We start from the raw sequence: 57,671 nt of genomic DNA, 5'->3' as shown, positions 1-57,671 counted from the left end.
TCGTTCTTTCTGGATTTCATGCTCCGAAATAGCTGCAGGCTGTTTTAATGGTTGTAACGCCTTATCTTCAATTGTCGTACGTTTAATCTCCATTTAAGCGCCTCCACTACTATGAAATAATTAGCCCCATTCTTTATTACTCTTTAAAACTAAAAACAGTACGAATAAACCTGACATGATAGTAAACACATCAGAAGCTTGCACTCCCTGTTCACCTTTTTCTTCTTTCTTGTCTTTCGGTTCTTCTTTTTGTTCTTTCTTTTTAGAGGCAACTTGTTTGTTATTTTTCTCTTTTTGGTCCTTCGCCTTATGTACTTCCTTGTTGTCTTCGAACGGCTCTTTTATAACGTAAGTAAATTCCTCTTTCTCTTCCAACGGTTCTTTTATAAACTTATTTACTTTCTCATCTCGCTTCGGAATTTGAACAACTGGCAAATTTTCTTCTGGAACCGGGTTTTTGACTTTGGAATCTTCTTGCTTCTCATTTTCTTTCTTATCTTCTAATTCATTTTCTAGTTTATTATCTAATTTATCTAATTTATCTTCTTTCTCTTCTATCTTTTTATCATCTTCATTTTTTGGCGCCAAAACAGAAATGGTATATTCACTTTCCTCAACAAGTTTATTACCTGCTGCATCTATTATCTCTACAAGTAATTCGTATGGCCCAGCCGGCAATGCTTCTGTTATTTCAAATACTTTTTGCCAATCCATATCATGCTTGTTGTAGTCTAATAAAAACGAAAGCTCTTTATTTTCTTTCCCTTTTAATGTAACGCGCACTTCTTTTACAACCGATTCTATATCTGACGCTTTTACTCGTATATGTATAGAATCTCCCTGTTTTCGTTCAACTAAGTTCTCTTTTACTTCATCAATAGTAACTTTCTGTAACTTTGGCAATTCTTTATCTATAGTTGGCGTTTCATTTTTAATACGAATGAGCGGGACTTTCACTTCATTTTTTATGAGCTCTTCTTTCTCATTCTCTTTGTAACTTTGAACGAGCTGAAGATTCCAATCACCTTGCAAATCAAAATCCCCTGCTTTATAGTTAGCAACCCAGCTCTTCGTTTCTTCATCATACTCAAAAGATAACATTCTTTCTTGCGCATATTGCTCCCCATTTTTTTGTAACTGCAATATACCTTTCATACTTTGAATGTTTTTCCCATTTGGTTCTACAGCAATTCGCACCTCTTCGCCAACTTTAAGCTCCGGCTTATTTACTGTAATAATTCCCTGTTCTGTTTCTATCTTTCTTTCACTCAATTGTTTATTTACTACTTCTTGTTGTTCTGCTTCTTTTTGTTTCTCTTCATCTTGTTTCGTTTCCACTTGTTCTGACGATTCTTGAGATTCCTTATTTTCTTCTTGTACATTCACTTCATTTATTTTTTGATCTGACTCAATTTGTTCCTCAGCCTGACTTTGCAAGGGGACGAACAAGCATACATGTATGCATAGCCAACTCATTAGAAAAAACTTTACGTTTTTCATCTACTAGTTCAAACTCCTATTTCAATGCCTTATAGTGATTTCGTCACTTTTACTCCGAAAAATCCATCTACATTTACAAGTTCACCATACGCCACTAATACATCATTTACATAAATACGAATTGGTTCATCAATATCCTCATCTAGCACAACTGCTTCATTTTCTTGTAAACTTAATATATCTTGAATCGTTTTCACTGTACTTCCAAATACAAATTTCACATTCATTTCTACATTTTGTAGAATGGACGTGTCCATATATACTGGTTCCATTTGTTTTACTTCTTTAAATTCAATAGGTTGCACAACTGGTTCTACAATTTTTTCTTCTTCAATTTCTTCTGTGGCAATCTCTTCTTCTTCCACCATTGGATACAGAAGTCGCCTTACCATTTCTTTCGCTTCAGAAATTGGCAAAATTTGATACATTTTCGATTGAAGCAGATCGCCAATTTCAAGATTGAACGTAATTTGAACGAGTTCGTCCACTTCCATTGACTCTCCCAAATACTCCATTTCTTCTTTTAACGTTACAAATTTAACATTTGGCGGCGTCATGTCCATTTTTTCTTGGAACATTTCTGACATCGCCGTAGCAGCATGACCCATCATTTGGTTCATAATTTCTTTAATACCGCTCAGTTCTAATTCAGTAAGCTCTTTTTCCGGATCAACTTCCCCTGTTCCCATCATCATTAAATCTACCATTGTTAAGGCGACATCTTTCGTAAATACGAATACATTCTCATTCTTTAGCCCTTCAACAAAGTCGACATTTAAAATAACAAATGGCACTGGTACTCCATCATAATGACGAACATTGATTGCTTCCACATTTGGTGTACTAATTGTAACTGGCTGATTTAAAAGCGTTGACAATACTGTTGAAGCGGAACCAATTGAAATATTTGCAATTTCACCAAGTACATCTTTCTCTTCTTGTGTTAAATGCTCTTTTTCAACTTGTTCTTCTACAATCTCAGTTTCCACTACTTCTGCTGGTTCGACTGTTTCTTCTACTTCACCAGATAATTGCATTAATTTATTTACCATTTGTTTCGCATGATCAACTGAAACAATTTGTACAAGTTTAGAGTTTACAAGATTATCTATCTTTAAATCAAACGACACTTTAACAATCGTATGATTCCCATCGATTTCAGAAATTTTCTCCATTTCTTCTGATAACTTTACAACTTTAATCGTCGGCGGAGACATATCTACTGTATCTTGGAAGAATTCCGACATAGATGTAGCTGCGAATCCCATCATTTGATTCATCGCTTCTTGTACAGCACTTAGCTCTAATTCGCCAAGTTCTTTTCCGTCCTCCACTTCACCTGTTCCCATCATCATTAAATCAGCAATGGATAATGCAACATCTTGCTTAAGGACAAGAAGGTTTTCCATATCTAATCCTTTTGTAAAATGAATGTTTAATACAACATGTGGAACTTCGACATCTCTTGAATCATATAAATCTACCAACTCTATGCGAGGAGCAGTAATGCTTACTTGCCTATTTAAAATTGTTGATAATACAGTCGAAGCTGAACCAAATGATATATTTGCAATTTCGCCAAGAATATCGCATTCTTGAGGCGTTAAATGCTCATTTTCTTTTTCTAGCACAATCGTGCTTGTATCCCCTTTTGTGTGTTGCTCAGGCATTTTCCCTGCCTCCTCATTTCTGTTTTTCTATCAAATAATATAAACTCTTATTTTATTTTAGCAAACTCATTAGTATAAAACGTTACTATGTATCCCATTATTAGATTCGTAGCAATTAGCCAAAAAGCTCCCCAATTGTATACAAGTGGGGAGCTTTCCTTCATTCCTATTATAAACCTTCTGGGTTTAAAATGAGGACCACTCGTCCATCACCGAGAATCGTCGCACCAGAGAAATAGTTAGAACTCTCTGCAAAGAAGTCACCTAATGACTTTAAGACTATTTCTCTTTGACCGATAATTGTGTTTACAATAAGTCCATAGCTGCGATGTGTATTACGAACAATTAACACAGGAACCATTTGACCATCATATGACGCAAACGCCTCATCTACTGTTTTTTCACCAAATACAGTACTTAAATGTTTCACTTCAATAATTTGATTACGATAATTTAACACATCTTTCCCTTGTAAGGATTGGATGTCTTCTCTCTTAATTCGAATTGCTTCAACGATATTTCCAAGAGGTAAAGCATAACGCTTATCATTCGTTTGAACAAGCATAGATTGAATAATAGACAACGTTAATGGAAGTTCAATTCTAAATGTACTTCCCTTTCCTTCCTCAGAATCAATAATTAAATGTCCACCTAAACTATGAATCGTATGTTTTACAACATCTAATCCGACACCGCGTCCAGAAAGATCTGATACAACTTCAGCTGTACTAAATCCTGGTTGGAAAATAAGATCAAACACTTCACGATCTGTTAATCTATTCGCATCCGCTTCAGTTACAACGCCATTTTTAATCGCTTTTTCTAATACTTTCCCTTTATTAATACCGTTTCCATCATCCGTAATTTGAATAACGACATGATTTCCACTATGAAAGGCTTCTAATTTAATCGTACCTGTCTCATTTTTACCTGCATCACGTCGTTTTTCAACAGTTTCAACACCGTGATCGATTGCATTTCGAATTAAATGAACGAGCGGATCACCGATTTCATCAATAACAATTTTATCTACTTCAGTATCTTCACCTGTAATTTGTAAATCGATTTTTTTCCCTAAATCTTTCGCTAACATACGTACCATACGCGGGAAACGATTGAACACAGTTTCAATCGGCACCATACGCATATTTAATAGTACATTTTGAATATCTTTTGAAATATCGCCTAATCGATTTAAATGTTCAATTAGCTCCTTGTTTTGAATTGTTTGAGCCAATTCATCAATGCGCCCACGTTCAATTACACTTTCTTCAAACATATTCATTAATCTTTCGATTTTCTCTAATTGAACACGAATTGAACGATTCTCCACTTTAGCATTTTTCGTTTTTGTAGTACTTTTAGCTGGCATAGTACTTGAAGGTTGATTCGTTGCCTCTATCGGTGATTTTACTTGCGTAACCACAGCAGGTTGTAGCTTTTCTTCTACTTGCACAACTTCTTGTGTCACGACTTTTTTAGAAGCTACTTCCTTCGATATAGGTTCTCCTTGCTTTACTTCCACTTTCTCAATTTCAGAAACATGAAGTACTACTTGTTTCAACTCTTCTATACTACAATCCGTATCCATAAATACTGTAAATTCAAATCCGAAAGCATCTGCTTCAATTTCTTCAATACTCGGAGCTGTTTTTTGTATATTCCCTACATTTTGCAATGCTTCAATACACATAATGGCACGTACTGCTTTTAAAATCGCTTGCTGTTCAACTGTTATATGCACTTCATGCGAAACTGCATCATCGGTGTCTATATGATTTTGCTCTATATGTTCCGTAGGAGTTTCTACATTGCCGTTCAATAATGCTTCTAATTTCTGTTTAGTTGAGGCTACATCAATATTGCCCATTCCACCTTGTTGCACATCTGCAACCATCTTCTCCAAATTATCAATGCACTCAAAAATCACATCAATAATATCCGCATTTACAACTATATTTCCATGACGAATTTCATCTAACACATTTTCCATCTTATGCGTTAAATCAGCCATTTCCGTAAATTCCATGCTCGCAGACATACCTTTGAATGTATGAGCGGATCGGAATATTTCTCCTACAACATCCATATCAGCAGGATTTTGTTCTAACACTAGCACATTTTCATTTAGCGACTGTAAATGTTCTTCTGACTCTTCGAAAAATATATTTAATAGATCTGTTTGCATTTTTATCCCCTACCTGTCTAACAAACATTTCATTTATGTATAACAATTTAGTGTTTTACAATGAGAAAAAAGGGGGCCACACGTCGATCCGCTATCACTGTTTTGATTCCTTGTGGCACCCCTTCTATATTAACTATTTGCTACTTTTGTTAAAGCTTCAATTACACGATCCGCTTGGAATGGCTTTACAATAAAGTCTTTTGCCCCGCCCTTAATTGCATCTAATACCATACCTTGTTGTCCCATTGCAGAACAAATAACAACCTTTGCACTTGAATCAATTTTAATAATTTCTTTTAATGCTTCAAGCCCGTCCATTTCTGGCATAGTAATATCTAATGTTACAATATCAGGTTGAAGTTCTTTATACTTTTGAATTGCTTCTACCCCATTCTCTGCTTCGCCAATAACTTCAAATTCAGCATTACTTTTTAATAAGTTTTTAATCATCGTTCGCATAAACATCGCATCGTCTACTACTAAAATTTTATGTGCCATTCTTTTTAATTCTCTCCTTCTATGTATAAATATATCTTAATATTTCACCTTATCATTCTCACTCATTATACAAAATAAAATGATAAAATTTAATATTTTTTTAAAAGAATTTTCGTATTTTTATTATTTTATTATTAAAATAACAATATACTACTCTTTTATATAAATAACAACGCGACGGTTCTTTTCCCAGTTTTGCGGTGAATCATTTGGTACAATTGGCTTTGTGTCTGCATATCCTACCGCAGCTAGCCTTTTATCGTCCACATTATACACTTCAATTAAATGGTGAATCATATTTGCCGCTCGTGCTGAAGATAACTCCCAATTAGAAGGGAATTTCTCGTTATGAATAGGTCTACTATCTGTATGTCCCTCTACAACAATTGGGTTAGGTACGGATTGAAAAAATCCAACTAATTGACTTATTATCCCTTTCGCTTCGGGCTTAACGTTCGCATCGCCTGTATCAAATATTAAATTATCTACTATAACGACGCTTACCCCTGTATCCTCTCGATATACATTCACTTGACTAATACCGTTATTATCTACATACGCTTTTAACTTCTTATATAATTCATCCATTCTCTTTTTTGAAATCATTTTTTCATCATTTTTTTCATGTGAAATATCCGGTATTGTATTTTCCATTACTTTTGCATCTACTTGCTCCGTATCACTAAACTTTTCAAGCATCTTTGACAATTTTACTGCATCTTGCTTTGATGTAGCAACTAGTAATACAAAGAAAGTTAATAATAACATCGTTAAATCTGTAAAAGTCGTCATCCAACGAGGCGATCCCTTTTGCGGTCCTTTACTCATCATACCACTCCTTGAAATATTAGGCTGCTCCTTTTACCTTTTTTACCTTTGTTTCGTATACGTATGTATCCAGTTTCAACTTTAATTTAGAAGGGATTTGTCCACGATACAATTCTGAAATAGCTTCTATTACAAACTTCTTCTCTGTATATAAATCTTCAATACCACGATATACTTTTTCCGCAAGAGGGATTGCAATCATATTCGCAAGTACAGACCCATATAATGTCGTTAACATCGCAACTGCCATCCCTGTACCAATTTGCGATGTATCTTGTAAGTTTTGGAGCATAATGATAAGACCAATTAAAGTCCCTATCATGCCCCAAGCTGGAGCAAAATCACCAATTTTATCTAATAATGCTGCTCCTTTTCTTAACTCATACACTTCCGTTTCAATATCTTTCAATAACACTTCTTTTAATTCATCTTCATCGTAACCGCTTAACATTAATCGAATTCCTTTTTGAATAAAAGGATTATCCACTTGCTCTCCATCTACCTCTAAAGAAAGCAAGCCGTGCTTTTTAGACTTTTTCGAAAAATCGACAAACAAATCCGTTAACTGTTCTAAATCTTCTTCTCTTCTATGTAAAACAGTAAAAATGCTTTTCGTATATTTTTTTATTTCTCCAAATCGATATGCCACAACAATTGTCGCTGTTGTTCCCCCTATGACAATTAAAATAGATGAAACATCTAAAAAGTTTTTGAAAGCTTTTATTCCACCGCCGCCAAGCATAATTGCCGCTATCACTATAATGAAACCTACTATAATGCCCACTGGGCTAGAAATATCAAACTTCCTTTTTCTTCTTTGTGGTCTAGCTAATACTTGATTTTTCTCTCCCATATTTCTGCCCTTTCCTTTCCATTTTTATATAACATTTTTTTATTTTAATAATACGTTTTCACATATAACATGTATTATACGCTTATCATCTGTTTATCGCAATATACTCATGAAATTGACACATTTCATTTCTATATTAGAATTATGGTATGAATAAATGAGGAGGATCACGATGGAACACAACATTTTACAAGTCATTGCATTAGCAGAAAAACTAAAATATGAAATGCGACATAGCTGGCTTTCCAACGGACGTCAAGAAAGTGTTGCCGAACATACATGGCGCATGTCTCTAATGGCCATTTTAGTTGAACCTTATTTGGATCAAAAAGTAAGTATTGAGAAATTACTTAAAATGGTTATTATTCACGATCTAGTCGAAGCCGAAGCTGGTGATATCCCTGCATTTGATACAATGAATAGTCATGACTTACAGCTACAAAAACAAAAAAATGAACTAGAAGCTATTTTAAATATTAAACAAACATTAACAGGTTCTCTCGGTGAGGAATTATATGACTTATGGATGGAGTTTGAAGCGAAAGAAACGTACGAAGCAAAAGTTGCTAATGCACTCGATAAACTTGAGGTGAAAATCCAGCATAACGAAGCTGATATTGATACGTGGCTACCAATTGAACATAAAATGACATTCCAAGTAGCAAAGCATACAAACTTTGATTCTTTCCTATCTAAATTACAAAAAATCATTGAACAAGATGGAGAAAAGAAGTTAATTGCTGCCGGCATTGATGTTGAGGCATGCAAGCAATAATGAAATAAGACACTCAACAAGAGTGTCTTATTTCATTATTGTTGATATAGCCTGCTTATAAATAAGCTGTTGTTTTCCATCCACTAAGATTAAAACTGTAAATTTATCCACTCCAACAACTTCTCCTATTATTCTAACGCCACTCTTTAAGAAAATTGTAACTGTACCTTTTTCTTCTTTTATTTGTTTATACAATTCTTCCTGTAAATGTTCCAATTACTGTCCTCTCCTTTCTGTGAAACATCTTAATATAAAAAACTATAAATTTTTTATTTATGCACTTTGTCTTTTATGTTCATAAACTTATTAATAAGTATATCTAAATCACGACTAAATAACAAAACTTTATCATGATCCAATCCGTGTCTCGCAACAAGTTGAATTAACTCTTTCTTTTTGTTTTCTATTTTATTTTTTAATTGTCCCATCTCCATCTCTATACTAAAACTCCCTTTTCCCATAATATTACTTGTAAAATTATAGTACATATTCTCTCATAAAAAAATAAGAAAATGGTTTTTTTTACAATTTTTTATTTTTTATGCCTAAATTATGAATTACGTAAAGGTTTATTTACAAATCACTAACATGCAATCCTAATGAATCTACAGGCATTTGTCTAATTATAAATGAGACTGGCTCGTTTTCTATACAAAAAACATACTGTATATAGTAGTCCATGAACCATATAGATTAACTTACTAAAAAGGAGGAAAACATATGAGTTATGGTGGAAGTTGCGCTGGTTTCGGCGGTGGATTTGCTTTGCTTATCGTACTATTCATCCTTCTAATCATCATCGGATGTAGCTGTTGGGGTGGCGGCGGATACGGATATTAATATATCCTACCCTTGACAAATGAACGAAAAACTATAAAAAAACAGCTCATATTTGAGCTGTTTTTTTCATACTTTCGTATGAATTTATATCCCTCTTATTTGCGATTTCAACTAACAACATATTGTTTACTATGGAATAAGAAACATTTTTCACTGATATAAAAGGTGGTTATACATACATATTACAAACAAAAATCATTTTAACATTAATTCTTGTCGGCATTTCATGGGGCATTATTGGAGGCGCTTATCAACTACTTCTAACGATCTATGCCGAAAAAATTTTCCATACGAACATTGGGATTTTATATACGGTTCAAGGGGCTGGGCTTATGATAGGAAGCCTTCTCGTTAATCTTTATATATCCCATAATAAAGAAAAAATGAAAAAAGTATTCGGTTGGGCCTACTTATTACAAGGAATTTTCTTTCTCGGATTCATTCTATCCGATCAACTTATTATCGGTATCATTACTTTATTCTGTATGCGTATAGCAGGAGGAATCATCGTTCCACTTGATACGACATTACTTCAAACTTACACACACGAAAATATGATAGGTAAAGTTTTTTCATTCCATTATTCTATTTACGGATCTCTTATTCAGTTATCGATGTTTTTTACAGGAGGGCTGTTAGAAATTCTTTCTCCTCAAATGATTGGCAGTTTATTAGCTACATGCTGTATTTTTGTAAGTTTTATATGGCTGTTCTTGTTTTATCGCGGGGATCTCAGTGAATAATTTAATGATAATCAATACATTTTGATCCCATTCATTATTTGTTTCCCCATAATAAAATTGTTTCAAAATGTAAGTCGGATTTTTTAGTTAAAGAGCCTTATATGGCAATACTATTTGAGAAAAAACTAGATATTTATGTTAAAATACAAATGAGTTTGTGAAATATTGCACTTAAATAATAGACTTTAACTAGTTAAACTTGATTAAATAGGAGGGCTGTTTTGGGTATCACATTCATTTTCGTATGTATTATATTAGTGGCTTCTATTCTGCAAGCAAGTACAGGTTTTGGCTTTTCCATAATGGCAACCCCTTTCTTACTTATGTTATTTCTACCACAAGAAGCTATACAAATAAACATTATTTTATCTTTAATTATTTCCATTTCACTCATTTGGAAAATAAGAATGGACGTTGATTTTGTTCTACTGAAAAGGTTTATTTTTGGAAGTATAGTTGGTGTTCCTTTTGGCATTTTCATTTTCATTTCCGTTAACATAAACACTTTTAAATTAGCAGTTAGCATCCTACTCTTACTATTAACATTATTGCTAATATGCAACGTTAAGATTAGATCAACACAATCTAGAGATTTCATAGTTGGTGGATTATCTGGTCTTTTAACGACAAGTATCGGTATGCCCGGCCCACCCCTGTTACTTTATTTTACAGGAACTGATACTAAAAAAGAGAAGTTAAGAGCAACTACATTAGCTTTTTATTTGTTTATATATTTCATTAGCCTAGTAACTCAAATACTCTTTACTGGCACAAACAAAACCATTTGGGAATCAAGTTTTTATGCCATTCCAATTGTATTTTTAGGTTTGTTTATAGGTCAAATTATTTTTAAATGGCTTAATCAACGGATTTTTAAAATATTTACGTACATTCTTTTAAGTTGTACAGGGGGTTATCTTCTTATTGAAAGTTCGAACTTGTTATAGAAGATGCTTTAGATTGCGCCATAACAGATATGTTCAAACAAAATTATTGCTGTATTTTCCGGCAGGGTATTCCATATCAAAACTTAAATAACTTTATTGACAGTTTACAATTAGCAATAATCTTTCTTTCATAAGATAAACATTTCAAATCAAATACTAAATAAAACGATAAAAAGCGGCTATTATGCCGCTTTTACTTACTATTGGCATTTCATTCTCATTTTCTATCACTTTTGTAAAAAATTATTAATTTTTATTTCTATGTATATGATAACAAACAAAATACCTAAGTTCAGAAAGAATAAACAACTTTCTGGCCTTAGGTATTTCTCCTTCCCAAAAAGACAAACCTACATCACAGGTTTGCCTCTTTACTCACTTCTTATTTAATCCTTTTTCACTTAAGAACTCTTTCATATGCATTCTTTTTTCTTTAGACATAAACGAACTCATTGATTCCGTCCATGTTACGTTTTTCTTGTTTGATGATCTTTCTTTATAATACGCGTTCATCGTTTCATCATATTCGTTTAGTAATTCATCATATTTTTGTTCATCATATCCATTTTCATGAAGAACTGCTGCTACCGGTAAACGTGGTTTCACTCCATGATCTTCATCTGGTACGCCGACTGTCATTCCGAATACAGGATATACTTTATCAGGTAAATGAAGCAGTTCACTCACTTCTCTCGGATTATTACGAATACCACCAATATAACAAATACCGTATCCTAACGATTCTGCTGCTAGCGCTAAGTTTTGCGCAAAAAGTGAAGCATCTACTGTCGCAACGATAAAATCTTCTACTCCTTCATGCTTTATCTCGGTACCATGTTTTTCACATGCCATTTCAAGTCGTTTTAAATCTGCACAACAAACAAAGAATGCTGCACAGTCTTTCACGTGACGATTTCCGGATAGCTCTGCTAGTTTAATCTTTAGGTCTTGATCTGTTACATATATAACAGAATAAGCCTGTACAAAATGCGAGGACGCAGCATGCTGCGCAGCTTGCACCATTCTTTCTACTACATCTTTCGGAATAGGTTCTTCTTTATATTTACGAACTGAAACGTGTTGCTCCATTTTATGTATCATCTCATTCATGAAAATCACTCCTTTTTCTCTTCCTAATGAAAAATTAACATATCTTTTTCAATATTCACAACTTATAAGCACAAAAAGAGCAATTCTTTTTGAATTGCTCTTTTTAAAACGTTTATTAATACGGTAAATGAAATTATACCGACAGATTTACATCATATTATTTCTTATCTTATTACGCCGTTTTCAAAACTTTAATACCTTTTACGATATTCCAAATGAAGTAGTAAATTCCTACAAGAATGAACACTGCATATGTGATCATCATTCCAATTCCAGCACCGTCAGATTGATTGAATCCTAAACCGAATATTCCTGATATCGCTAATCCTCCGAATAAAATTGCGTACGGGAAAATATGTGACCAAAATGCTTTTTTCGCGTGGTATTTCACTTCATCTTCCGCAACGAAGTACACGATAATTGGTAGTAAAAATGGTGCAAAAAAGATACTAAAGTAACATAGTGAAGATAGTATATTATTTCCTTTCATCCGACTCACCTCTAAATAGTTTTTGTTATCTTCATTATGTCAGGAATCCATTCTAGAAACTATCGCTTTACCTTTCATTAAGATGACATGTTTGTAAGATTTCCCTCAAAAAATCCCACCTGGACTTTCAGACGGGATTTTTTTCTCTATATTCGATTCATAAACCAATATTGCGTAATGGCTAAATACTCACGTATATTCGATGGAATGACAATTCGCTTTGGTGTTTCGGCCGGAAGACCTTCTAATTGTAACCCTTGCTTAGCTGCTATTTTTTTCGCTCTAAACATGTGGAAATCGTTTGTTACGATCATTCCTTTTTTCATATTGTCCGGAATTAAAGGTTTTGAGAATTTAATATTTTCATCAGTACTCGTTGACTTATCTTCCATTATAATGCGGTCTTCTGCAATTTTTAATTTCATTAATTCATTTTTCATTGCTAATGCTTCTGAAATATCTTCCCCTTTTCCTTTCCCTCCAGATACAATAGCGATTGCTTTCTCATGTGATTTCAAATACTCAGCTGCTTTATCAATACGATATTGCAATGAGTACGATGGTTTCGTTCCGTTTACTTTCGAGCCCAATACAATTATATAATCAGCTTCATAGGTCGCATTCATTTGCCCATGCTTATAAATGTTATATTGTAAAAATCCCACATAAACGGCGCAAACCATTATAATTCCTATCATATACTTAATTATTTTTTTCTTTTTCATATCCATATACTCCTATGTTCTTTGCTTCTTTCATGATAATATCCATTTATTTGTTTGTATACAGACAAATTCCAATTCAACCTAATTTATCCTCTAGAAAGTAATATTTATATTTCTTTCGGGAACAGTAAGTACAACTTTGCACGAAGGAGTGTCTCTATTGCTTCTCTTTTTATGTAACGTATCGTTCTTTTTTATTTTATTTTTACTATCACTTAAGATGCTCGGTAAATCAGCTTTAGCACAACTAACTCCTCATGATTTTGGTGCTATTATCTTTTTATCTTATTTAGCTTTTCAGGCCATACCAGTCTCTGGTGCTTTGCAAGCATTTCTCGGTATGGTTATTATCACATGTTTACATTTACTCCTTACAAAATTAAGCCTATTCAACAAACTAAATCGTTTTATTCTCGGACACCCTATCATTTTAATTAAACATGGTGATATTATTTTTGAGAACTTACAAAAAAGTAGATACCCCATTGCAGAACTGCTTTCTAATCTTCGCGTTGCAGGATATCCAAGTGTTCATGAAATTGAATACGCTATTTTAGAAGCGAACGGCGCTATTAGTATTTTACCAAAAAGAGAACTTGTACCATTAACTCCAAAAGATTTAAACATAGAAGTTAAGTATGCTGGATTACCAATTGCACTTATCGTCGATTCACAAATTCAATATGATAACTTAAAGTTAATACATAAAGATGAAAAATGGTTATATAAAGAATTAAAGGAAAAAGGAATTACAAATATTAAAAACGTTGCCTTTGCTTCTGTTCAAGAAACGGATGGATCTTTTGCGATTAGTTTAAAGGAATAAAAAAATCCCCTTAATTGCTTAAGGGGATTTTTTTCATCATATCGCTTCTTTCTCTCCTGCCATATTTAATGGAACAGGATGTTTCATACGATTCATCGTAAATACGATAATCGCTGTCATTACTTCTGCAACTGGCATAACGAGCCAAATTCCGTTTATCCCAAATAATTTCGGCATAATCCATAACAATGGAATAATAAATAGTAATCCTCGGCTCATTATAATAAGTACTGATTTCTTCGTTTGTCGCACTGATTGGAAATACTCTCCATACACAATGTTATAACCTAAAAATACGTATTGGATAAAGAATAAGCTAATACCTGTTAAGGTTAACTCCAATAATTCTGGAGATTGAACATCAAATAAACCAATGATATATTTCCCGAAGAATAATCCGACAATTATCGCAATGCCTCCGAGGACAACTGCAATTTTCACAGCAAACTTCAATCCTTCACGAAGTCTCTCTGATAAATTTGCCCCATAATGGAAACTAGCAATTGGCTGTAATGCTGCTCCAACACCGAAGAATAATAGTAATGTCATTGCATGAATACTATTCACCATCGCATAGGAAGCTACTCCTACTTCTCCTGCATATTGGACGAATGCGATATTAAAACCAATCGTTACGATTGCAACCGTACTTTCTGCTGTAAAACTTGGGAAACCAATCACCATAATTTGTTTGACAGTATCCCATTCAAAATGGAATTTCGTCCACTTTAAAATACTACTTTTTCTAAAGAAATGAGTTAATAATACAAGGAAACCAATCGCTGCCGAAAGAATAGTCGCTGAAGCAGCACCTGTTACGCCCCATCCAAAGATAAAAATAAAGATATAGTCAAACACTATATTTAATACAGCTGTTACAACAAGACCAGCCATTGCTAAATTAGGATTTCCATCATTTCGTATGAATGTACTTAAAATATTTTCTAAAACGTATATCATTCCAAATGTTAATAATACGTGTAAATAGTCTAACGCATATGGTAGAATCACTTCATTTGCACCAAATAAGTATGCTAAATCTTCTATTCTCCATAAGCAAATCGCTGCTAAAATCCCTACGATAACAACTGCTACCGTCATGGATTGAGTAAAAATAGACCTTGCTCTTTCTCGTTTATTTTCGCCTAATGCAATGGAGTATAACGTTGCCCCGCCCATTCCGATCCATAATGAAATAGAGAAGAAAATCGAAAATGCTGGAATAGCCACGTTCACTCCTGCTAAACCGTTCGCCCCAACTCCTCTACTAATCATGACCGCGTCAATTACAATATTCACTGACATTAATACCATTCCAAGAACGGCTGGTATTAAATAAGAAATAAATAAGCTTTTTATCGGTTTTTCTCTTAATTTTTCTGTTGCTTCCATACTCTAATATGCTCCTTTTTTTCAACTCTCTTTTCTTAGTTTAAACCTTCAAGTAACTTGAAGGTCAAGAGAGAATTAAAAAAACAGGTAACTGACTTATACTAATGAATGTAAATTTGTAATCCATTCAAAGGTGTTCATCTTATTTTTTTACTACAGGAATTTGAATTTCTGTTACTTGCTCCTCTGGATTTTCTGTTACAGACCAATCAATCAATCCAATCTCAATCGAATCTCCATGTACTTCGTAACCTGCTTTATCAATGTATGTAAGTAACTCCTTGTACGTTGCATCTGTTTCTTCATACGGTCCATGATGATAAGAGCAAGCATATAAACCTTCTTTAATTTCATCTGAAGTATGCACTTCATACGGCATATAATCCAAAAGAATAAATACACTGCTATATGCTTGAAACTCATTTTGCATTAATCCTTTTTTCGCAACAGTTACACCAATATCTCCAGAAAATAAACTATCATCCATTTGCCTCATATTTTTTTGTAACGAATGAATGTAGTACTCAAACATATCATCCGTCGTATTTGGAGCAACCGCAATTGCTGTAATTTTTCGCTGCGGAATCTCTTTAATTACCATTTGTTCAGCTTTTGCTTTTGTTGCTTTCTTAATTAAATGAATTCTATGCTCCATTTTCGCCAAAGCATACTCAATTTCTCTTTGTTTCTTCAGCATCATCTCTTGTTGTTTTTCCAGTAAATTGAGTGCGTATACTGGATTTCTTTCATCAATATATTTCTTAATTTCCTTTAACGGAATATTTAACTGGCGTAAAAATTTAATCGTATCTAACAGTGAAAATTGATCGATTGTATAATAACGATAATTCGTTTGAGGATCCACAATGGACGGATGAAAAATTCCTTTTTCATCATAATACCTTAATGTAGATTCTGCGATATTATGCATTTTCGCCATTTCTCCAATTGTAAAACGTTTATTTAATAACATCTTTTATTTCCTTCCATTTCTATTTATTTCATTATATGTTCATTTTCTCTTCAAAACAAAAAAGAATTCCCATACGAGAATTCTTTTTTTACTATTAAACCTCTATTATTATAGGAAGAATCATCGGCTTTCGTTTTGTATTTGTATATATATACTTCCCTAATGCTTCTCTTACCTCCCTTTTCAAAATACCCCAGCTATTCACATTCTCTTTCTTTAAATTATTAATCGTAATAACAGCTAATTTATTTAATTCTCTTAGAAATTCTTCTGAATCACGGACATAGACAAATCCACGAGAAATAATATCTGGACCTGAAATTATTTCTCCATCCACTTTATTAAAAGTAATAACTATAACGAGCATTCCATCTTCTGAAAGTTGTTTACGATCACGTAATAATGCATTTCCAACATCTCCAATTCCTAATCCATCTACATATATATTTCCTGCCTGTATTCTTCTAGATTGAATTGCCACTTCATTACTTATATCTACAACATCTCCATTACGTACAATAAAGATATTTTCCTTTTCAATACCAATTGATTCTGCTAACAAACTATGGTGGTGTAGCATTCTAAACTCTCCATGAATTGGAATAAAATATTTTGGCTTCATTAATGTAAGCATTAACTTCAACTCTTCTTGATATGCATGACCGGATACATGCACTCCAGTAGAACTACCTGATCCGTAAATCACCTTTGCTCCTAATGCAAATAAATTATCGATAATTCGAGAAACGTTACGTTCATTTCCTGGGATAGGGGTCGCGGCTATAATAACCGTATCTTCTGGTAAAATATCCACTTGTCTATAGTTTCCACTAGCTAAACGCGCTAAAGCTGCCATTGGTTCTCCTTGACTTCCTGTACAAAGTATTGCAACCTGCTTTGGATCTAAACGATTTACCTCATTTGCTTCAATCAACATACCTTCTGGAATATGTAAATAACCTTTCTCTAGAGCAACCTCTACTACATTTACCATACTTCTCCCTAGCAAAGCTAGTTTTCGATTTGTTTTTATACATGCTTCAACTATTTGCTGAACACGATTCACATTAGAAGCAAACGTAGAAATAATTACTTTTCTATTTGCTTTCATAAATATTTCCTCTATCCGTTCTCCTACTGACCTTTCTGATGGAGTAAAACCTGGACGTTCTGCATTTGTGCTTTCAGATAATAAAGCTAGTACACCTTCACTTCCTATTTTAGCCATTTTATGAATATCAGGGTGTTGATTATTTACTGGTGTTAAATCAAATTTAAAATCACCTGTATGTACTACAGTACCTTCTGGTGTATGAAAAACAATACCGAGACAATCCGGAATACTGTGGTTCGTTTTAAAAAAAGTTGCCTTAATAGAACCACAATCAATTTCTGATTCTGAATGAATAACGATTAATTCCGTATCATTTTGAAGATTGTGTTCCTTTAATTTAATTTCAATTAAACCTAACGTTAACTTTGTTGCATAGATTGGTACATTTAGTTGTTTTAAAAAATATGGTATTCCGCCAATATGGTCCTCATGCCCGTGCGTTACTATTAAACCGCGAATTTTTTCTTTATTTTCTTGCAAATATGTGACGTCTGGAATTATTAAATCAATCCCTAATAAACTTTCATCTGGAAATTTAGATCCACAATCAATGACGACAATATCATTTTCATATTGGATAGCATACATATTTTTTCCTATTTCATTTACTCCACCTAAAGCAACAATAGACAAGTTATTTTTTAATGCCTTCAAATTATAAATCCTCCCTTTCACAGTTATAGTTCGTGAAATAGTATGTAGAATTTATTATTTGTAATGGAAAAGGACTTCATACTATTTTATACATATAAAATTCACACACTACTCTTACACCTATATCCCAATAAGACAGCTTCTTCCTCAAAAAGCTCCCATTTTTTCATTGATTTTTTATAAAATCTATTATATATTAATTACAGGTTCAAATTACGAGTTCAAAAGAACTTGTAATCAGACCCTTTTGTTTAATGGGTTTTACATATTTTCATTAGGCAAATTCCGAGAAATCGTATGATAAAATTAAAAATGACGAGGAGAGGATCAGATGGAATTCGAATTTTTCTTTCAAATTGCACTTATTTTATTAAGTACAAAGCTTGCTGGTGATCTTAGTGTTAGATTAGGTCAACCTTCTGTACTAGGTAAATTAATTGTCGGTATCGTTATCGGTCCAGCTGTATTAGGTTGGATTGAAAATTCAGAGCTTCTAACTCAATTAAGTAATGTCGGGGTTATTCTCTTAATGTTTATGGCTGGACTTGAAACAGACTTAGAAGAATTAAACGCAAATCGTAATTCTTCTTTAGCAGTTGCACTCGGAGGTATCATTCTTCCATTCGTAGGTGGTTACGTTTCCGGCCTTGTTATGGGAATGGAACAAGGAAACGCTGTATTCTTAGGATTACTTCTATGTGCGACAAGTGTTAGTATTTCCGTTCAAACACTTCGCGATTTAGGAAAGATGAAAACACGTGAAAGTACAACTATGCTAGGCGCAGCTGTATTTGATGACATTCTTGTCGTTATTTTATTAGCATTTGCAATGAGCTTCTTAGGTACTGATGATGTTAACTTAACAATGGTTATCTTGAAGAAAGTAGTATTCTTCGCTTCTATTATTTTAATCGGATGGAAAGGTGTTCCTGCGATTATGCGCTGGTTATCACCACTGCGCGTATCTGAGTCTATCGTGAGCGCGGCTCTTATCATCTGTTTCTCATTCGCATATTTCGGCGAATTATTAGGAATTGCTGGTATTATCGGTGCTTTCGCTGCTGGTATTGCAATTTCTCAAACAAACTACAAACATGAAGTAGAAAAGAAAGTAGAACCAATTGCTTACGCTATGTTCGTTCCAGTATTCTTCGTTAGTATCGGTATGAATATTACATTTGACGGTATCGGCAATCAAATTTGGTTCATCTTAGCATTAACTGTTATCGCTGTATTAACGAAATTAATCGGCTGTGGATTCGGTGCTCGAATGACTGGATTTGACGCTAAGTCTTCTGCAATTATCGGTGCTGGAATGGTTTCTCGTGGTGAAGTTGCACTTATCATCGCAGGAACAGGACTTTCTTCAGGTCTATTGGCACAAGATTACTTTACAGCAATCGTTATTGTCGTTATTTTAACTACAATGATTACACCACCAATGTTAAAATACACTTTTGGTGCAAAAGATAAAGCAATGAAAGCAAGTAAATAAATTTACTATAATAAAAGGAGATTGCTATTTTATAAGATAGCAATCTCCTTTTTGTTTTATCTTTAAACAATCCCGTTCTTTTTTAACCATTTTTCAAAAATAATTCGTGCTTCATCATCATCAATATCATTCCCAAATGAATACACCATAATGCCATAATCATCTATATATTTACCTAGCTTCATTCCCTCCACTTTCTTATAAAAATCGTCTGCCTCATAGTGCGGAATATAAGCATCCCAAACTGGTTCATTTATTCTTTTGTACGCCGTCACTTCTAAATCATATCCGTCTTCATAATATCCGATGTGATAATGTTTGTTAGGATCATATTTCTCCATTAAAAGTCCCCTCCTACTAAACAAGAGCGAGCCTTATATTACAGCTCGCTCCTCTCTCTATTTATTAAATACGCTCCATCGCTGTCTTCAACGTTCCAACAACGAAAGCAATCTCTTCACTTGAAATAACAAGAGGCGGCGCTAATGTTAAAACGTTATTATATCCTGCTGTTGTCATACCGTTTCGTCCTATAATTAAGCCCTTTTCTTTACAAGCATTTACAACACTTGCAATTTTGTCGTTATCAATTGGCTCTTTCGTCTCTTTATCATTTACTAATTCAATCCCAACTAATAGACCTTTTCCTCTAATATTCCCAACAAGTGGATGTTCCCCAATTTCATCTTTTAGTTGCTCTAATAAAAGGGAACCCATTTGTGCAGATCGCTCAATTAAATTTTCATTTTCCATAATCTCTAAATTTTTAAGTGCTAATGCACAAGCTGCTGGATTTCCACCAAATGTATTAATGTGGCGGAAAAATTCATATTCTCCTTTACCTTTAAAAGCCTCATATATTTCTTTTTTCACAGCTGTTGCAGATAATGGTAAATATGCGCTCGTAATACCTTTTGCCATTGTAATAATATCTGGCTTCACATCATAATTCATAAATCCGAATGCTTTTCCTGTACGTCCAAAACCGCAAATCACTTCATCACTAATAAGCAAGGCACCGTGTTTTTGACACGTCTCATGAACAGCTTTCATATAGTCTTGTGGTGGCATTAATATGCCCCCGCCTGTAATAATAGGTTCCATAATAAACGCAGCAATTGTTTCACTTAATTCCCACGTCATAACACGATCGACTTCTTTCACACATTCTACATCATAAATATGCTGCCCTTCAATTTCAGGCATACGGTAACAATCCGGTGGTGTTACATGTAAAAAACCTGAAGCAAACGGCTCATATTGATATCTACGCTGCGCTTGTCCCGTCGCTGCCATTGTCGCCATTGTATTCCCGTGATACCCACGGTAACGTGACATAAATTTATAACGATGTGGTTCACCTTTTTGAGCATAGTATTGTCTTGCTATTTTAAAAGCTGTTTCGTTCGCTTCTGAACCACTATTTGAGAAGAAAATAACATACTCTCCCCCAAGCCACTCATTTAACTTTTCAGCAAGCTTTATAGCTGGCTCATGGGATTGTGACATTGGAAAGTATGATAATGTTTGTAATTGCTTATAAGCCGCTTCTGCGAGCTCTTTTCTTCCATATCCACTATTGACACACCAAAGGCCACTCATACCATCTAAATATCTTTTTCCTTGTATATCTTCAACCCAGCACCCTTCAGCTTTTGCCCCTACCATTGTACTATTTGGACTAAAGGGGCGCATTCCGTGCCAAACATATTGCTCATCTTTTGCTAATAATTTATCAGTTTGCTTCGTTTTCATCATTACTTCCACCTTCCATAACAACTTATTTTTCACAAAAGCTGCGCTGGTGCCATGATGACTTAAATTTCTCCCTGCTATTTTCATTCCACAAAATTAAGACAAATCCTACTTACAAATCAGTAATATTTACAAGAAAATGACAAAAGAAAAAAGAGCTTTTCTTATCTATCGAAAAGCTCCTCTTTTATTTAATGTGAAGACGCATCGCTAATGCCATGACCAGTATTAGATTTCACTAGAATTTCATCAAATTTCGCTTCATCTTCTTTCTTACTAGATAAAACCGTTCCTAAATATGCTGCAAGAAATCCGAGTGGAATTGAAATAATTCCTGGTGTCGTATATGGGAATAACGCTTCCCCAACAAAAATAGCTTTTCCAGCTACAGGGTTCCAAACATTCGGACTCAACGCTACGAGAACAATTGCTGATACGAGACCTACAATCATACCCGAAATAGCACCCGTTGTATTAAAACGCTTCCAATATATTGTAAATAAAATTACTGGTAGATTTGCACTCGCTGCAACTGCAAATGCTAATGATACTAAAAATGCTACGTTTAATGTTTGGGCAAATAATGCAAGTATGATAGATAGTATCGCTACTCCAATAGATGCATAACGAGCCATGGATACTTGCTCTTTTTCCGTTGATTTTCCTTTACGAATGATTTCATTATAAAAATCATGAGCGAATGCTGATGCTGCTGTTAATACAAGACCTGCCACTACAGCCAAAATCGTTGCAAAAGCAATTGCTGATACGAAAGCAAATAAGAAGTCTCCACCTAACGCTTTGGCTAATAAAGGTGCCGCCATATTACCAGCTGGGTTTGCTTTAATAATCGCTTCATTTCCTACAAACGCTGCCGCACCAAATCCTAAGAAAATCGTCATAATATAAAATGCACCAATTAACCACGTCGCATATACGACAGATTGACGTGCAGTTTTTGCATCACGTACTGTAAAAAATCGGACAAGTATATGCGGTAATCCAGCTGTACCAAGTACTAGTCCTAAATTTAAAGAAAGTGTATCAAGACCATCCTTATACTTTACACCTGGATTTAAAAATGAATCTTTTAAAGGTGTAGCTGTTTTCATTTGAGCGAACATTTCAGTCACGCTGAAGTTGAATTTTGCGAAAACGATAACAGAAATAATAAACGTACCAGCCATAAGCAATACAGCCTTTACGATTTGTACCCAGCTCGTTGCTGTCATACCTCCAAAAATAACATACACCGTCATAAGTGTTCCAACGATTAATACAGATGTCGTATATTCAATCCCTAATAATAATTTAATAAGTGCACCCGCGCCAACTAATTGTGCAATCATATAAAAGATAGAAATCGTCATCGTATTAAGAGCTGCAACTCCGCGAACTTTTTTCGCATCAAAGCGTGCTGCAATCATATCCGCCAAAGTGTACTTTCCTAGATTTCTAAGCGGTTCTGCAACAAGATATAGTACAACTAAATAAGCAACTAAAAAACCGATACTATAAAAGAATCCATCAAACCCAGTTAATGCGATTGCTCCGGCTATACCAAGAAATGAAGCAGCAGACATGTAATCTCCAGCGATGGCCAGACCATTTTGCCAACCAGTTAATCCCCCTCCAGCCGTATAAAATTCACTCGCATTTTTCGTTTTTTTCGATGCAAAATATGTTATGACGAGCGTACCAAGAACAATAATTAAAAATAGTGCAAATGCAGTAGTATTCAAGTTCAGCCCCTCCTTTTTTGCATATCTTGCAGAATTTTTTGGGAGATTTCATCAAATGATTCTGCTTTTTTGCTATAAATCATACATAGTGCCCATGTCATGATAAATTGGGAAAAAGCAAATACCCACGCCCATGTAACGTCACCAAATGCAGGTGTATTAAGCACCTTTGAATACGACGTTAAAATAGGCAGTGCAATAAAAAAACTAAAAAAGAAAATACTCATTGGAACGATAAACTTCTTTTTCGTATTTAATAACAATTGAAATTCTTCCGACTGAACGACCTCTGTATAATTCACCTCATTTTGCAACTTACGTGCTGACGTATCATCTCGTTTCATTAACCGATCCCCTCTCTTACTTGAAATACAATTCCTCCTTGTATACCTAAAGACTAAATTTTATAAATATTCAGAAACTTATACTTATTTTAGACAATCCATGCATTCATGCAAAGATTTTTCGATAGACATTTTTCGGCAATTTCTCCTAAATTTTTAATATACTTTTTCAAAATAAAGTGACACCTTACTTATTTTTTCCTCATTAAGACAAAAGCAGTGCTTAACGCACTACTTTTGTCTTTTTTTCCTTTTCTAAATTACGAGCTGTTTCGCTTAACTCAACATCTTTTCCATCTTTAAGTGTTCCAAATATAAAATCGAATACTGGATTTGAAACACCGAACCAAAACTTTTCGTTTTTATAATGGTGTAATATATGTTGTTTTTTTAGCCATCTTCCAAACTTAGTGACGGGACGAATCGGTCTATGGGCAATATAATGTTTCCATTCGTAAACGAGCAGCATGATAATCATTCCGATTCCAAATGAAAGTGTAATAGTAACACTTTTTGTAATACCATATGCTATAAGCAAATAAATAGTAAAACTAGGTATACTAAACCATACAGGTAAAAACAAAAGTTTTAAATCATCTGGATATACGTGGTGATCATAATGCAACCTTCTTAACATTTTTAATAGAAATGTGTTTTTAGGTGGCTTTATATGGAATAAAAAACGATGTGTCATATATTCATTAAGTGTATAGAAAACAATCCCAAACATACATGCTAACATGCCAAACCACGTAAAAAATTGCATTTTTAAAATAATAATGAAAACAAATAGAATGCTATACATAATAACGATATCATGTTGTAAAAAGAACTCTTTTCCCACTTTCTTCATCTTGTTTCCCCCTTTTCCAAAAAAACAGCCGCAACATATCGTTACGACTATTTCTTTTCTATTCTTATTCTATTCACTTTACAAATTTGCCTGCTGTTCTATTGTCGAGAAAAAATTGTTTGGTCCAAATATATTTTGCTTCGGAATAATATGTTCCACTGCAAACACTGTTACTTCTCCTCTTTGCACTTCTCCAATAATGAGCCCAAATATTTCATGATTTACTGCAAACGTCGGTTGCTTTGTTTGTAACAATCTTGCAGCATTATGAAATACCGCTTCATATAGTGGATTTCTATCAGTAATTTCTTTTCGGATTTTTGGCGCTAACGTAATTATAATTTCTTTTCCGTCAATAGTGGTTCGATACATAAAAATCTCCCCTTCAATCTTATGTGAACAACTGTAAAGCTTTGTATGCAAAATGTATAGAGTAACCTACTAAAATAATACCTGCTCCGGCTGTTATGTAGCCAAGCGCTTTTGGTTTTAATAAAGTTCTTCCAAAATGTACAGAAAAAGCAATATTTAAATTCCATAAAATAATACCAACAATAATGCAAAGACTGTACAAAAAAGCTTCTTGTTTCGTTACCTTCGTAAGTAATGAGCTAAGTGTACTTCCGTATATACCAAACCAAAAAACAAGATTTAATGGATTGGATATCGCAATTAAAAATCCTGCCATAAACGATTGCTTAAGGCCACCTACCTCTTCTTTTTTATATTCCATATTCGAGTCGAAAATTCCTTGTTTTACACTTTGAAATCCTAAATAAAATAACAAGAAAAAACCCGTACAATACATGAAGGCTTGTACATATGTATACATAAACACAGAAGATAAACCGAAATAAATGAGAAGCATAAATAAAACATCTGCAGTCATTCCACCAATTCCAACAACCCAAGCGTGCCAAAACCCACGTTCAATTCCTCGTTTTAACATTTCAATATTAATCGGCCCTACTGGCGCAGCTAATGATATACCTAATACGATTTGCTGTATAATTGCTCCAAACATCGCTCTATCCTTTCTACTCTCTTTACTACTAGTTAATGATGTAATTTGAAAAAATAGACTAGCTTTCATAATAAAATACCCTTTTTTATCCAAAATATACAAAAGAGCCATCTAGGTGATGGCTCTTACTTTTCTATCCTATGAAGAAAAGGACATTTCCCTTTTATTGGCTCTACATCGTCTCCTATGAAATATTGTTTCCATTCACGATGCTCTGGGTCACCATAATGACTAATGTTAGGATGTTTCGGCAATTGATCCCACTTTTCAACTCGCTCACGAACCATTTGTCTTGAATATGCTCCTTTAGGACGATCTCCCTCTAATCCATCAAAAATAGTGCGTGGCTGAAACCCAATAACGAGAGAATTCCCTAAATGTCTAGTTTTTCGTTGTTTATAAGCTGGCGCATTTCCAAATGCGAATATTGGCTCACCACCAAATGAAAATTCCCATAAATAATGGTCTGGATCTTCAGGAATTTGCTTTGGCCATGCTTGATTATCGTTTTCATGTAAATACTGTAACACTTTCCAAAAGGAATCACGGTAATATTCGAGTGGCTGTTCTTCACATTCCGGTTCTACAAAAAGGAAAAAGCCCCTTCTTACAATCGGCCTCTCTTTCATTAACTCTAAAAAAGATAACATTGTATGTGGCAAATGACTCCAATCATTATGAGAAAGAAATGAATAACGAAGTTCATTCTTTTTCAAAGCTGTTAAACCGAAATAACATGGAAAAGTTGGTTCTAACACAACATTTGAAAAAATCTCAAATTCTTTTGCAACCCAATCCGGTATGTCGGTTCTCGTTCTCATTCCTTCATTATCTAATAAGTAAGACTTATTCATTCTTTCACCTCATTATGTATAGCATTCAATTAAGAATATTATATACTCAGCCTGTCCTATACCTATTTAAAAATTTGACTGAAAAATTATTTAAAAATACAAAAAAATAAAATCGCTTACTTGACTAAATTCTCCCAATTCGTGTATATTTAAATTAATCATTTAGCAGAATATTCAAGAATATAGCATTTTTAGTTTATATTATTTTTTTAAAATGAATTTCACTAAATGAAAATAGTAAACGCTTTTAGGAGGAATTGTAACATGCAAGGAAAAGTAAAATGGTTTAACAACGAAAAAGGTTTTGGATTTATCGAAATGGAAGGCGCTGACGATGTATTCGTACATTTCTCTGCTATTCAAGGCGACGGCTACAAAGCTTTAGAAGAAGGTCAAGAAGTATCTTTCGACATTACTGAAGGTAACCGCGGACCTCAAGCTGCTAACGTAGTAAAACTTTAATCCAACATATAACAGGAGGTTACCTTACTTGGTAACCTCCTTTGTTATTCCTTTGTATATTTCCGTTTTACAGAGCAAAAACTATGTGAAATGCGCACTATACAAAGGAGGAATTATTAATGGGATCAGAAGTAAATGATTTTGAAGAAGTGAAATTCCGTGTAGAAACAGCACAAAAAATGGTAGGATCAGCAACAATTTCAATGGATCCAGATACATTAGAACATGCTACTACTGCTGTAGAAGCAGCTCGCTCTCAGCTTGAAATTATGAAATCTGTTGCAACTGATTTAGATGAGCCATTTTTAATGAATGAGGAAAAAAAATTAAATAAATGTGAGCATCAACTAAACGAAGCAAGACACTAAAAAACATCCAGAGAATTTTCTCTGGATGTTTTTTCATGACAACTGTTCCCCATACTTTTTCAATGTTTCTCCCACTGTACATTGCCTTATACAAAATGAATGAGCGTAATACTTACTATTTGTCTTTCGATTATGTTCTCGCAAAAAACATCCTTCACAATACGTTTCTAATAAGTCATTTACCTCTGTAATGAGTTGCTTTTTATCCACCTTTGCACCTCTCTATTCGGTTATTTCTTTATGACTATCAATACTTGTTCCTTCTAATGCTTGCGTAGCTAATTGATGTGCTTCTTTATTTTGTTTTCTAGATATCGGCTCACATATAAGTTTTAATTTCATTTGCTTCGCCTTTTGCTCAATTTGGTCTAAATAATGATTTAAATGTTCATCATAACAAGGCCATTCTCCGGCTAATTGCTGCAGTACCACTTGTGAGTCTCCGCGAAGTGTAACTGCTTCATACTTAATCCCTAGTTCCTCGAGTATATTCATACCGTATAATAATGATGCATATTCCGCTTCATTATTATCATATATACCTTCTATATATGCATTGCGGCGAATGCGGTAGTTTGTATTTCCTTTTTTATAATACACACATATACCAACGCCAGCTTCTTTCGTTTGCACATCATACCCCCCATCAAAATAAACGAGTATTTCTTGGGGCTCTTCCTCTACTTGCTTACTTAACTTTTTCATCTCTTTTAATGACCATTCTGCGTCCATTTCATCGTAAAATAAAAGTTCCTTAGCTCTTCCTGTTTTCTCAAAATCCTCTGCAAATTGAAGTACTTCTTCTATGTTCATATACTCTGTTGTTAATTCCGTCTGCAATCCACGCTTCGTTTTATACAACCAATGAATTTTATATTTCATACTACATTCCCCTTATGTAAGACTTCTTATATATATCCGGCTAATTGAAGCCTCACTTTATTTTATTATATTTTATCTAGAGTCACAGCATTATATTCAATATGATTACATACAAAAAGAGCTATCCCTATAGGAATAGCTCTTTCATCTATTACATAAATCTTTCAAATTGTACTCGCTTATTAATCCAGTACATTACAGGCATACCGATCGCCATGACAACAAATTCACCAATTGCACAAGTTAACCAAGACAACATAAATGGTAAACCCAATGCAAGATGAAGTTCAATTGCAATCATAAACATTGTAATTGTAAAGATAACTGTATTAAAAATCATACGAGCCCAAACACCTTTAATAAATCGCATAGAAATAATCGTTGCAACTAACGCAAGAATAGATTGCCCTACTCCAAATACTAAATCGTAAGCGATCATAGGTGAGAAAAAGAGATTCGTTAAAAATACACCTAATACAATTCCGTAAATTGCTTTCTTGTTAAATACAACGAGATGATTAAACATCTCTGAAATACGAAATTGTACATTCGTAAAGCCAAATGGCTGAATAAGCATAGAAACAGCAATATATAATGCCGCTAAAATACCATTACCGACTAAAGTTCTAATATTCATGACAAAATCTCCTTAGTTTTTTTACGTGGGATGGTTTCGAACCACGTTATTCGTTTTTTAAGCAACAAGATTATATTTTACGTGGTAGCCCCTCTTTCGTCAATAGATTCCTATCATAAACTACCTTTTTCCTTTTAGACAACGTATAATGAAACATATGAAAGATTTAGGAGGTTTCACTTCATGACAGCAACAATTCAAAATGAAAAAGTGATCGTTTCCATTTCTGACAAAGGTGCAGAATTACAGAGCGTTCGCTTAAAAGAAGACAACACAGAATATTTATGGCAAGGTGATTCTACTTATTGGGGACGCCGTGCACCAATTTTGTTCCCAATTGTCGGCCGATTAGTAGATAATACATACTACGTAGACGGTAAACCATATTCATTAACACAACACGGTTTCGCTCGTGATCTTACTTTCTCTGTGAAAGAACAAAGCGAAACAAAAATCACTTATATCGTTACTAGTAATGAAGAAACATTAAAAAAATACCCATACGAATTCGAATTACTCGTTTCTTATGAGCTAAATGGACAAAGCGTTCATATAACATATGAAGTAAACAATCCTACTTCAAAAGAGATGTTCTTCTCAATCGGAGCACATCCTGGATTCAACTTCCCTTTATTGGACGGTGAATCATTTACAGATTATCACTTATCGTTTAATGGTTCGGAACGCTTAGAAACAAGCGTATTAGAAGGACCTTATCTTTCAAACAAAAAGCAATTAATCGCTGAAAATACGACTGAATTGCCACTTACATATGATTTATTCAAAAATGATGCACTTATTTTTGAACATATGAATACGAATGAAATTTCGATTCGTTCTCATAAACATAATAAATTTGTAAAAGTAGAATTTGATGGATTCCCATTTGTTGGCGTATGGACACCAGGGGATAACGCACCTTTCTTATGTATTGAACCTTGGTATGGCATCGCTGATGAAGTAAATCCAGCAAAAGATTTCAAGAACAAAAAGGGAATTCAATCTTTACAAGCGAATGAAACATTTACATGTCGTTACAGCATCACAATCGGATAACTACTCTATCCCCTACTTCAAAAAAATATTTAAGTAGGGGATCATCTTATAATTTGGAGGTTTCTCATTTTGATTGAAGTATATATTGATGGTGCATCAAAAGGAAATCCTGGTCCTTCTGGTGCAGGAGTGTTTATTAAAGGCGTTCAGCCACCTGTACAATTATCAGTACCACTTGGAACAATGTCCAATCATGAAGCAGAATACCGCGCTTTACTTTTAGCATTAAAATATTGCATCGAGCATAATTATAGCACTGTCTCTTTTCGTACAGATTCGCAGCTTGTTGAGCGGGCTGTTGAAAAGGAATACGCAAAAAATAAAATATTTGCACCTCTTTTAGATGAAGCACTGCAGTACATAAAAAACTTCGATCTCTTTTTTATTAAGTGGATTCCAAGTAGTCAAAATAAAGTAGCTGATGAATTAGCTAGAAAAGCTATCTTACAAAATTAACGGGGGTATGAGTGTGAAAAAAGAGTGGATTGCTCCTCTTGCTTTATTATTTGTCTCTTTTATTTGGGGAGCTACGTTTGTTGTCGTTCAAAACGCTATGTCTTTCGTTGGTCCATTTACGTTTAATGGTATTCGCTTTTTATTCGCTGGAATTATTTTATTATTCGTTCAAATTATTTTCTCACAGAAAACTTCAAAACAAGAATTAAAACATAGTAGTTTAGCTGGATTAATGGTTGGGTTCTTCTTATTTGTCGGCTATTTATTACAAACATTTGGCTTACTTTATACAACTTCTTCAAAAGCAGGTTTCTTAACTGGGCTAAGCATTGTTATGGTCCCAATCTTATCATTTATCTTTTTAAAACAAAAAGCCACCATTTTCATCGTACTTGGTATTGCTGTAGCTACAACAGGTTTGTACTTATTAACAGCTGCTGATTCTTTCCAATTAAATATAGGAGATATACTTGTTCTTGGTTGTGCAGTCGCTTTCGCTGCCCATATTCTTATTAACGGCTTCTTTTCTAAAAAAATATCACCTTTATTATTAAGCACATCTCAAGTATTAGCTGTTGGTATATTTTCTTCTATTTGCGCTTTCTTGTTTGAAGATTGGGAAAATTTATTTTCAGTATCACTATGGACGAATCAATCCTTTTTATTCGCACTCTTTCTAACTGCCCTGTTTGCAACATCTATTGCTTTTTTCATTCAAACATCGGCACAAAAACACACTTCTCCAACGAGAGTAGCAATTATTTTCGCAATGGAGCCCGTTTTTGCTGCATTAACAGGCGTTCTCGTTGCAAATGAACAACTTTCTATTTCTGCTATTATCGGATGTCTATGTATTTTTCTAGGCATGATTTTTGTTGAATTACCTTCCAAAACAAAAAAAGAAGCGCAGGCTGCGTGAAGTTACGCTTGTAACTTCCGCATAAAAGCCTTAGCGCTTTTTTTATCTGTAATTTCTTCCTCTTTCAATCGTTCTAATAACGCAACGAAATAACTACCATCAAACTGCAATTGATGTTTAATTGTGGCTTCTATTGCTGCGTTCACAATCCCATCAGACGCACCAGTATATCCTTGTCCAAACATAATAAACCCTTGTGCTTCCTCTGATAATTTAAATCCTTTCGTATGTAAGAATGAAAGATAATCTTCTACTGTTTGCATGTTATTCCCACCTACTCAAAAATTCTCCATCTCCTATCATACATGTTTTTACACGCTATGAGAATGAAATTTCTTTGACAACTTTGTAAATCAATCTTCTACTTCTCTTACAATGGAGGACTTTCTAACAATCTGAAGGAATATGTACAGTGGAACTTATTTCATATTAAAGGGGAGACACGATGAAACAAGCACTATTAATTATTGACGCTCAGCAAGAATTAATTGATGGAAATGAGCAAGAAAATGAAGTTTTTCGTAAAACCGAGCTATTATCTACACTAAATATAGCCCTGCAGAAAGCAATAGATTCAAATGCTCTTATTGTTTTCGTAAGAGATATCGATGTTGCTTCTGGTAGTGGCGAAGGATTTGAAGTACATAATCAAATTCAAGTACCCCAGTCTGCAATCTTTATTAATAAAGCAGCAACCAATTCATTCTACGGCACTTCTTTACTTGAACTTTTAAAAGAAGAAAACATTAATCATATTGTTATAGGCGGATGTAAAACAGAACATTGCATTGACACTGCCGTTAGGACAGCAACTGTACAAGGATTTGACGTTACATTAATTAAAAACGGGCATTCAACAACTGATTCTAACGTATTGTCTGCAGAGCAAATTATTGGTCATCACAATAAAACTTTACACGGTCATTATAACGTTGATCATTTTTCTATGGTGAGAGATATCGAGGAAGACCTCTTTCAGCCGACTCATGATCAATATCGTGATTAGCGAAAAAGAATCCTTCATTCAGAAGGATTCTTTTTCACCCAAAAATTTGTGCTGCAATGCTATATAACTCATTATTCCTTTTTAATAATTGACCGCTATTTTTCATCATAATTGGTGGTGTATTCACCTTTTTAAAACCAGCAATCTCTAATACTTTCATGAAATCTTTCTTTCCTTCTAGTACATCAATTCTTAATTTACCATTATGCCCTTTTGCTAAATCATGTACAATTCTCATTGCCATCTCATCATTTTTAGCAACAACCGGCCCTATTATCTTATTTTCTGGTGTTTGTATGCTTAAACCGTAACCTAATACATTTTGTTCCTTGTCCTTTACAACGATACACTGTTCACTTTGCATAATTCTTTTCTTTAAAAACTCTTTTCTATTTGTTCCAAACGCATATTCATCTATTTTTATTATTTTTTCTAAATCACCCTCTTCATAATTCATCACATAATCTTCATTTCTTACACAATAATGTTTCGCATTGTATGAGTTACATATGTATTTAGAAACATAACTTACTGCCCTAAATCCTAACTTTTCATATAAAGGTTTCCCTTCATCCGTAGCAATAAGCATAATTGGAGTATGAGCTGATACGCTTTTAACGCACGCTTCCGTTATTATCTTTCCAATCCCTCTCCCCTTATAATCTGGATGTACAATCACCATTCCGATAGATGCTAATTTCTCCCCATATAATATTATTGCTGCGCTAGCAATTAGTTCCTCTTTCTCATTCCAAACACCGTATACAATCCCTGCGTTAAAAATAGTCTCAATTTCTTCTCTGTTATAATCCCAACCAATATAAGAAGATAGCGCTACAATGTCGCTTATTTGTTCTTTCCGAAGACGCTCCACTCTAATTTCCAATTCAATCATACTCCATCCCCTTATCTAGACATTTAAATCATTATTACGAAATCAACTTGTACATGTTTCCCTTTATTTGTCACACACATATGTTATTTTGACCAAGACTATATTGTAAATGAGGTGACAACATGCCCATTACGAATCGATTTTCTACCACCACTAACGGCGCACTCGCTATTACAGGTAATACTTTAGGCTTAAGTAAAATCAGCAATCAAAACCGTGCTGGTACAATCGGGGCAATTGGTGCATTCGCAACTACGAATACTGCTTTACAAGTAACTACTTTTCCTGCTGGTACAACATTAAACTATACACAAAATAGTTCTACCGCTATTTTAAATATCCCTGCTGGTAGTACTATTCTTTACGCAGAACTCGTTTGGGGTGGAAACTATTTATCTCGTGATCAAAACATTACGAGTGTATTAGGAAACCCAGTTTCTTTTACAACACCTGTTTCAACATACTCGATTACTCCTTCAGCTGTTACGGCTTCAAATCAAACTTTCGTTTCAAACTCTATTACATTTGGCTTTTACACTCGTTCAGCAGACGTAACAACTCTTATTCAAGCGGGAGGTGCTGGTTCCTATACTACAGGAGCGGTTCCTGGACTTGTAGATCCTATAGATGCTTCTAATGGAACAATTAATTCGGCTGGATGGACGCTTATCGTCGCTTATCAAAACGGGACATTGCCAGCAAGAAACTTAACCATTTATGTAGCTGGTAACCGTGTTTCTGCAGAAACTGGTAGTGCCGATGTATCTGTTTCTGGATTTTTAACACCTTCAGGAGGACCAGTAAGTGGGAGATTATTTTTAAGTTCTACCGAAGGAGATGCAGATTTAACCGGGGATCAAGCTTTATTTGGACCAAATTTCAGTTCATTAAATGCTTTATCTGGACCAAATAATGCCATAAATAATTTCTTCGGTTCTCAAGTTAATAATGCTGCAGGAAACTTAGATACAACTGGGACATTTGGAACGCGAAATCAAAGTGCTTCTACAGGTACAAACATTTCCGCAGGAAGACAGGGCTGGGATATTACTTCTATTGATATTTCTCCTTATTTAACAAACTCACAAGTATCCGCTGCAATCCGTTTAACTACTAACGGAGATGCATATATGTTAAATACAGTCGGCTTACAAATTAATATAAACTCCCCAAATATACAAGCAACGAAAAGCGTAAATAAAAGTGTTGCTGCAATTGGAGATATTCTCACTTATACAGTTACTATCCCTAACACCGGGCTTCTTCCTGCCAATAACGCTATTTTTATAGATAGTCTCCCTAATGGTACTTCTTTTATACCCGGCACTGTAACAGTAGATAACGTACCACAAACAAATGCAAATCCTGCGGCTGGTATATCTCTTGGAACAATTAATAATGGTGCTTCTCGTATAGTAACTTTCCAAGCTACTGTCGTTTCTCTTCCAAGTCAAAATCCTATCTCTAACACTGCTAATATTACATTTCAATATACACCAATCGCCGGAGGAACAACTTTTAATGGTCTTGCAACAAGTAACTCTGCTGGAACACAAATTAACCTTGCAGATATTAATGGAACAAAATCAGTTAACAAACTTTTTACCGATATTGGTGAAACATTAACTTACAGTATTGCCTTAGCTAATATAGGAAATATCGCTGCAACGAATGTGATATATACGGATCCGATTCCTAGCGGGACTACTTTCATTCCAGGGAGTGTAACTGTGAACGGAGTTACTCAAGCTGGCGCAAATCCCGCTAATGGTATAACAATTGGTTCAATTGCCGCAAATTCCACTACTACTATTTCATTCCAAGTGCTCGTTCCTTCTATCCCTCAAACAAACCCAATATTAAATAGTGGAACAACAACATATCAATACATTCCTGTACCTAATCAACCAGCAGTAAGTGGGACTGATACGACAAATATTGTCTCCACTCAAGTGAATAATGCTACTGTAACAATGACGAAAGCAGTAGATAAAAATTTTGCAGATATTGGTGATACACTAACGTACACCGTTTCCTTTACAGGTACAGGTAATACAAATGCGAACAATGTTATTTTTACAGATGTCATCCCTACTGGAACAACTTTCGTTCTAAACAGTTTAACAATAGATGGCACGACACAAGTGGGTGCAAATCCCGCTACCGGCGTGAACATTGGATCCATAACAAGCGGCACAACAAAAAATGTTGCATTTCAAGTAGTAGTAAACACAATACCCACGTCAAATGTCGTATCTAACGGATCAAGCGCTTCTTATCAATACACTGTCAATCCTAGCCAATCACCTGTTACAAAAAATATTTCTTCGAATCTCGTTTCCACTCAAATTAACAATGCGAATGTAACATTAACAAAATCAACAAATAAACAATTTGCTACAATTGGCGAAACAATAAGTTATACAATCCTTATTACAAACAGTGGAAATACAGCCGCTAATAACGTGCAACTAACAGATCCACTTCCAAACGGAACGATATTGACTCCTGGTACTGTAACACTAAACGGAGTTTTACAAAATGTAGATTCTCTCGTTGCTTTACCTATCGGCACAATTCCTGGTGGGGCTACTGTTACCCTTTCTTTCCAAGTAACAGTCATCAATATTACGACCCAAAATCCTATCATTAATAACGCCTTCGCTTCTTATCTATATACTGTAAATCCAAGTTTGCCACCGACTTCAAAAACAGCAAATTCTAATTCTGTTACATCAACAATTAGACTAGCAAATCTCCGTGCTAATAAATCTGTAGATAAAACGTTTGCGGAAGTTGGCGATGTATTAACTTACACCTTCGCTCTTACGAACGATGGGAATGTTGCAGCAAACAATGTATTACTATCTGATTCAATTGCGAATGGAACCGCCTTTGTCCCAAACAGCGTTATAGTTAACAGTGTTACTCAGCCAGGCGTTACACCAGCTAGCATCAATATTGGTAGCATCAATGCTAATACTACAATTACAGCTTCATTCCAAGTAGTAATAACTAGCATTCCAAATCCAAACCCTATTTCAAATAGCGCTTCCATCTCCTATAACTTTATCGTTGATCCAAACGCTTCACCTGTAAGTAAGAACACTACTTCAACTACTACATTTACTCAAGTAAACGATGCAAATGTCATTTCAGCCAAAACAGTGGACCGAGCGTTCGCTACCGTAGGGGATATATTAACTTATACTGTTACTTTGACGAATGCAGGAAGTGTTTCTGCTGATAGTCCTACTTTCGTAGATACGAATCCAGACGGTACTACCTTTATCCCAAACACTTTTCTTATTAATGGTGTACTCCAAAATAACGCAGATCCAAATATAGGTGTTCCACTACCTTCCATTGCTGCTAATGGCTCACTTACTGTCTCTTATCAAGTAACCGTCACCTCTTTACCAACACAAAACCCAACATTAAATTCATCTAGTACACAGTATAGCTTTATTCTAAATCCGGGCGATCCACCAACTATAGAAACATCTGTAAGTAATACTGTAAGTACACAAATTAATTTAGCAAATGTAGTGATTGTCAAAGAAGTAGATTTAACTATCGCCGATGTCGGGCAACCAATCACATATACAATTTCTTTAGCTAATCTTGGCAATACTACAGCAAATAATGTTATTGTTACCGATATAATCCCTAATGGCTCCACTATCGTACCAAATAGTATTTTTATAGGTGGTACTTTACAACAAAGTGCAGACCCTAGTACCGGTCTTCAAGTCGGCTCCATTCCTTCAGGTGGTTTTACAACGATTGTTTTTCAAATAAGTGCAAATGGGCTACCTTCACCAAACCCAATTCAAAACATTGCTTCACTTCAATATAGCTTTATCGCTGATCCAAACTTACCTGCTCTCGTTAGAAACACTGCTAGCAATATAGTAACTACACAAATTAATACTGCTAATATCGTTGCTACAAAACTCACAAGCACAAACTTCGCTGATGTTGGTGATGTCATACTATATGCAACTATTTTAACAAATAACGGGAATATCTCTGCTGCTAATGTAACGTTTACAGATATCATTCCAGCGGGTACCCTCTTCATTCCTAATACTGTAACGATTAATAATGTCCCTGTAGCTAACGCAAATCCTGCCACTGGCATTTCAATTGGTACGATAGGAGCGAATTCATCACGCACCGTTGCATTTCAAGTTTTTGTACCAACTATCCCTGCTGTAAACCCAATTACAAATCAATCAAGCACAACATTCCAATATACGTATGATCCATCCAAACCTGCTGTGATGCAGATGGTTGCTTCTAACACTGTACAGACAACTATTAATAACGCCTCAATTGCCGCTACTAAATCTGCAGATAAACAGTTTGCTAACGTAAATGATATTATTACGTACACGACTACTTTAACGAATAACGGGAACACACTTGCATCAAATGTAATATTTACAGATGTAATTCCAAACGGAACATCGTTTATTCCTAATAGTGTTACTGTAAATGGGAATACACTGCCTAATGTCAATCCAGCAAGCGGAATTGCAATCGACCCAATAAATCCGAATGCAAATACAATCATCTCATTCCAAGTACAAGTAAATTCTATCCCGAATCCAAATCCAATCCCGAACCAAAATAATACAACGTACCAGTATGTCGTAGATCCTAACTTACCTCCAGCATCCGCCAATACGTTAAGTAACGTAATAACAACTCAAATTAATAACGCTACTATTGTCGCTACTAAGTCTGTGAATACACCGACAGCTGCAATTGGTGATATTGTTACTTATACGATTGCAGTAACAAATACAGGTAATATCCCTGCTAGTGCAACTGTTTTAACAGATGGGCTTGGCGCAGGAGCTTCATTTATCCAAAACTCCGTAACGATCAATAATGTTCCACAACTAGGATTAGATCCATCACTTGGTGTTCACTTGGCAGATATTTCGCCAGGAGATACTGTATTCATTACTTTTCAAGCACAAATTTTAGCGATACCACCTAGTGGCACATTAACAAATAATGCTCTTGTAAATTATGAATATACCGTAAATCCAAACCAATCTCCTGCTGTTGGTAGCACTGTAACAAATACAACAGTTACACCAATTATTGACGCTACTTTAGTAATAAATAAAAGCGCTAGTACAACTTTCGCTACAATTGGTGATACAATTACATTCACTTCAGCTGTTACAAACAACGGAAATACTACTGCGAACAACATTATTTTTACTGATACAATTCCAAACGGTACTACCTTTATCCCAAATAGCTTTAAGATAAATGGTGTAACCGTTCCGAATGCAAATCCACAAAACGGTATCAATATTGGTAACTTAAATTCAAATGCATCTGCTACACTCAGTTTTCAAGTAAACATTACAACACTTCCAAACCCTAATCCAATCCCGAATAAATCATCGCTTCAATATAGCTTTATTGTAGATATAAATGAACCGCCAGTTTCACGAACAGTTCAATCTAATAAAACCTTTACACAAGTAAATACTGCTTCTGTTATCGCAACAAAAACTGCAAGCAGTGCTTTTGCTGCTGTTGGAGATACAATTACGTATACAACTACCCTCACCAATAGCGGAAATACTGCCGCAAACACACCTGTTTTTATCGATATATTACCACCTGAACTTTCATTCGTTCCTGATAGCGTACAAATTAATACCATCCCACAACTTGGATTTAGACCAGATAGCGGGATTTCTTTAGACTCAATTCCAGTTGGAGGAACGACAACAATTAGCTTTCAAGCTATCGTTGGCTCAATACCAGTTACAAATCCAGCTTTGAACCAGTCTAGCACGACATACTCGATCATTGTTGATCCTACCCAGCCGCCGGTGACAGAAACAGCTACAAGTAATCCAACTTTAGTTCAAATTAACGAAGCGATTATTCAAGCAACGAAAAGTGTGGATCGGCTATTTTCTGACATAGCACCTGGAAATTCATTTTTAACGTATACAGTTTTATTAGAAAATGTAGGAAACACAACTGCTACGAATATCATTTTTACAGATCCGATTCCAAATAACACAGTATTTATAGAAGATAGCGTTCGAGTAGGCGGAGTTTTATTACCTGGAGTAAATCCAGCTAACGGGATACCAATTGGAGATATTATTGCAGGAGATTTTATAAATGTTACCTTCCGTGTGCAAGTAGTTAGCATTCCAAATCCAATTTTCACAATTGGACCAGGCGGACCAAACTCACCGGTTGTAAACGGCGCTTCTATTGATTATAAATTTATGACAGGACCTAATTTACCACTTGTTTCACGAAATACGACATCTAATTCTGTTTCGACACAAATAAATTCTGGGGAAATTGTGGCAATCAAATCTGTAGATAAAACTTTCGCAACGATTGGTGATACAATTTCTTATACAATTACATTAAGTAACCCTGGAAATGTCACTTCACAAAATATAATTTTCACGGATACTTTACCTGATGGGACGACATTCATATCTGGCACTCTTACAAACGATTCTGGTACACAGCAAATCGGAAATCCATCTAACGGGATTCAGATTGGAAATATAAACCCAAATGGAACGGCCGTGATTACTCTCAACGTACTTGTTACAAACATTCCAAGTATAAATCCAATTTCTAATTTTAGTTCTGTACAATTTGCACATGTAGTTGATCCTAGCCAACCTGCCGTAACACAAACGAACGTATCTAATGCTGTTTCGACAACAATTAATAGTGCAATATTAACGACCCAAAAAAGCGTTGATAAATCTATCATTTCTGTTGGAGATACGATTACGTATACAACAACTATTACAAATACAGGAAATACGACTGCAACGAATATTACTTTCACGAGCGCAATTCCAGCTAACACTACCTTTATACCAAACTCAGTCAAAATAAATGGGGTTCAGCAATCTGGTGCGCAACCAGCACTTGGAGTAACTATACCAAATATCGCTCCTGGTGAAACAGTAACCGTTACTTTCCAAGCAAATGTTCTTTCTGTTCCCCCTTCAAGTTCGATTATGGGTAATGACACAATTTTATATTCTTATACTGTCGATCCAAACGGAACTCCTATTACAACTTCTACTTCAACGAATATTGTTACAAACCCGGTACTAGATGCTATGATAACGATGGTAAAATCGGTCGATCAAACAATTGTAACACTAGGTGATACCATTACCTATACAACCATTCTAACGAATAATGGCAATACAAATGCAACGAATATTACTTTCACTGATCTTATTCCAGACGGCACAACGTTCATTCCGAATAGTGTCACAATCAATGGCAGTACACACATCGAACTCGATCCTAATACAGGTATAACAATCGGATCAATTGCTCCTAACAACTCAATATCTATCGCATTTCAAGTTACTGCTACTTCTACACCAAACCAAAATCCTGTAGCCAATTCCGCTACTGCTTCTTACACATTTATCGCTGATCCAAATGCACCGATCGTTTCAAGAAACGTTACTTCAAACACAGTGTTTACTACGATTAATACAGCTAACATTCTTTCATTAAAACAAGTCGATAAATCCTTTAGTCGTATTGGAGACACACTCACTTATACTGTCGTTTTAACAAACAATGGAAACTCATCTGCACAAAATGTTATATTTACAGATACAGTGCCAAGCGTCACTACATTTATTGCAAACACATTTTCTATTAATGGAGTTCCTCAAAGTGGGGCGGATCCATCGAACGGTGTGAATATTGGGACAATAACAGCCGGGACTACAGTAACAGTTTCGTTCCAAGTTACTGTAACATCATTACCAACCCAAAACCCAATTGTAAATTTCTCATCAACATCGTATCAATTAGTCTCACCGCCTGATGCAGAAACTTCAATTAGTAATCCTGTTTCAACCCAAATTAACGAAGCAATATTGTCTATGACGAAAAATGAAAGTGTATCCTTTGCAGATATCGGGCAAACTGCTTTTTATACTACTTCTATTACCAATGTAGGCAATACCGATGCAACTAATATTGTATTCACAGATGCATTACCAAGTGGACTCACATTTGTTCCTAACACATTAACTATCGATGGCGTTTTACAACCTAACGCGGATCCAAATACAGGTGTATTACTTGCAACACTTCCACCAAATGAAATATATAGTATCGTCTTTCAAGTTACAGTAAACAATATTCCCCCTAGTAACCCAGCACCAAATACAGCATCAACGACGTATGAATTTACTGTTGATCCTGTTAATCCTCCCGTTTCAAGTGCAGCTACTTCCAACACTACACTCCTTCAAATAAACAACGCAACTATTATTAGCACCAAAACAGCAGATCTTACTTTTGCGGATGTTGGTAATACAATAACATTTACACTTAACCTTCCTAATACCGGAAATGTGACCGCAACTGATGTAACTATTATCGATATTCTTGATAGCAATTTAAGTTTCGTTCCAAATAGTTTCACAGCTAATGGGCAAATCATTCCAAACGCCGATTTATCAACTGGTGTAAATATTGGTTCCATTAATGCTGGTAATACGGCAATCGTTACATTCCAAGCAACTGTTATTACACTTCCAACACTTAATCCCATTTCTAACTCTGCTTCTACCACATATCATTATGTCGTTGATCCTAGCCAGCCACTTATTACAACTTCCAATCAATCTAATACAACGACAACACAAATTAATAGCGCTATCCTTACTGCACAAAAAAATTCAAATGTATCTACGGTAGATATCGGGCAGGATATTACCTACACCGTTACAATTACAAATAGCGGAAATGTAAGTGCAACGAATGTTATTTTTACCGACCTTATTCCAGACGGAACTTCCTTTGAACCGAATAGCTTTACACTGAACGGAACTAGCATCCCAAATGCAGATATCATTACAGGCGTTCCAATCGGTGATATCGCGCCAAACGAATCTGTCATCGTAGCATTTAACATTATCGCCAATGAAATTCCGCCTATAAATCCAATTACTAATCAAGCTAGCGTTAGCTTTCAACATATCGTTAATCCAGCTAATCCCCCAGTTTCAAAAAACATTATTTCTAACAACGTTACAACAAAAATTGAAAGTGCTATTTTAAATACTATTAAAATAGGAGATAAAACTTTTGCAACGATTGGTGATACGATTACGTATACAACGACTATTACGAACACAGGCAATATTCCTGCTAACAACGCTATATTCTCAGACCCTTTACCATCGTGGACACAATTTGTTGCAGGATCAGTTATTGTTGATGGCACTCCATTACCATCCGCTTCGATTATTAACGGTGTTGGCATAAATACAATCAATCCAAATCAAACTGTTACAATCATATTCCAAGTACAAATCGTAAGTAATCCAACAACGTTCACACCTGAACTCCAAAACTTAGGATTTGTTAACTTCCAATATAACGTAGGCAATGCATTACTGGCTCAACCTGGAAATGTGGAAACGAATGTCTTCGTTACTTCTATTAATACAGCAATACTTTCAGCTGTAAAAACTGCTAATACAGCCTTTGCAAATATTGGAGATACGATCACTTATACAGTTTTGATTCAAAATAGTGGCAATACAAACGCTACGAATGTAAATTTCTCAGACCCAGTTCCAGCAGGAACAACCTTTGTTGAAAATAGTTTTGCTGTAAATGGAAGTACCATTCCAGGTGCAAATCCAAATAACGGAGTGAATATCGGAACAATTAGCTCGGATAGTTCCTTAACCGTTACTTTCCAAGTCATAGTTACATCAACTCCACCTTCAAATCCGATTACAAACGTAGCATCTATTCAATACACATTCATCGTTGATCCGGCCTCTCCTCCTGTTACAGGCACGATAAATTCTAATAGCGCTTCAACACAAATTAATAACGCGACTGTTACAACTGTTTTACAAGCAAATCGTTCAATTGTGTCTATCGGGGATGTAATTACGTATACAGCAACATTAACGAATACTGGAAACTTCCCTGCAAACTCTGTATTACTCATTAACGGAGTTCCTGAAGGAGCATTATTTGTTCCAAATAGTGTTACGCTCAACGGGATTTCACTTCCAGATGCAAGTCCAACTCTCGGTATTCCCGTTGGTATTATCGCACCAGGTGATTCCGCTACTATTACGTTCCAATTTCTTGCAAGTTCTATTCCACCACAAGGAGCAATTATAAATCAAGCACTTACAAGTTACACGTATATTGTCGATCCAAGTCAACCTCCTGTTACAGCAACATCCTCGTCTAATACGGTTAATACAGCTGTTGTTGATGCATCATTATCCGTAATTAAAAGTACAGATTCTCTCGTACAATCTACTGACGGTACAATCACTTACACAGTAGTCGTTCAAAATAACGGAAATACTACTGCAAATACAGTTACTTTAACAGATTTGGTCCCCGAAGGAACTGCCTTTATTCCGAATAGCGTAACTATTAATAGCGTTTCCGTTCCAGATGCTGATCCTAACGTAGGAATACCATTAAACTCCATCACACCGTCAGAAATCGTCACTGTAACATTCCAGGTTATCGTTCAATCTATTCCAAGCGTAAACCCAATTTCTAATACAGCCCGTATTGACTATACTTTTATCGCCGATCCAACTGCTCCTATCATCTCTCGAACAATTACGTCTAATCCTGCTTTCACACAAATTTCGGATGCGACTATCCTTTCTTTAAAAGCAGTCAATGCACAGCAAGCAACAACAGGTGATATTTTGACTTACACAATAACACTAGAAAATACAGGAAATATTCCAGCTACTAATCTCATATTTTCAGATACGATCCCCCAAGATACTACATTCGTAGAAAATAGTTTTACACTTAACGGAACAACTATACTTGATGCCAATCCAAATGTAGGTGTTACTTTACCTACTTTAGCAGCAAACGCTACTCACCTTATTTCGTTCCAAATTCTTATTAACGATTCATTCTCCCAAGAATCGATTACAAATCAATCCAATACAACATATACAATCCAACCAGACCCAGGGCAACCGCCTATTACTGAAACATCTACTAGTAATATCGTTATTACAAATTTCGTGCAAGCACAATTGGCAATTACAAAAACATCCAATCCAACAACTGTAGATATCGGTGGAACTATACTTTATATTTCTGAAGTGAAAAATATCGGTAATGTTGACGCAATAAATATTAATTTCACAGATTCTATCCCTGCTGGGACTACATTCGTTCCCGATAGTGTCACAATTAATGGTGTCCTTCAGCCAGGTGTAAATCCTGAAAACGGAATACCGATTGGAACAATTCCAGCAAACAGTTCCAAAACGATACTATTTCAAGTGCAAACAAATAATCCACCGAATGAAACTGAAATTGTAAATCAATCTTCAGCAACTTACCAATATGTAAGTATTCCTACAGCCCCACCAGTAAATCGCTCTGCAAATTCTAACATTGTTACAACATCACTTCAAAATGCAAATATTATTTCTGTTAAAAGTGCGGATGTAAATTTCGTATCAATCGGGCAAATGATTACCTACACAAATACACTTCAAAATATAGGAACCGTTCCGGCTAACAATATCGTGTTCATTGATAACATTCCAGAAGATACTATATTCATTGAAGATAGCTTAGCAATAAATAATGTAATTCAGCCTGGCGTGAATCCTGAAAACGGAGTAACTCTCGGCACGATACAACCAAATGAAACAGTCACTATTTCATTCCAAGTACAACTTACAAATATACCAGAGGGCAATACAGTCATTAATATTTCAGACACTTCGTACGAATACCAAATTGACCCTAGTTCTCCAATTATTCAGCGTAGATCGTTATCAAATGCAGTAAATACTGAAGTGCGAACGGCAAATGTTAGTGCAATTAAATCCGCTAACAGATCCATTACACGTATCGGTCAAATCATCACATATACAGTCGCAGTTACAAACGCCGGTACAATACCTATTACAAATACTCTCCTACTTGACGCAATTGCTTCTGGCACCACATTCGTTCCAAATAGCATTCTTGTAGATGGCGTACCAAGACCTAACGAAAATCCAATTACCGGTATCAATCTTGATATAATTCTTCCAAATAATACGATTATTGTTACGTTCCAAGTAAGCGTAGTTTCTATACCGCCACAAAATAACATTAATAATATCGCCGTCATTCACTATGAGTATCGACCAGACCCAAGCACACCACCAATTTCAGAAACGACCTCTTCCAATGCTACAAACATACAATTTATTGATGCTATTCTTATTGCTACAAAATCTGCTAATACTGTATTAGCTACTATTGATGAAACCATTGAATATACAGTATTCATTCAAAATAATGGATCGGCTACAACTAACTCCATCTTTTTTACAGATACTATAGCAGATGGAACAGTATTTATTCCAGGAAGTGTAATAGTTAATAATACTGTACTTCCTGCAGCAGATCCGAATATCGGCTTTTCCATTCCTAATGTCGCAGCAGGTCAAATGGCTACAATAACATTCCAAGTTTCCGTTACGAATTTACCTACTGTAAATCCAACACCTAATACTGCAAACATCGCCTACGACTTTATTTTCAATCCTGACTTTGCACCAATTCAAAAATCTACTACTTCCAATACTACTTTCGTTCAAATTAATGATGCTGATATCGTTTCACTTAAAACTGTTGATTTAACCTCTGTAACGATTGGTGACATTTTAACTTATACAACAACTTTAACGAATACAGGGAATACGGATGCCACTGCTGTTGTATTTACAGACAATATACCTGATGGAACAACCTTTATTGATGGTAGCGTTTTAGTAAATAACATTCCTCAGCTTAACGCCAACCCAAGTGTAGGTATACTTGTGGGAACGATTGCTCCTAACATTTCTATCCCAGTCACATTTTCTGTTACCGTCGTAGCTCTTCCTGCTAGCGGTCATGTTCAAAATCAATCAACTTCTCGTTATACAATAAACGTGGAAGAACAAATATCGACTAGCAATATTACCTTCACTGAAGTTATTTCCGCTAATGTAATTGCGACAAAAACAACACCTATCCAATATGCTGACTTACAAACTATCATCCCTTATACAATTTCCATCATAAATAACGGAAATATACAAGTCGAAAACATTATTGTTACAGATATTATCCCAGCAAATACGAGCTTTATAGAGAATAGTGTTATCGTGAACGGCAACGCTCGGCCAAATGACAATCCTCTTAACGGTATACAAATTGATACCATTCCACCTAATACGACAGCAACTATTCTATTCCAAGTAAGGGTTACTTCGATTCCACAAACAAATCCAATCTCTAACACGAGTACAATTGAATATGAATACACGTTACCAGATCGACCACCTATTACCGAAACTATTATTTCATCAGCTGCCGCAACAGAAATTAATCACGCAAATTTGAATAGTAATAAAGCTGTTGACCTTGCATTTGCAACGGTTGGTGATACGTTAACGTATACGATTACACTAAATCAAACCGGTAATGTTGCAGTAAATGATGTAATCATTCAAGATATTATTCCTCAAGGTACTACGTTTATAGAAAATAGCGTCATTGTAAACGGAGAAACTCTTCCAGGAGTGAATCCAGTAAGCGGCATACCAATTGGTACTATAACTATTGGTGAAGATGCTATCGTTTCATTCCAAGTAACTGTGACTTCTATTCCAACACCAAATGAACTAAACAACAACGCAATTACTACTTTTAACTATATAGTCAACCCAAATAACGTACCTGTTACAAATACGACTACAACAAACACCGTCACAACTACTGTCCAAAATGATAATGTCATTGCGATAAAAGCTGTTGATTTCACAAGTGCCTTACCCGGTCAAACTTTAACGTATACCATCACGATTACTAATAATGGTAATATCATTATCGAAGACCTTCTTTTAGTAGACACAGCACCAGCAGATACGACATTTGTTATTGGTAGTGTTACGATTAACGGAATCAATCAACCTAATGCGAATCCGGAAAATGGTATTACGTTAGGAAATCTTGCTCCAAATGAATCTGTTATTATTACATTCCAAGTGACAATTTCTTCTTCTACTCTTCAATCTACAATCAATAACGATGCTACTATTTCCTATACGCCTATTGTCGGTCCAATCCAACCACCTATTACGATTACAAAGCAAATAAATACAGTTTCAAAGCAAACAAATACCGTTACAACGACAGTCGTTGATCCGATGGTTGACATTGAAAAAACAGCTGACAAATCTATTGTCGTTATAGGAGATATCATTACATTCACATTAGCGGTATTTAATCACTCCCCAATTCCGACAATCAGTACTTCTGTTATAGACAGCATTCCAGCTGGTACAACATTTATAGAAAACAGCGTAACAATTAACGGTACTCCCGTTACAAATGTTCGTCCAGACACTGGTATTAATATCGGCTCTTTACCTGCAGATTCAGTAGCAACTATAACATTTCAAGTTCTCGTAACTTCTATTCCTTCAAACAGTACAATTATAAATTCTGCAACAGTTACCGCTGCCTTTCAATTGACACCACAGGATCCAATTATTACTTTCATTGTTAATTCAAATATTGTTCGTATACCAATTCAATTTATAACTGCAACAGTCACGAAAAATGCTTCCGTCAGCTCAGCTTATTTAAATCAATATTTTGATTACACGGTACGTATTACAAATACTTCCAAAATTTCACTCTCAAATATTTCTTTACAAGATACCATTCCAGCAGGTTTACAATTTATAAACGGCACTGTCTTTATTAACGGTGAACGCTCTCCACTAGCGAATCCGAATATCGGTTTCCTAGTTGCCACTAATTTGGAACCAAACGAAACAATTATCGTATTATTCACAGTACAAGTAATAAGTCCACCTGTTAATAATGAATTTAAAAATACGGCCAATATTTCGTTACAACTTCAAGTCTCGCCTACCGACCCACCAATTACAGTAACCGTTACAAGTAACGAAAACATCGTCACTTTTGTTCCAGAAAATCCAGATGAAACACTTCCAAATTTAAATTGCTTCTTTGACGGTGAACGCTTCATTCGCATTACTCCTCGAAATGTACGAAATTACCTTTGGACTTGGATTTGGTGGAAGTAATTGAAACAAAAAAGAGATTGTAGTTTGGTTGAAACCAAATTACAATCTCTTTTTCATTACCTATATCCCACTACGTTGTAACTCGTCCAAGGATATACAATTAAACAACATCTCAAGTTATCTTAGTCGTAATAAGTTGGCCAGCTTCATTAATAGTAACTTTCCATTTCACTCCACTAACAGTCTTCATGATTATACCTTTACTTGCCTCTATTTCAATATCTCCAAACATTCTTCCGCCAGTTGTCGCTAACCAAGCGTTCCCGTTTTCCATAGAAGACCTTGCAAAAATACGATTAATTCGAAAACGCTTATGATCTTGAGAATAACCACTTAATGTAATTCTAACTTTATATAACTGACTCGCCTTCATATTCGATATAATTGTATCGCCAACATTTAATGGAACATCCAACGCGATAACCCAACTTCCAGTTGCGCTTAATGCATATTCAATTTTAATTTTCTTTGGGCTCTCTCCCCACCCAAAATACATTCCAAAACAATTTAACATTTGTATTGGTTTTTTCGTAAAATCCAGTTCAATTACAACTGGATTACTATCTGGAACGTCAATATAGTTTACACTTTGTTCATCTATTAAATTAAAGCAATTTGCGAGATTCCCCCCGTAAGGCACTTTCCCACTTACTTGCTTAATCGTATACTTCTGCTGAGCATTTACTAAAATATCATCTTGATTCCCTATTAAATGTGGTTTATTTAACGTAATCGGTAACTGAATTCGAAGAGATTCTTCATAGGTAGACTTACAAACATTGTATTGTCCTTTATCTACAATAGTTGTCGAAAGCAGATTTGAAAAAAGGTAGTTACGATGAGAATTGGAAGAAAATTCAATAACAATTTGTTCACTACTCATCCGGTACGTATCCCAGATCATACAATCAAATGTATTATACGCACCTGAACAACGAATTACTTTTTCCGTTTGTTGTCTACATTGCACTTGAATATCATGAAACGTATTTCCTGAACTTTCATTTGGCAAATCACTATTTCCATCTACTTCAATCCCATACACACATCCATCAATAAATATAGATTGAAATACATTGGCGTTAATCCAGCAAGGTGTATTGATATCATTTATATATTCTGTCTTCAAATGTATTGCAGTTCGAAAGTTTTTAATTTGAATAAATTTAACTTGAAAGAAACTAATAAAATCCCATGCCTTTTGACAATAAAAATGTATAGCTTTTCCTTTATACGATGGAGTTGTATTTATTATATTTATATTTGATATAACAGATTGATTAGGTACTTCGATTTGTTGTGAACCAGAAACATAAATAACAGCAGATTGAAACAATGGATTTATAACTTGAAGAGTACCACCAACTATCGAAGCGTTACTTTGTAGCTCAAATGCATTAAAATCCCCATCAATTTGCAGTGTTACGGTAGGATCCAACTCTAATCTTACGTTTGATTTAATAACAATCGACTTTACAATTTTGTACGTATTTATCCCTGTAATTCTAACCGTCGAAATTCGATTCGCTACACAATAATCAATAGCTTGCTGAATTGCTAATGAGCTATCATTTCCCGAGTTTGGAACTGCGCCAAAACAATCAATATGAACGCTACTTTCTGGCGCACAATCTTCTTGGGATGAAATATATTCTGACAAAATAAATTCACTCCTCATATTACCTTTTTCATATAATATGTGAGTTGTCTCTTAAAAGTTTCTATAATAAAAAAAACAAACGACCTACTCGGTCATTTGTTTAATTCATATATATTTTTCGTTTCCTCTATCATTTTAGTTAACGAGAAATATCTCATTGCTTTCTCTCGTGCTTTCAATCTAATATCATTTACCCTTTGTTCATTCCCTTGTAGTTCCTCAAGCGCACTTGCGAATTTCGTTTCGCAATATTCAGATATTAAAACACCTGACTCTCCATCTATTACCGCTTCATGTATTCCACCAACATCTATTGAAACAATTGGTGTCCCTGTAGCCATCGCTTCAATTACTACCATTGGAAACACTTCACGAAAAGATAATAAAAGTAAGGCGTCCATATTCCCTATAAACTCATGCGGCTCTGAAATATTCCCTAGCATCTTCACCCTTTGCTGCAATCCATATTTTTCTATTTCTTTCATAATCGATTCTTTCTCTGGTCCATCACCAGCAATATAAAACATAAAATCATTTCTCTTTTTCAACACATTTGCAATTTTGACAAATAGTTGATGGTTTTTCTCTTTGGATAATCTAGCTAATATCCCTATTTTATATGTAGATTCTTTCTTTTTCTGCTGGAATAAAAACTTTTCAATATCGACACCGTTATAAATTGTATTTATTTTTTCTTCTGCTACATGAATTGAAATTAAATTATTCTTCTCAAACTCACTTACTGTAATAATATTGTTCACATATTTATTCATGAAATAACGAAAAAGCGTTGGCATTTTCTTTTCTAATATCGTTACATTATGTTTCGTATAAACAATTTTCATCTTTTTTTTAATAAACTTTTGAATTAGAAAAGCATATAATACCATTCGCAAACTATTTGCATGAATAAGCTCTATCTTTCGTTTACAAATTTCGTTTCGTAAATAATAAATATTTCTCAAATGATTCCATCGACTAAGTAATATAAAATTTTCTTTTCTAGTAAGAGATTCATATAGTTCTCCATCACCTGCAGCTGTATAAATCTTAAAATCATCATAACGCAAATTACTTTCCAATTTACAAAAATAGCTCTCGGCTCCGCCAGTTATCAATTTATCTGTCATCAACAGTATATTCATAATTGCGTCTTCCCAACTACATTGATTTTATTTTTTTTATAAGCATGATAAGCATACTTACTAAAATAGTAAAAAATTTGCACCGAATTCAGTCGTTCTTGTTCCCTTAACAATTTCCAATACCGGAAAGCTGCTCTAATTTTATTTCTAGAAACAGAATTTGTAACAATTCTATATTTTGCTAACACTTGCTGTATCCCTTTTGCTTCATACCCTTCATGTAATAAGTTCAGCCATAACGCTGTATCTTCCGGCTGTATACTAGGCATTTCGACATATGGAATTTTTTCACGATCAATCATCACTGTTAAACAACCGATAATTGTATTTCCTACTAAATAATGATAGTCAACAGATTTTGGTGCACTCACTTCACGATTTAATTCATTACCGTTTTCATCAATTAAACTATACGACGCATATGAAAAAGCAATATTCATTTCTTCCATAAATAACAATTGTGTCTTCAATTTATGCGGCAACCATATATCATCGCTATCTAAAAAGGCAATGTACCTTCCTCTCGCCTCTTGGATCGCTAAATTCCGAGCTTTAGCAGCACCAACATTTTCTTTTAATGATAATAACCTAATTCGTGAGTCTCCTTCTATTATCTCTTTAATTTTTGCGGCAGATTGGTCGGTTGAACCGTCATCAACGATAATCATTTCCCAGTTTTCATACGATTGATTCTGTACAGATGAAATTGTCTCACCTATAAATCGTATACTATTATAAGAAGGTGTTATTACAGAAACATAAGGCGGCTCGTTATGTGCTGATAGACATTTTACCATCTATCTTTCCCCTTCCTTCATATATTGAAATATACTTCACAACAACTGCTAAAAATAAAAAGAACGCTTCGTTAATAATGAGTGACAATGACATCATCTGAAATAAAAATGCAATCATAGTCAATAGAAGGTATGGTTTTTCACGAAACAAAGTATGCTGCGCTAACTTAAACATTAATATGAATAAAAACGCACTATATAGAAGAAAACCAATTGTACCCGACTCAGACAAAATTTCTAAAAATGTATTGTGTACATATAATTTTTCATTAAATTGATACTCATAATAATTCGAGAAGTTAAACGCACCAATTCCGATATATGGATTGGATAAATAATATTTAAAAGCAGCTTCCCATAATGTAAATCTACCACTTCCATTATCATGGGAAAAATCAGAAATTCGTTTATTTAATATGTCATCTAATTGGCCCCCCATTACACTATTCGATAAACTAAAAATAACTACACTAAACAATACTAAACTCATAATTATTTTTATTTTTTTAGCGAAACTAGACATACATATATATACAAAAATGACAAGCACAAGCGCTAATATTCCCCCTCTTGAAAAGGTTAATAGACTCGTCGTAACACATAAAATTAACCCTAAGATGTTAGTGATATTTTGCAAATTCGTCATATAGTACATAAAAAATATTGTATTATAGAAAATAAAAATGTTAGGATCATCTAGCAATCCAATTAACCGTGGATATCCTCTATCAACTAATAATCCAGCAAAAATTTCTCTCTCTTCTCCACCGTATAAACTAAAGTATTGTAAACCGATTATATAGAGTAGTAGACTTACAACATTAAATACTATTCCTACATAAGCAATAGATGATTCAAGTACCACTATTTCAGTATTCCCCAATAAATTTCTCATTATAAAATAGCATCCTAAAACGAGTAGCACGCCAAAAATCATACGAATACTAGCATTTAAATACATAGAAAGAATTCCGCTTAAACAATAAATGAAATAAAACATTAAAAATATAACTTCATGAAAATATAACTTTTGAATATGAAAGTCTTTAATTGTTAAACAAAAATATATGACTAAAAAAACCATATATATCTTCAATGAAAATCCAATATATAAATTGTATTTACTTAACATGACAAATAATATTAGAAGAATAATCCATCCCATTGATACTTTCATATTATTTTCCATAGGCTATATCCCCTGTTTCGTAATATAATCCTTTTTGCGTATTTTTCTTATAAAAGAAAGAAGAAGTTTTTTTAGCTCATAATCATATAGGAATATGGCAGCTACTACAATTAGTATATTAAGAACAAGCGCAATTAAATGATATGTATGCAATATATATTGCACTCCAATAAAGGTTACACCAAAATAAATTGTATACGGTATTACAATTTGGAATACAATTTTTTTCTTCACTACACTTACCGCTATATATCCCACTAAAGCGACTATTTCAAATAAAACCATAGCGTATGCCGCTCCTATCACTCCACCAAGACTACTAAAGCTATAAAGCATAACCCCACCTATCACCAATGCTACACACTGCACAACAGTCCTCTTATTTTGACAACCACTCGTCGTTAAACCGTCAGCAATGGCAATATTTAAACTTTGTAGCACAATAAGAAATGATAATATTTGGAGTGGTTCTACTGCATTCCTCCATTCTTCATGAAAAAATATAGAAATAAAGTATGGTGCTAAATGATATAAACCGATCGTCATACATATTCCTACAATCGCCATTGATTTAATTTGAAGTAAATTTAATTTCGTATGCTCTTCTATATTATTCTGGTTATAATGCTTAAAGAGCACCGGAAAAAATGCACCTGCAATTACCCCTGGTACTTGATATAAAGCTGCCGGCATCCGGTACGCCACTGCAAAAACACCTACCATACTTAATGGCAATGTATAGTTAAGCAAGATAGGCGCTAATTGTGGCGTACTCATTATTAAAAAACCGCTAATAATAAAGGGAGTTAATTGCCAAAATAACGCTTTATGAATTACGACTTTCATATTCATTTTCGTCTTTCTTCTCATGATATATATACTGAATAAACCACCAATCATATACCCAAAAGCATATAAACGAGCTGTTACATACACCGGTAACTCTCCGAAAATACAAAAACATGTAATTATAATGACAACTGATGCTGATACAACTTTTATGAGCGCTATATACTTCATACGTTCCGTCAGTTGAAAATAGGCAATCCCTATGTTTTGCCAAGTTAATCCTATTAACATGAAAAACATTACGTTTATCATCATATAAATTAAATTTTTATCCGCATACATATAATGAATAGCAATATAACCGATGATAGAAATAAAAATAAGTAGAATCATCCTTATTTTTATATACGATGATAAAATCTTCTCTAAATCTGCTCCATCCTTTGCCCCTTCTCGAAGAAACGTATTACTAAGTCCTAAGTCTGTAAAGAATAACATAACAAACGTCACTGCTATGGCAACACTAAACATCCCATAATGTTGTGCGTTAAAAAAGTTTGCTAAAACAATTAAACTGACGGCCTGAAGAAGGTTAGCTAAAATCGTACTATAAAATAGATGGATAATATTGCTTAGAATAGATCTACCCATACAAGTTCTCCTTTGCAAGTAACCTACTTACATATGTTGTTTGTTTACATATATATTTATCTTGCACCATTACCGTTCAATACAATTAAAACGGTTTTACATAAAATACGGATGTCCATCCGAAATGTTTTCATTTCAATATACTCCATGTCCAGCCTCAACTTTTCCTTTGGATCAAGATTATACCCTCCATTTATTTGTGCCCATCCTGTTAGTCCTGGTTTTACTATTAAACGTTCCTTAAATTCTGGAATATACGCATCAAACTCATTATAAAAAAACTCTCTCTCTGGTCTAGGGCCTACAAAAGACATATCTCCTCTTAAAATGTTTAAGAGCTGTGGTAATTCATCAATTCTCGTTTTTCTTATAAACAATCCAACTTTTGTAATTCTTTGATCATGTTCTTTTGCCCATTGTGGTCCGTTCATTTCAGCATCCTTTACCATCGACCTTAATTTAAATACATTAAACTTCTTCCCGTTTATACCTAAACGTTCTTGAAAGTATATTGGAGCCCCTGATGTTTCTAAGGTAATCATAATACAAAAGAACAACATAATTGGTATTGTTAATAGTAACAATATGATTGAAAATATAATATCAAACAAGCGTTTTACACTTCGATTCAATATGCTAGGCTTTTCTTGAGCCGGAATCGTATACAACTTGGCTTGATTTGTTTCACGAATCATGGATCGTTACCCCCACATTCAAGAATATAAAATTATACCTATTAATTCACATTCTTTCCTATTTATATCCGCTATTACTTTTTGCACTGTACGTAATGAATCTTTTTGCTTTTTAACTGCTAAAACCACTCCATCGCATTTCCCTGCAATAATGTGCGTAGCAGGAAGTTCAAATACTTCAGAAGAATAAACGAAAATGTAATCAAAATCTTCTTTCCACTTAGCAATCGCATTATCAAATTCATCCATAGCAACTAAAGGCGTCCCTGTGTGTACTGTTTTTTTTGCAGGAATACAATATAAGTATTTAGACAAATTACTAGAAAAAGATTCATAATTGCAGGAGGAGGAGCTTATTATATCGTTTACTGTTATCATGTGATCACTTTGTAATAATACATGTAATTTAGGGTCAGAAAAATTCACATCAATAAGTAACACCTTTTTCTTCATTTCTGCAAACACTAGACTCATATTTACTATAAGTGAGGCAACAACCCCTCTGTCCTTCGTTGAACTAACTGTGAATAGTTGTTTTCCAGATTTTTTCAGCTCGTGATACACCGTATAAAACTGCTCTTTCATCAGATCATCATGCAAATCGAATGGCAGCTGTTTCTTTGTCCTAAACATCGACATGTTCACCTCGATATATAGATGATTGTTTATCAATCTCTGTAGATTTCTGTTTTCTATTCGGTTTCACATTTATGTGACCAATAACAGAGACTGTTGTTATTTTCTCTAAATCTTGTTCCGTGTATATACGTTCATCAAAATAATCTCGAAATACAGCTAAACCTATCCCAACAAAAAAACTAACAATTAAAGAAATAGGAATGATCAGTTGAAATTTCGGAAACAATTTTTCAGCCTGTTCCTGTAACTCAGGATCCGTCAACACTTTCACACCTTGTACATTTGTGTACTGTTGAAAACTTTGTTGTGATTGCTCTGCCAATGTCTTTACAATGTCTTTCACGATTTTCGGATTGGAATCTTTTACTGTAACAGTTACAATTTGTGAGTTGTCCGTATTCACAACCGAGATTTTTTGTGCTAATTCATAACTTGATTGCTCTAATTTCAAAGTTTTTTTGACTGTTGAAATAATTAATGGGCTTTTTAAAATATCAACATACGATGTTACTAGTTGCTTATTTTCTTGTGTTTTATTTGTTGAATTTTCCTTATTAAACTCATCTAAATTCCCAACAAGAATTTGCGTTGAATATTGATATGACGGCTTTAAAACATACATAGAGATAAGAACTAAAGAAGCGGTTAAACAACACATCGTTAAAATAATCGTTACGAATCTTCTTTTCAGTAATTGTTGAAAATCTTTTATACTCATTTCTTGCTTCAATTATTTCACCGCCCTTTTCTGAATAACATCCTGCAATTCACTCTTTACAGATAACCCTTTCTCTCTTCTATCCACTTGTTTTGTTACATACTTTCCGACTCCGAATGCAAATTTTTCTACATATACATACGAAAGCATTGCAAGTATAAACGAAAAAACAAGTGAAAAAATTAAAATAATAGGCAACGGTAATATTTCATGGAGCATGTATATAAGGGAAAACAACGATATAATATGGTATAAATAAAGACTGTAAGAAATCTTCCCCAAATATAACAAATATTTATTATGTAGCAAGGACGACAAAGTTGATATTGACAAACTTAATATGACAAATAGACTTGCACTTATCGCCACTACGTAGTCTCGAAATATAAAATTATTGAGCACTTTAATTTCTCCTATAAGCCCTTCATACATAAAAAGTAAAATCGCAAATAAAAACCATGCAATTTTTGTGTTTTTAGTACAATTACTATAAAAAACTATTAAATTATTTTTATACTTCGCAACTAGTGCTCCTAGTAAAAACAGTACTGTGTAATGCAATGTTAATGCATAGCTTGTTAATGTTAAGCCCGAGCGAAACAAAAATAATATTACGACAGAACATATACTAAAACTAAACAATAATAGTAATGAACACCTTAACGTTTTTCGTAAGCAAATCATCAAAATTAACGGAAAAATTATTGATATTCGCATTTCATGGACAAGTGACCAAATCACACCGTTATATGCATCTGTATTATATTTCCCAACCAATAAAATATGTTGTGCGATTAAGCTTGAAGAACTTTCAATCGTCCATGAGCGATTAAACCATTCACTTAAATAAGAAATACCATATTCACTAATTGTAATCTGGCATACAATAGCTATAATTATTGCCACAATATAAGGAATATATATTCTGCATATACGTTTTAAAAGGTATGACCCATAGCTACTATAGTTTTTTTGAATAGATTCATACAAAACAAATCCGCTCAAAACAAAAAAGATAATAACTGATTCGTTACCACTACTAAAAATTAGACGAGCAGGCGTTTCTTTTAATAGATACACAACAAATGGTTTATTATCTTCATAACTGTAATTTTGAAATGCTGAAAAAATCATTAAATGATGACCAATCATTACTACTAATGAAGAAATCCCTCTTATAGAGTCCAATTCTTCGTATCTTTTCATCTTTTTACATCAACTCCTAATGAAATGATAATAATCATTTCAAAGCGACATCTTTATTCATATTCCTCTCCTTTCTTTTCATTCCAATTTTTCATATTAAAATGATTTTATAGTATAAATTTGAGTGTATTG

At 34.4% G+C, this 57,671-nt stretch carries 49 protein-coding genes, 1 pseudogene and 1 riboswitch (1 of these 51 running past the window's edge); of the genes and pseudogenes, 13 read left to right on the top strand and 37 right to left on the bottom strand.

Features of this window, described 5'->3' with window-relative positions; translation table 11 throughout:
* The 7 genes from DN401_RS02415 to DN401_RS02385 form a co-directional block, all read right to left on the bottom strand.
* Nucleotides 1-93, bottom strand: the start of a protein-coding gene (locus DN401_RS02415) for a hypothetical protein (RefSeq protein ID WP_000403950.1). It extends 624 nt beyond the left edge of the window; 93 of the gene's 717 nt are visible here — the first part of the coding sequence; its start codon is at nt 91-93; its stop codon lies beyond the left edge, outside the window.
* 27 nt (nt 94-120) lie between these two features.
* The gene (locus DN401_RS02410; RefSeq protein WP_149287492.1) at nt 121-1,500 is read right to left on the bottom strand and encodes a transglycosylase; all 1,380 of its coding nucleotides are present in this window, start codon (nt 1,498-1,500) and stop codon (nt 121-123) included.
* 29 nt (nt 1,501-1,529) lie between these two features.
* Complete coding sequence (locus tag DN401_RS02405; RefSeq protein ID WP_001115002.1) at nt 1,530-3,170, bottom strand: flagellar motor switch protein; 1,641 nt, start codon at nt 3,168-3,170, stop codon at nt 1,530-1,532.
* 169 nt (nt 3,171-3,339) lie between these two features.
* Complete coding sequence (locus DN401_RS02400; RefSeq protein ID WP_098581603.1) at nt 3,340-5,358, bottom strand: chemotaxis protein CheA; 2,019 nt, start codon at nt 5,356-5,358, stop codon at nt 3,340-3,342.
* 129 nt (nt 5,359-5,487) lie between these two features.
* Nucleotides 5,488-5,856 (bottom strand): response regulator, encoded by a 369-nt coding sequence (locus DN401_RS02395; protein ID WP_000940568.1) that lies wholly within the window; start codon nt 5,854-5,856, stop codon nt 5,488-5,490.
* A 150-nt stretch (nt 5,857-6,006) separates the two neighbouring features.
* Entirely contained in the window at nt 6,007-6,684 is a 678-nt protein-coding gene (locus tag DN401_RS02390) for an OmpA family protein (protein WP_000033625.1), read from the bottom strand.
* Nucleotides 6,685-6,703: 19 nt separating this feature from the next.
* Nucleotides 6,704-7,537 (bottom strand): flagellar motor protein MotP, encoded by an 834-nt coding sequence (locus DN401_RS02385; protein ID WP_000504191.1) that lies wholly within the window; start codon nt 7,535-7,537, stop codon nt 6,704-6,706.
* Nucleotides 7,538-7,709: 172 nt separating this feature from the next.
* Between DN401_RS02385 and DN401_RS02380 the strand changes: the two genes are divergently transcribed.
* The gene (locus DN401_RS02380) at nt 7,710-8,312 is read left to right on the top strand and encodes an HD domain-containing protein (RefSeq protein ID WP_000400779.1); all 603 of its coding nucleotides are present in this window, start codon (nt 7,710-7,712) and stop codon (nt 8,310-8,312) included.
* A 27-nt stretch (nt 8,313-8,339) separates the two neighbouring features.
* On the opposite strand, the gene hfq is transcribed toward DN401_RS02380, so the two are convergent.
* Nucleotides 8,340-8,528 carry an RNA chaperone Hfq gene (gene hfq, locus DN401_RS02375; RefSeq protein WP_000400664.1) on the bottom strand — a complete coding sequence of 63 codons (189 nt, stop codon included), beginning with the start codon at nt 8,526-8,528 and terminating at the stop codon, nt 8,340-8,342.
* Nucleotides 8,529-8,581: 53 nt separating this feature from the next.
* Nucleotides 8,582-8,800, bottom strand: coding sequence for an aspartyl-phosphate phosphatase Spo0E family protein (locus tag DN401_RS02370; protein ID WP_000291688.1), 219 nt, complete (start codon nt 8,798-8,800; stop codon nt 8,582-8,584).
* A 232-nt stretch (nt 8,801-9,032) separates the two neighbouring features.
* Here DN401_RS02370 and DN401_RS02365 point away from each other — a divergent pair, with 232 nt between their 5' ends.
* The 3 genes and pseudogenes from DN401_RS02365 to DN401_RS02355 all read left to right on the top strand — a co-directional run bounded on the left by DN401_RS02365 (nt 9,033) and on the right by DN401_RS02355 (nt 10,842).
* Nucleotides 9,033-9,152 carry a YjcZ family sporulation protein gene (locus DN401_RS02365; RefSeq protein ID WP_000120179.1) on the top strand — a complete coding sequence of 40 codons (120 nt, stop codon included), beginning with the start codon at nt 9,033-9,035 and terminating at the stop codon, nt 9,150-9,152.
* A gap of 140 nt (nt 9,153-9,292) precedes the next feature.
* Nucleotides 9,293-9,895: pseudogene (locus DN401_RS02360) on the top strand (MFS transporter); the annotation flags it as partial.
* Between the two features lie 221 nt (nt 9,896-10,116).
* Nucleotides 10,117-10,842: a sulfite exporter TauE/SafE family protein gene (locus DN401_RS02355; protein ID WP_149287491.1), complete on the top strand. Its 726-nt coding sequence runs from the start codon at nt 10,117-10,119 to the stop codon at nt 10,840-10,842.
* Between the two features lie 375 nt (nt 10,843-11,217).
* Here DN401_RS02355 and nfsA read toward each other — a convergent pair whose 3' ends face one another.
* The 3 genes from nfsA to DN401_RS02340 form a co-directional block, all read right to left on the bottom strand.
* On the bottom strand, nt 11,218-11,952 hold the full coding sequence (gene nfsA / locus DN401_RS02350; RefSeq protein WP_001004524.1) for an oxygen-insensitive NADPH nitroreductase: 735 nt from the start codon (nt 11,950-11,952) through the stop codon (nt 11,218-11,220).
* 172 nt (nt 11,953-12,124) lie between these two features.
* On the bottom strand, nt 12,125-12,442 hold the full coding sequence (locus DN401_RS02345; RefSeq protein WP_000678038.1) for a magnetosome magnetite crystal formation protein family: 318 nt from the start codon (nt 12,440-12,442) through the stop codon (nt 12,125-12,127).
* A gap of 146 nt (nt 12,443-12,588) precedes the next feature.
* Nucleotides 12,589-13,167 carry a YdcF family protein gene (locus tag DN401_RS02340; protein WP_000727396.1) on the bottom strand — a complete coding sequence of 193 codons (579 nt, stop codon included), beginning with the start codon at nt 13,165-13,167 and terminating at the stop codon, nt 12,589-12,591.
* A 160-nt stretch (nt 13,168-13,327) separates the two neighbouring features.
* Between DN401_RS02340 and DN401_RS02335 the strand changes: the two genes are divergently transcribed.
* Entirely contained in the window at nt 13,328-13,993 is a 666-nt protein-coding gene (locus tag DN401_RS02335; RefSeq protein ID WP_000923928.1) for a DUF421 domain-containing protein, read from the top strand.
* Nucleotides 13,994-14,029: 36 nt separating this feature from the next.
* Here the strand turns inward: DN401_RS02335 and DN401_RS02330 are convergent, their stop codons facing one another.
* From DN401_RS02330 to DN401_RS02320, 3 genes are all read right to left on the bottom strand, one after another.
* Complete coding sequence (locus DN401_RS02330; protein ID WP_000388389.1) at nt 14,030-15,385, bottom strand: MATE family efflux transporter; 1,356 nt, start codon at nt 15,383-15,385, stop codon at nt 14,030-14,032.
* 142 nt (nt 15,386-15,527) lie between these two features.
* Nucleotides 15,528-16,358, bottom strand: a complete 831-nt coding sequence (locus tag DN401_RS02325; RefSeq protein ID WP_149287490.1) for a MerR family transcriptional regulator — start codon at nt 16,356-16,358, stop codon at nt 15,528-15,530.
* A 94-nt stretch (nt 16,359-16,452) separates the two neighbouring features.
* Nucleotides 16,453-18,126, bottom strand: coding sequence for a ribonuclease J (locus DN401_RS02320; protein ID WP_000645618.1), 1,674 nt, complete (start codon nt 18,124-18,126; stop codon nt 16,453-16,455).
* Nucleotides 18,127-18,457: 331 nt separating this feature from the next.
* Here DN401_RS02320 and DN401_RS02315 point away from each other — a divergent pair, with 331 nt between their 5' ends.
* Nucleotides 18,458-19,621 (top strand): cation:proton antiporter, encoded by a 1,164-nt coding sequence (locus DN401_RS02315; protein WP_000393901.1) that lies wholly within the window; start codon nt 18,458-18,460, stop codon nt 19,619-19,621.
* A 62-nt stretch (nt 19,622-19,683) separates the two neighbouring features.
* Here the strand turns inward: DN401_RS02315 and DN401_RS02310 are convergent, their stop codons facing one another.
* The 8 genes from DN401_RS02310 to DN401_RS02275 form a co-directional block, all read right to left on the bottom strand.
* Complete coding sequence (locus DN401_RS02310; protein WP_000417068.1) at nt 19,684-19,962, bottom strand: DUF3986 family protein; 279 nt, start codon at nt 19,960-19,962, stop codon at nt 19,684-19,686.
* Between the two features lie 64 nt (nt 19,963-20,026).
* Nucleotides 20,027-21,376 carry an aspartate aminotransferase family protein gene (locus DN401_RS02305; RefSeq protein ID WP_141551310.1) on the bottom strand — a complete coding sequence of 450 codons (1,350 nt, stop codon included), beginning with the start codon at nt 21,374-21,376 and terminating at the stop codon, nt 20,027-20,029.
* Nucleotides 21,377-21,567: 191 nt separating this feature from the next.
* A complete protein-coding gene (locus tag DN401_RS02300; RefSeq protein ID WP_001098240.1) occupies nt 21,568-23,118 on the bottom strand; it encodes a solute symporter family protein in 1,551 nt (516 codons plus the stop codon).
* A gap of 2 nt (nt 23,119-23,120) precedes the next feature.
* Entirely contained in the window at nt 23,121-23,462 is a 342-nt protein-coding gene (locus tag DN401_RS02295) for a DUF485 domain-containing protein (protein WP_048565245.1), read from the bottom strand.
* 223 nt (nt 23,463-23,685) lie between these two features.
* Entirely contained in the window at nt 23,686-24,315 is a 630-nt protein-coding gene (locus DN401_RS02290) for a sterol desaturase family protein (RefSeq protein WP_000755401.1), read from the bottom strand.
* A gap of 78 nt (nt 24,316-24,393) precedes the next feature.
* Nucleotides 24,394-24,687, bottom strand: coding sequence for a hypothetical protein (locus DN401_RS02285; RefSeq protein WP_000286361.1), 294 nt, complete (start codon nt 24,685-24,687; stop codon nt 24,394-24,396).
* Between the two features lie 19 nt (nt 24,688-24,706).
* A complete protein-coding gene (locus tag DN401_RS02280) occupies nt 24,707-25,450 on the bottom strand; it encodes a LysE family transporter (protein WP_001196841.1) in 744 nt (247 codons plus the stop codon).
* A gap of 14 nt (nt 25,451-25,464) precedes the next feature.
* Nucleotides 25,465-26,193 carry a YqcI/YcgG family protein gene (locus DN401_RS02275; protein WP_001043767.1) on the bottom strand — a complete coding sequence of 243 codons (729 nt, stop codon included), beginning with the start codon at nt 26,191-26,193 and terminating at the stop codon, nt 25,465-25,467.
* A 264-nt stretch (nt 26,194-26,457) separates the two neighbouring features.
* On the opposite strand from DN401_RS02275, the gene cspB reads away from it, so the two are divergent.
* Nucleotides 26,458-26,655, top strand: a complete 198-nt coding sequence (gene cspB, locus DN401_RS02270; RefSeq protein ID WP_001161731.1) for a cold shock-like protein CspB — start codon at nt 26,458-26,460, stop codon at nt 26,653-26,655.
* A gap of 119 nt (nt 26,656-26,774) precedes the next feature.
* A complete protein-coding gene (locus DN401_RS02265) occupies nt 26,775-27,023 on the top strand; it encodes a DUF2564 family protein (RefSeq protein WP_000534392.1) in 249 nt (82 codons plus the stop codon).
* Nucleotides 27,024-27,056: 33 nt separating this feature from the next.
* On the opposite strand, the gene DN401_RS02260 is transcribed toward DN401_RS02265, so the two are convergent.
* The 3 genes from DN401_RS02260 to DN401_RS02250 all read right to left on the bottom strand — a co-directional run bounded on the left by DN401_RS02260 (nt 27,057) and on the right by DN401_RS02250 (nt 28,542).
* Nucleotides 27,057-27,233: a zinc-finger domain-containing protein gene (locus DN401_RS02260; protein ID WP_000358801.1), complete on the bottom strand. Its 177-nt coding sequence runs from the start codon at nt 27,231-27,233 to the stop codon at nt 27,057-27,059.
* A gap of 12 nt (nt 27,234-27,245) precedes the next feature.
* Nucleotides 27,246-27,905: a ribonuclease H family protein gene (locus tag DN401_RS02255; protein ID WP_000875547.1), complete on the bottom strand. Its 660-nt coding sequence runs from the start codon at nt 27,903-27,905 to the stop codon at nt 27,246-27,248.
* A gap of 151 nt (nt 27,906-28,056) precedes the next feature.
* The gene (locus DN401_RS02250; protein WP_001026474.1) at nt 28,057-28,542 is read right to left on the bottom strand and encodes a QueT transporter family protein; all 486 of its coding nucleotides are present in this window, start codon (nt 28,540-28,542) and stop codon (nt 28,057-28,059) included.
* A gap of 6 nt (nt 28,543-28,548) precedes the next feature.
* Nucleotides 28,549-28,593, bottom strand: a riboswitch (PreQ1 riboswitch).
* Between the two features lie 132 nt (nt 28,594-28,725).
* Between DN401_RS02250 and DN401_RS02245 the strand changes: the two genes are divergently transcribed.
* From DN401_RS02245 to DN401_RS02235, 3 genes are all read left to right on the top strand, one after another.
* Nucleotides 28,726-29,598, top strand: a complete 873-nt coding sequence (locus tag DN401_RS02245) for an aldose 1-epimerase family protein (protein ID WP_000127417.1) — start codon at nt 28,726-28,728, stop codon at nt 29,596-29,598.
* 69 nt (nt 29,599-29,667) lie between these two features.
* The gene (locus DN401_RS02240) at nt 29,668-30,054 is read left to right on the top strand and encodes a reverse transcriptase-like protein (RefSeq protein WP_000573880.1); all 387 of its coding nucleotides are present in this window, start codon (nt 29,668-29,670) and stop codon (nt 30,052-30,054) included.
* Between the two features lie 13 nt (nt 30,055-30,067).
* Nucleotides 30,068-30,973 (top strand): DMT family transporter, encoded by a 906-nt coding sequence (locus DN401_RS02235; RefSeq protein WP_149287489.1) that lies wholly within the window; start codon nt 30,068-30,070, stop codon nt 30,971-30,973.
* 2 nt (nt 30,974-30,975) lie between these two features.
* Here DN401_RS02235 and DN401_RS02230 read toward each other — a convergent pair whose 3' ends face one another.
* Nucleotides 30,976-31,236 (bottom strand): DUF6123 family protein, encoded by a 261-nt coding sequence (locus DN401_RS02230; RefSeq protein WP_001195212.1) that lies wholly within the window; start codon nt 31,234-31,236, stop codon nt 30,976-30,978.
* A 182-nt stretch (nt 31,237-31,418) separates the two neighbouring features.
* Between DN401_RS02230 and DN401_RS02225 the strand changes: the two genes are divergently transcribed.
* On the top strand, nt 31,419-31,979 hold the full coding sequence (locus DN401_RS02225; protein WP_000806320.1) for a cysteine hydrolase family protein: 561 nt from the start codon (nt 31,419-31,421) through the stop codon (nt 31,977-31,979).
* A gap of 34 nt (nt 31,980-32,013) precedes the next feature.
* On the opposite strand, the gene DN401_RS02220 is transcribed toward DN401_RS02225, so the two are convergent.
* A complete protein-coding gene (locus tag DN401_RS02220) occupies nt 32,014-32,874 on the bottom strand; it encodes a GNAT family N-acetyltransferase (RefSeq protein WP_000571023.1) in 861 nt (286 codons plus the stop codon).
* 122 nt (nt 32,875-32,996) lie between these two features.
* Between DN401_RS02220 and DN401_RS02215 the strand changes: the two genes are divergently transcribed.
* The gene (locus DN401_RS02215) at nt 32,997-48,050 is read left to right on the top strand and encodes a DUF7507 domain-containing protein (protein ID WP_149287488.1); all 15,054 of its coding nucleotides are present in this window, start codon (nt 32,997-32,999) and stop codon (nt 48,048-48,050) included.
* Nucleotides 48,051-48,162: 112 nt separating this feature from the next.
* Here DN401_RS02215 and DN401_RS02210 read toward each other — a convergent pair whose 3' ends face one another.
* From DN401_RS02210 to DN401_RS02170, 9 genes are all read right to left on the bottom strand, one after another.
* On the bottom strand, nt 48,163-49,710 hold the full coding sequence (locus tag DN401_RS02210; RefSeq protein ID WP_149287487.1) for a glycoside hydrolase family protein: 1,548 nt from the start codon (nt 49,708-49,710) through the stop codon (nt 48,163-48,165).
* 92 nt (nt 49,711-49,802) lie between these two features.
* Complete coding sequence (locus DN401_RS02205) at nt 49,803-50,855, bottom strand: glycosyltransferase family 4 protein (protein WP_121868169.1); 1,053 nt, start codon at nt 50,853-50,855, stop codon at nt 49,803-49,805.
* On the bottom strand, nt 50,852-51,652 hold the full coding sequence (locus DN401_RS02200) for a glycosyltransferase family 2 protein (RefSeq protein ID WP_059303975.1): 801 nt from the start codon (nt 51,650-51,652) through the stop codon (nt 50,852-50,854). Before DN401_RS02200 ends, DN401_RS02205 begins: the two co-directional genes overlap by 4 nt.
* The gene (locus DN401_RS02195; protein WP_025688381.1) at nt 51,627-52,841 is read right to left on the bottom strand and encodes an O-antigen ligase family protein; all 1,215 of its coding nucleotides are present in this window, start codon (nt 52,839-52,841) and stop codon (nt 51,627-51,629) included. The genes DN401_RS02200 and DN401_RS02195 overlap by 26 nt, the downstream gene beginning before the upstream one ends.
* A gap of 3 nt (nt 52,842-52,844) precedes the next feature.
* Nucleotides 52,845-54,281, bottom strand: a complete 1,437-nt coding sequence (locus tag DN401_RS02190) for an oligosaccharide flippase family protein (protein ID WP_000533741.1) — start codon at nt 54,279-54,281, stop codon at nt 52,845-52,847.
* Between the two features lie 56 nt (nt 54,282-54,337).
* On the bottom strand, nt 54,338-54,976 hold the full coding sequence (locus tag DN401_RS02185; protein WP_000617648.1) for a sugar transferase: 639 nt from the start codon (nt 54,974-54,976) through the stop codon (nt 54,338-54,340).
* A gap of 18 nt (nt 54,977-54,994) precedes the next feature.
* A complete protein-coding gene (locus DN401_RS02180) occupies nt 54,995-55,615 on the bottom strand; it encodes a CpsD/CapB family tyrosine-protein kinase (RefSeq protein WP_002182617.1) in 621 nt (206 codons plus the stop codon).
* Entirely contained in the window at nt 55,602-56,345 is a 744-nt protein-coding gene (locus DN401_RS02175; protein WP_000807058.1) for a YveK family protein, read from the bottom strand. Before DN401_RS02175 ends, DN401_RS02180 begins: the two co-directional genes overlap by 14 nt.
* Nucleotides 56,346-57,539, bottom strand: a complete 1,194-nt coding sequence (locus tag DN401_RS02170; protein WP_000833055.1) for an acyltransferase family protein — start codon at nt 57,537-57,539, stop codon at nt 56,346-56,348.
* Between the last annotated feature and the right edge of the window lie 132 nt (nt 57,540-57,671).

This window comes from Bacillus sp. BF2-3, from assembly GCF_008368795.1.
GTDB lineage: Bacteria > Bacillota > Bacilli > Bacillales > Bacillaceae_G > Bacillus_A > Bacillus_A cereus.
Note: the sequence above shows the minus strand (reverse complement) of the source record. Positions and strands in the feature narration are given on the sequence as shown.

Bases quoted from the DNA above. Each gene is read 5' to 3' on its own strand.
- DN401_RS02410 (WP_149287492.1), bottom strand. From the start codon at position 1,500: ATGAAAAACGTAAAGTTTTTTCTAATGAGTTGGCTATGCATACATGTA.
- DN401_RS02405 (WP_001115002.1), bottom strand. From the start codon at position 3,170: ATGCCTGAGCAACACACAAAAGGGGATACAAGCACGATTGTGCTAGAA.
- DN401_RS02400 (WP_098581603.1), bottom strand. From the start codon at position 5,358: ATGCAAACAGATCTATTAAATATATTTTTCGAAGAGTCAGAAGAACAT.
- DN401_RS02395 (WP_000940568.1), bottom strand. From the start codon at position 5,856: ATGGCACATAAAATTTTAGTAGTAGACGATGCGATGTTTATGCGAACG.
- DN401_RS02390 (WP_000033625.1), bottom strand. From the start codon at position 6,684: ATGAGTAAAGGACCGCAAAAGGGATCGCCTCGTTGGATGACGACTTTT.
- DN401_RS02385 (WP_000504191.1), bottom strand. From the start codon at position 7,537: ATGGGAGAGAAAAATCAAGTATTAGCTAGACCACAAAGAAGAAAAAGG.
- DN401_RS02380 (WP_000400779.1), top strand. From the start codon at position 7,710: ATGGAACACAACATTTTACAAGTCATTGCATTAGCAGAAAAACTAAAA.
- DN401_RS02370 (WP_000291688.1), bottom strand. From the start codon at position 8,800: ATGTACTATAATTTTACAAGTAATATTATGGGAAAAGGGAGTTTTAGT.
- DN401_RS02365 (WP_000120179.1), top strand. From the start codon at position 9,033: ATGAGTTATGGTGGAAGTTGCGCTGGTTTCGGCGGTGGATTTGCTTTG.
- nfsA (WP_001004524.1), bottom strand. From the start codon at position 11,952: ATGAATGAGATGATACATAAAATGGAGCAACACGTTTCAGTTCGTAAA.
- DN401_RS02345 (WP_000678038.1), bottom strand. From the start codon at position 12,442: ATGAAAGGAAATAATATACTATCTTCACTATGTTACTTTAGTATCTTT.
- DN401_RS02340 (WP_000727396.1), bottom strand. From the start codon at position 13,167: ATGAAAAAGAAAAAAATAATTAAGTATATGATAGGAATTATAATGGTT.
- DN401_RS02330 (WP_000388389.1), bottom strand. From the start codon at position 15,385: ATGGAAGCAACAGAAAAATTAAGAGAAAAACCGATAAAAAGCTTATTT.
- DN401_RS02325 (WP_149287490.1), bottom strand. From the start codon at position 16,358: ATGTTATTAAATAAACGTTTTACAATTGGAGAAATGGCGAAAATGCAT.
- DN401_RS02315 (WP_000393901.1), top strand. From the start codon at position 18,458: ATGGAATTCGAATTTTTCTTTCAAATTGCACTTATTTTATTAAGTACA.
- DN401_RS02310 (WP_000417068.1), bottom strand. From the start codon at position 19,962: ATGGAGAAATATGATCCTAACAAACATTATCACATCGGATATTATGAA.
- DN401_RS02305 (WP_141551310.1), bottom strand. From the start codon at position 21,376: ATGAAAACGAAGCAAACTGATAAATTATTAGCAAAAGATGAGCAATAT.
- DN401_RS02295 (WP_048565245.1), bottom strand. From the start codon at position 23,462: ATGAAACGAGATGATACGTCAGCACGTAAGTTGCAAAATGAGGTGAAT.
- DN401_RS02290 (WP_000755401.1), bottom strand. From the start codon at position 24,315: ATGAAGAAAGTGGGAAAAGAGTTCTTTTTACAACATGATATCGTTATT.
- DN401_RS02285 (WP_000286361.1), bottom strand. From the start codon at position 24,687: ATGTATCGAACCACTATTGACGGAAAAGAAATTATAATTACGTTAGCG.
- DN401_RS02280 (WP_001196841.1), bottom strand. From the start codon at position 25,450: ATGGCTCTTTTGTATATTTTGGATAAAAAAGGGTATTTTATTATGAAA.
- DN401_RS02275 (WP_001043767.1), bottom strand. From the start codon at position 26,193: ATGAATAAGTCTTACTTATTAGATAATGAAGGAATGAGAACGAGAACC.
- cspB (WP_001161731.1), top strand. From the start codon at position 26,458: ATGCAAGGAAAAGTAAAATGGTTTAACAACGAAAAAGGTTTTGGATTT.
- DN401_RS02265 (WP_000534392.1), top strand. From the start codon at position 26,775: ATGGGATCAGAAGTAAATGATTTTGAAGAAGTGAAATTCCGTGTAGAA.
- DN401_RS02255 (WP_000875547.1), bottom strand. From the start codon at position 27,905: ATGAAATATAAAATTCATTGGTTGTATAAAACGAAGCGTGGATTGCAG.
- DN401_RS02250 (WP_001026474.1), bottom strand. From the start codon at position 28,542: ATGAATATTAGAACTTTAGTCGGTAATGGTATTTTAGCGGCATTATAT.
- DN401_RS02245 (WP_000127417.1), top strand. From the start codon at position 28,726: ATGACAGCAACAATTCAAAATGAAAAAGTGATCGTTTCCATTTCTGAC.
- DN401_RS02230 (WP_001195212.1), bottom strand. From the start codon at position 31,236: ATGCAAACAGTAGAAGATTATCTTTCATTCTTACATACGAAAGGATTT.
- DN401_RS02225 (WP_000806320.1), top strand. From the start codon at position 31,419: ATGAAACAAGCACTATTAATTATTGACGCTCAGCAAGAATTAATTGAT.
- DN401_RS02220 (WP_000571023.1), bottom strand. From the start codon at position 32,874: ATGATTGAATTGGAAATTAGAGTGGAGCGTCTTCGGAAAGAACAAATA.
- DN401_RS02215 (WP_149287488.1), top strand. From the start codon at position 32,997: ATGCCCATTACGAATCGATTTTCTACCACCACTAACGGCGCACTCGCT.
- DN401_RS02205 (WP_121868169.1), bottom strand. From the start codon at position 50,855: ATGAATATACTGTTGATGACAGATAAATTGATAACTGGCGGAGCCGAG.
- DN401_RS02200 (WP_059303975.1), bottom strand. From the start codon at position 51,652: ATGGTAAAATGTCTATCAGCACATAACGAGCCGCCTTATGTTTCTGTA.
- DN401_RS02195 (WP_025688381.1), bottom strand. From the start codon at position 52,841: ATGGAAAATAATATGAAAGTATCAATGGGATGGATTATTCTTCTAATA.
- DN401_RS02190 (WP_000533741.1), bottom strand. From the start codon at position 54,281: ATGGGTAGATCTATTCTAAGCAATATTATCCATCTATTTTATAGTACG.
- DN401_RS02185 (WP_000617648.1), bottom strand. From the start codon at position 54,976: ATGATTCGTGAAACAAATCAAGCCAAGTTGTATACGATTCCGGCTCAA.
- DN401_RS02180 (WP_002182617.1), bottom strand. From the start codon at position 55,615: ATGTCGATGTTTAGGACAAAGAAACAGCTGCCATTCGATTTGCATGAT.
- DN401_RS02170 (WP_000833055.1), bottom strand. From the start codon at position 57,539: ATGAAAAGATACGAAGAATTGGACTCTATAAGAGGGATTTCTTCATTA.